This is a genomic window from Caenispirillum bisanense, assembly GCF_900230255.1.
Classification (GTDB): Bacteria; Pseudomonadota; Alphaproteobacteria; order Rhodospirillales; family Rhodospirillaceae; genus Caenispirillum; species Caenispirillum bisanense_A.
Window position 1 is genome coordinate 157,872 of the sequence record NZ_OCNJ01000003.1, and the last position, 55,961, is coordinate 213,832.

At 70.1% G+C, this 55,961-nt stretch carries 50 protein-coding genes and 2 tRNA genes (1 of these 52 only partly in view); 32 read left to right on the forward strand and 20 right to left on the reverse strand.

Annotation, left to right across the window (positions count from 1 at the left end):
* Positions 1-34: 34 nt before the first annotated feature.
* Positions 35-796 carry a FadR/GntR family transcriptional regulator gene (locus CRP50_RS07970; protein WP_245913407.1) on the reverse strand — a complete coding sequence of 254 codons (762 nt, stop codon included), beginning with the start codon at positions 794-796 and terminating at the stop codon, positions 35-37.
* A gap of 211 nt (positions 797-1,007) precedes the next feature.
* On the opposite strand from CRP50_RS07970, the gene CRP50_RS07975 reads away from it, so the two are divergent.
* From CRP50_RS07975 to CRP50_RS07990, 4 genes are all read left to right on the forward strand, one after another.
* Positions 1,008-1,988, forward strand: a complete 981-nt coding sequence (locus tag CRP50_RS07975) for a TAXI family TRAP transporter solute-binding subunit (protein ID WP_097278487.1) — start codon at positions 1,008-1,010, stop codon at positions 1,986-1,988.
* A gap of 25 nt (positions 1,989-2,013) precedes the next feature.
* Positions 2,014-3,849 carry a TRAP transporter permease gene (locus CRP50_RS07980; RefSeq protein ID WP_245913408.1) on the forward strand — a complete coding sequence of 612 codons (1,836 nt, stop codon included), beginning with the start codon at positions 2,014-2,016 and terminating at the stop codon, positions 3,847-3,849.
* Between the two features lie 90 nt (positions 3,850-3,939).
* Entirely contained in the window at positions 3,940-6,027 is a 2,088-nt protein-coding gene (locus CRP50_RS07985) for a putative bifunctional diguanylate cyclase/phosphodiesterase (protein ID WP_097278488.1), read from the forward strand.
* A gap of 19 nt (positions 6,028-6,046) precedes the next feature.
* A complete protein-coding gene (locus tag CRP50_RS07990; RefSeq protein WP_097278489.1) occupies positions 6,047-7,570 on the forward strand; it encodes a diguanylate cyclase in 1,524 nt (507 codons plus the stop codon).
* A 2-nt stretch (positions 7,571-7,572) separates the two neighbouring features.
* Here the strand turns inward: CRP50_RS07990 and CRP50_RS07995 are convergent, their stop codons facing one another.
* Positions 7,573-8,799: an MFS transporter gene (locus CRP50_RS07995; protein WP_097278490.1), complete on the reverse strand. Its 1,227-nt coding sequence runs from the start codon at positions 8,797-8,799 to the stop codon at positions 7,573-7,575.
* 132 nt (positions 8,800-8,931) lie between these two features.
* Here CRP50_RS07995 and CRP50_RS08000 point away from each other — a divergent pair, with 132 nt between their 5' ends.
* The 5 genes from CRP50_RS08000 (at position 8,932) to CRP50_RS08020 (ending at position 14,696) form a co-directional block, all read left to right on the forward strand.
* Positions 8,932-9,618, forward strand: coding sequence for an ArsR/SmtB family transcription factor (locus CRP50_RS08000; protein WP_097278491.1), 687 nt, complete (start codon positions 8,932-8,934; stop codon positions 9,616-9,618).
* A gap of 105 nt (positions 9,619-9,723) precedes the next feature.
* Positions 9,724-10,704 carry an HlyD family efflux transporter periplasmic adaptor subunit gene (locus tag CRP50_RS08005; RefSeq protein WP_097278492.1) on the forward strand — a complete coding sequence of 327 codons (981 nt, stop codon included), beginning with the start codon at positions 9,724-9,726 and terminating at the stop codon, positions 10,702-10,704.
* Positions 10,705-10,711: 7 nt separating this feature from the next.
* Positions 10,712-12,439 (forward strand): ATP-binding cassette domain-containing protein, encoded by a 1,728-nt coding sequence (locus CRP50_RS08010; protein WP_097278493.1) that lies wholly within the window; start codon positions 10,712-10,714, stop codon positions 12,437-12,439.
* On the forward strand, positions 12,436-13,569 hold the full coding sequence (locus CRP50_RS08015; RefSeq protein ID WP_097278494.1) for an ABC transporter permease: 1,134 nt from the start codon (positions 12,436-12,438) through the stop codon (positions 13,567-13,569). The genes CRP50_RS08010 and CRP50_RS08015 overlap by 4 nt, the downstream gene beginning before the upstream one ends.
* A gap of 17 nt (positions 13,570-13,586) precedes the next feature.
* Positions 13,587-14,696, forward strand: a complete 1,110-nt coding sequence (locus CRP50_RS08020; protein WP_097278495.1) for an ABC transporter permease — start codon at positions 13,587-13,589, stop codon at positions 14,694-14,696.
* 18 nt (positions 14,697-14,714) lie between these two features.
* On the opposite strand, the gene CRP50_RS08025 is transcribed toward CRP50_RS08020, so the two are convergent.
* Genes CRP50_RS08025 through CRP50_RS08035 form a run of 3 tightly spaced genes read right to left on the reverse strand, consistent with a single transcriptional unit; the run spans position 14,715 to position 18,405 of the window.
* Positions 14,715-16,916: a xanthine dehydrogenase family protein molybdopterin-binding subunit gene (locus tag CRP50_RS08025; protein ID WP_097278496.1), complete on the reverse strand. Its 2,202-nt coding sequence runs from the start codon at positions 16,914-16,916 to the stop codon at positions 14,715-14,717.
* Positions 16,913-17,902 (reverse strand): FAD binding domain-containing protein, encoded by a 990-nt coding sequence (locus CRP50_RS08030; RefSeq protein WP_097278497.1) that lies wholly within the window; start codon positions 17,900-17,902, stop codon positions 16,913-16,915. Before CRP50_RS08030 ends, CRP50_RS08025 begins: the two co-directional genes overlap by 4 nt.
* A complete protein-coding gene (locus CRP50_RS08035; RefSeq protein WP_097278498.1) occupies positions 17,899-18,405 on the reverse strand; it encodes a 2Fe-2S iron-sulfur cluster-binding protein in 507 nt (168 codons plus the stop codon). The genes CRP50_RS08030 and CRP50_RS08035 overlap by 4 nt, the downstream gene beginning before the upstream one ends.
* A gap of 192 nt (positions 18,406-18,597) precedes the next feature.
* On the opposite strand from CRP50_RS08035, the gene CRP50_RS08040 reads away from it, so the two are divergent.
* Positions 18,598-19,206 (forward strand): hypothetical protein, encoded by a 609-nt coding sequence (locus CRP50_RS08040; protein ID WP_097278499.1) that lies wholly within the window; start codon positions 18,598-18,600, stop codon positions 19,204-19,206.
* Between the two features lie 20 nt (positions 19,207-19,226).
* Here CRP50_RS08040 and CRP50_RS08045 read toward each other — a convergent pair whose 3' ends face one another.
* From CRP50_RS08045 to CRP50_RS08075, 7 genes are all read right to left on the reverse strand, one after another.
* Positions 19,227-21,866: a NahK/ErcS family hybrid sensor histidine kinase/response regulator gene (locus CRP50_RS08045; protein WP_217992016.1), complete on the reverse strand. Its 2,640-nt coding sequence runs from the start codon at positions 21,864-21,866 to the stop codon at positions 19,227-19,229.
* Positions 21,856-22,998, reverse strand: a complete 1,143-nt coding sequence (nosP, locus tag CRP50_RS08050; RefSeq protein ID WP_097278500.1) for a nitric oxide-sensing protein NosP — start codon at positions 22,996-22,998, stop codon at positions 21,856-21,858. The genes CRP50_RS08045 and nosP overlap by 11 nt, the downstream gene beginning before the upstream one ends.
* Positions 22,999-23,095: 97 nt before the next feature.
* A complete protein-coding gene (locus CRP50_RS08055; protein WP_097278501.1) occupies positions 23,096-23,620 on the reverse strand; it encodes a hypothetical protein in 525 nt (174 codons plus the stop codon).
* A 7-nt stretch (positions 23,621-23,627) separates the two neighbouring features.
* Positions 23,628-24,425 (reverse strand): ABC transporter permease, encoded by a 798-nt coding sequence (locus CRP50_RS08060; protein WP_097278502.1) that lies wholly within the window; start codon positions 24,423-24,425, stop codon positions 23,628-23,630.
* Positions 24,422-25,183, reverse strand: a complete 762-nt coding sequence (locus tag CRP50_RS08065; protein ID WP_097278503.1) for an ATP-binding cassette domain-containing protein — start codon at positions 25,181-25,183, stop codon at positions 24,422-24,424. Before CRP50_RS08065 ends, CRP50_RS08060 begins: the two co-directional genes overlap by 4 nt.
* Entirely contained in the window at positions 25,180-26,145 is a 966-nt protein-coding gene (locus CRP50_RS08070; protein ID WP_097278504.1) for a YVTN family beta-propeller repeat protein, read from the reverse strand. Before CRP50_RS08070 ends, CRP50_RS08065 begins: the two co-directional genes overlap by 4 nt.
* Positions 26,146-26,159: 14 nt before the next feature.
* Positions 26,160-27,317 (reverse strand): ABC transporter substrate-binding protein, encoded by a 1,158-nt coding sequence (locus CRP50_RS08075; RefSeq protein ID WP_097278505.1) that lies wholly within the window; start codon positions 27,315-27,317, stop codon positions 26,160-26,162.
* Positions 27,318-27,578: 261 nt separating this feature from the next.
* Between CRP50_RS08075 and adh the strand changes: the two genes are divergently transcribed.
* From adh to CRP50_RS08140, 13 genes are all read left to right on the forward strand, one after another.
* Positions 27,579-29,099 (forward strand): aldehyde dehydrogenase, encoded by a 1,521-nt coding sequence (adh, locus tag CRP50_RS08080; protein ID WP_097278506.1) that lies wholly within the window; start codon positions 27,579-27,581, stop codon positions 29,097-29,099.
* 91 nt (positions 29,100-29,190) lie between these two features.
* Positions 29,191-29,595, forward strand: coding sequence for a DUF779 domain-containing protein (locus CRP50_RS08085; RefSeq protein WP_097278507.1), 405 nt, complete (start codon positions 29,191-29,193; stop codon positions 29,593-29,595).
* Between the two features lie 54 nt (positions 29,596-29,649).
* Positions 29,650-30,093 carry a cytochrome c-550 PedF gene (gene pedF / locus CRP50_RS08090; RefSeq protein WP_097278508.1) on the forward strand — a complete coding sequence of 148 codons (444 nt, stop codon included), beginning with the start codon at positions 29,650-29,652 and terminating at the stop codon, positions 30,091-30,093.
* Between the two features lie 55 nt (positions 30,094-30,148).
* A complete protein-coding gene (locus CRP50_RS08095; RefSeq protein WP_097278509.1) occupies positions 30,149-30,997 on the forward strand; it encodes a substrate-binding periplasmic protein in 849 nt (282 codons plus the stop codon).
* A gap of 22 nt (positions 30,998-31,019) precedes the next feature.
* Positions 31,020-31,847 (forward strand): quinoprotein dehydrogenase-associated SoxYZ-like carrier, encoded by an 828-nt coding sequence (locus CRP50_RS08100; protein WP_097278510.1) that lies wholly within the window; start codon positions 31,020-31,022, stop codon positions 31,845-31,847.
* Complete coding sequence (locus CRP50_RS08105; protein ID WP_097278511.1) at positions 31,844-32,788, forward strand: quinoprotein relay system zinc metallohydrolase 1; 945 nt, start codon at positions 31,844-31,846, stop codon at positions 32,786-32,788. Before CRP50_RS08100 ends, CRP50_RS08105 begins: the two co-directional genes overlap by 4 nt.
* A 44-nt stretch (positions 32,789-32,832) precedes the next feature.
* Positions 32,833-32,955: a pyrroloquinoline quinone precursor peptide PqqA gene (pqqA, locus tag CRP50_RS08110; RefSeq protein WP_097278512.1), complete on the forward strand. Its 123-nt coding sequence runs from the start codon at positions 32,833-32,835 to the stop codon at positions 32,953-32,955.
* A gap of 64 nt (positions 32,956-33,019) precedes the next feature.
* Positions 33,020-33,949 (forward strand): pyrroloquinoline quinone biosynthesis protein PqqB, encoded by a 930-nt coding sequence (gene pqqB / locus CRP50_RS08115; protein ID WP_097278514.1) that lies wholly within the window; start codon positions 33,020-33,022, stop codon positions 33,947-33,949.
* Positions 33,946-34,710 carry a pyrroloquinoline-quinone synthase PqqC gene (gene pqqC, locus CRP50_RS08120; protein ID WP_097278516.1) on the forward strand — a complete coding sequence of 255 codons (765 nt, stop codon included), beginning with the start codon at positions 33,946-33,948 and terminating at the stop codon, positions 34,708-34,710. Before pqqB ends, pqqC begins: the two co-directional genes overlap by 4 nt.
* Complete coding sequence (gene pqqD / locus CRP50_RS08125; protein ID WP_097278517.1) at positions 34,711-35,001, forward strand: pyrroloquinoline quinone biosynthesis peptide chaperone PqqD; 291 nt, start codon at positions 34,711-34,713, stop codon at positions 34,999-35,001.
* Positions 35,002-35,015: 14 nt separating this feature from the next.
* Positions 35,016-36,134, forward strand: coding sequence for a pyrroloquinoline quinone biosynthesis protein PqqE (pqqE, locus tag CRP50_RS08130; protein WP_097278519.1), 1,119 nt, complete (start codon positions 35,016-35,018; stop codon positions 36,132-36,134).
* A 160-nt stretch (positions 36,135-36,294) separates the two neighbouring features.
* A complete protein-coding gene (locus tag CRP50_RS08135; protein ID WP_281257901.1) occupies positions 36,295-38,091 on the forward strand; it encodes a PQQ-dependent methanol/ethanol family dehydrogenase in 1,797 nt (598 codons plus the stop codon).
* 256 nt (positions 38,092-38,347) lie between these two features.
* Positions 38,348-39,001, forward strand: coding sequence for a response regulator transcription factor (locus CRP50_RS08140; RefSeq protein WP_097278954.1), 654 nt, complete (start codon positions 38,348-38,350; stop codon positions 38,999-39,001).
* Positions 39,002-39,098: 97 nt separating this feature from the next.
* Here CRP50_RS08140 and CRP50_RS08145 read toward each other — a convergent pair whose 3' ends face one another.
* Entirely contained in the window at positions 39,099-40,436 is a 1,338-nt protein-coding gene (locus tag CRP50_RS08145; RefSeq protein ID WP_097278521.1) for a globin-coupled sensor protein, read from the reverse strand.
* Positions 40,437-40,679: 243 nt separating this feature from the next.
* Between CRP50_RS08145 and CRP50_RS08150 the strand changes: the two genes are divergently transcribed.
* From CRP50_RS08150 to CRP50_RS08190, 9 genes are all read left to right on the forward strand, one after another.
* Positions 40,680-40,764: transfer RNA gene (locus CRP50_RS08150), tRNA-Leu, on the forward strand.
* A 167-nt stretch (positions 40,765-40,931) separates the two neighbouring features.
* Positions 40,932-42,365 (forward strand): trigger factor, encoded by a 1,434-nt coding sequence (gene tig, locus CRP50_RS08155; protein ID WP_097278523.1) that lies wholly within the window; start codon positions 40,932-40,934, stop codon positions 42,363-42,365.
* 149 nt (positions 42,366-42,514) lie between these two features.
* Entirely contained in the window at positions 42,515-43,171 is a 657-nt protein-coding gene (locus tag CRP50_RS08160) for an ATP-dependent Clp protease proteolytic subunit (protein WP_097278524.1), read from the forward strand.
* A 319-nt stretch (positions 43,172-43,490) separates the two neighbouring features.
* On the forward strand, positions 43,491-44,762 hold the full coding sequence (clpX, locus tag CRP50_RS08165; RefSeq protein WP_097278526.1) for an ATP-dependent Clp protease ATP-binding subunit ClpX: 1,272 nt from the start codon (positions 43,491-43,493) through the stop codon (positions 44,760-44,762).
* Between the two features lie 229 nt (positions 44,763-44,991).
* Positions 44,992-47,328 carry an endopeptidase La gene (gene lon, locus CRP50_RS08170; RefSeq protein ID WP_245913424.1) on the forward strand — a complete coding sequence of 779 codons (2,337 nt, stop codon included), beginning with the start codon at positions 44,992-44,994 and terminating at the stop codon, positions 47,326-47,328.
* 348 nt (positions 47,329-47,676) lie between these two features.
* Positions 47,677-47,952, forward strand: coding sequence for an HU family DNA-binding protein (locus tag CRP50_RS08175; protein WP_097278527.1), 276 nt, complete (start codon positions 47,677-47,679; stop codon positions 47,950-47,952).
* 147 nt (positions 47,953-48,099) lie between these two features.
* Positions 48,100-48,175: transfer RNA gene (locus tag CRP50_RS08180), tRNA-Val, on the forward strand.
* Positions 48,176-48,244: 69 nt separating this feature from the next.
* Positions 48,245-49,009 (forward strand): molecular chaperone, encoded by a 765-nt coding sequence (locus tag CRP50_RS08185; protein WP_097278529.1) that lies wholly within the window; start codon positions 48,245-48,247, stop codon positions 49,007-49,009.
* A 114-nt stretch (positions 49,010-49,123) separates the two neighbouring features.
* Positions 49,124-49,384 carry a hypothetical protein gene (locus CRP50_RS08190; protein WP_097278530.1) on the forward strand — a complete coding sequence of 87 codons (261 nt, stop codon included), beginning with the start codon at positions 49,124-49,126 and terminating at the stop codon, positions 49,382-49,384.
* A 28-nt stretch (positions 49,385-49,412) separates the two neighbouring features.
* Here the strand turns inward: CRP50_RS08190 and frdD are convergent, their stop codons facing one another.
* The 7 genes from frdD to rquA all read right to left on the reverse strand — a co-directional run.
* Positions 49,413-49,763: a fumarate reductase subunit FrdD gene (frdD, locus tag CRP50_RS08195; protein WP_097278531.1), complete on the reverse strand. Its 351-nt coding sequence runs from the start codon at positions 49,761-49,763 to the stop codon at positions 49,413-49,415.
* Positions 49,764-49,766: 3 nt separating this feature from the next.
* The gene (locus CRP50_RS08200; RefSeq protein WP_097278532.1) at positions 49,767-50,162 is read right to left on the reverse strand and encodes a fumarate reductase subunit C; all 396 of its coding nucleotides are present in this window, start codon (positions 50,160-50,162) and stop codon (positions 49,767-49,769) included.
* A gap of 2 nt (positions 50,163-50,164) precedes the next feature.
* Positions 50,165-50,917 carry a succinate dehydrogenase/fumarate reductase iron-sulfur subunit gene (locus CRP50_RS08205; protein ID WP_097278533.1) on the reverse strand — a complete coding sequence of 251 codons (753 nt, stop codon included), beginning with the start codon at positions 50,915-50,917 and terminating at the stop codon, positions 50,165-50,167.
* Positions 50,914-52,674 carry a fumarate reductase (quinol) flavoprotein subunit gene (gene frdA / locus CRP50_RS08210; protein ID WP_097278534.1) on the reverse strand — a complete coding sequence of 587 codons (1,761 nt, stop codon included), beginning with the start codon at positions 52,672-52,674 and terminating at the stop codon, positions 50,914-50,916. The genes CRP50_RS08205 and frdA overlap by 4 nt, the downstream gene beginning before the upstream one ends.
* Before the next feature lie 180 nt (positions 52,675-52,854).
* Complete coding sequence (locus CRP50_RS08215; protein WP_097278535.1) at positions 52,855-53,508, reverse strand: cytochrome b/b6 domain-containing protein; 654 nt, start codon at positions 53,506-53,508, stop codon at positions 52,855-52,857.
* A gap of 11 nt (positions 53,509-53,519) precedes the next feature.
* Positions 53,520-55,145 (reverse strand): tetrathionate reductase family octaheme c-type cytochrome, encoded by a 1,626-nt coding sequence (locus CRP50_RS08220; RefSeq protein WP_097278956.1) that lies wholly within the window; start codon positions 55,143-55,145, stop codon positions 53,520-53,522.
* A gap of 150 nt (positions 55,146-55,295) precedes the next feature.
* Positions 55,296-55,961, reverse strand: the 3' portion of a protein-coding gene (gene rquA, locus CRP50_RS08225; RefSeq protein WP_245913409.1) for a rhodoquinone biosynthesis methyltransferase RquA. The gene runs 108 nt beyond the window's last position; only the last 666 of its 774 coding nucleotides appear in the window; its start codon lies beyond the right edge, outside the window; the stop codon is at positions 55,296-55,298.

Here is a 55,961-nt window from a genome sequence, read left to right on the forward strand (position 1 = left end):
CGGTCTTGTGCCGCCTCGGGGGCGATGGTGTCGGTCAGTGGCCGTGCGGCGGCCCGTCGAGCAGGAAGCGTTTCGCCACTTCCCCTTCCAGCGCGTGGAGGTGGTCGTGGGCGTCGCACATGTGCTCGCGCATCAGGCGACGCACGGTCGCCTCGTCCTCGCGCCGGTAGGCGTCGAGCAGGCGGCGGTGGTAGTCGAGGTTGGCTTCGCCGAACTGCCCGCGGGCCGGCAGGTAGACCTTCTTCAGGACCACCAGGTCGCGCAGCAGATCGTTGAGGAAGCGGCCGAGGAAGGCGAGCAGCGGGTTCGGGCACAGCGCGGCGAGCATGTTGTGGAACTCCAGCTCGGCGATGCGCTGGGTGCGCTGTTCCTCCTCGTCCTGCGGCGGATGGGCGCAGAGGGCGATGTTGTCTTCCAGCGCGCGGAAGTCGTTCTCGCTCAGGCGTCCGACCACGGAAGCCGCCACTTCCTCCTCGATGAGGATGCGCAGCTGGTAGATCTGGTCGCCGTCCAGGTGCTGGAAGTGCAGGAAGTTGCGCAGTGCCCGCGCTGCGTGATCGACCGTCGGCTGGGTCAGGTAGGCGCCGCCCGTCGGGCCGGTCTTGGTGACGATCAGGCCTTCGACCTCCAGGCCCTTCAGGGCCTCGCGCACGGTGCCCTTGGCGCAGCCGTACTGCTCGATCAGGTCCTTCTCGTTGGGCAGGCGGTCGCCCGGCTTCAGCCGGTCGCTGACGATGCGGCGCTTCACGTCCTCGACGATGAGGTCCGACAGTTTGTGCTTTCGCCTCAGGGACACGCCGGCCATCCGTCGCGGGTTCATCCGATGCCGTTTATCATGATAAATCGCATCGAGCGGCGCAAGAGGGCAGACATATCCGGCCCAAGGGCGACATATCCTTGCTCTGGGCTGCGATATTTGAATAATCTTCGGCTCTGATCGAAAACGTCGAACCGGCGGGCAGCGGGCCGACGCGCCATCACAGAAACGCAAAAACGGGAGAGTCGGAATGTCCACCAAGCTCGCGCGCGCCGCCGGTGCCGCCCTGGCCACCCTCGTCACCTTGTCGACTGTCGGCGGTGCCGCCGTGGCGGCCGAACAGGTGACCCTGAAGTCGGCCAAGTCCACCAGTTCCTACTACGTCATGACCGTGCAGCTGGCCGAAATGCTGAAGAAGGCGAGCGACGGCGCGCTCAACCCGACCGTCGAGGAAAGCCAGGGCAGCGTGCAGAACGTGAAGGAGAGCTTCGTCCGCCCGGGCAACTTCGTCTTCACCACGCCGCCGAGCCTGCTCGCCTCCGCCCGCGCCGGCGAGGCGCCCTTCGAGGGCCAGGCCAACGACGGCGCCCGCACGCTGTTCGTCATGCCGTTCATCACCGTTCATTTCGTGGTGCGCGAAGGGGCGGGTATCGACAGCGTCTCCGACCTCGCCGGCAAGACCTTCATCGCCGGCGCCAAGGGCACCTTCTGCGAGCGCCGCACCGCCAAGATCCTGGAAATCCTGGGCATCGCCGACAAGGTCGAGTCGGTGGACGTGGAACTGTCCGCCGCCAGCGCCGCCATGCGCAACGGCAAGGTGGACGGCTTCGCCACCTGTTCCTCGCACCCGACGCCGCAGCTGGTGGAGCTGTCGGCCACCACGCCCGTCGACATCCTGAGCTTCACGGACGAGGAACGCGCCAAAATCCTCGACCTCGACGCCATGTCGGGCCCGCTGACCATCGCCGCCGGCACCTACGAGGGGCAGGATGCGCCGGTGGAGACGGTCGGCGTGCCGGTGGGTGCCTATACCACCGCCAACATGAGCGACGAGACGGCCTATACCATCACCAAGACTTTCTGGGAGTGGAAGGACCGCCTAGCCGCCGACAATCCGTGGTGGACCGGCGTCGAGCCGAGCATGGTGTCGCTCATGGGTGCCCCCGTGCATCCGGGTGCGGCGCGCTACTACGAGGAAAAGGGCATCGCCATGCCCGCGGCGCAGAATTGAGCCGGCGGCGGGACACTCTTCCCCAATGATCGATACCACGGAAGCGGGCGGCGTGCCGGAAGGCGCGCCGCTGTCCCGTCCGCTCTCGCGCATCACGGTGCGGGAGTGGCTGATGCTGGCGCTCGGCGTCGGCTCGGTCGGGTTCCATCTCTATCTGGTGTTCTCGGGCCTCGTCCCGGCGCTGGTGGCGCGGCCCATCCACTTCATGCTGGCCATTCCCTGGGTGTTCTTCCTGGCGCGGGTGGAGCGGGCGTGGCTGCGCCGGCTCGGCTACGGGTTCGGGGTCGCGGGGCTGGCGGCGGCCGGCTACGTCGTCGCCAGCCGCGAGGCGCTGATCGACCAGTACGGCGCCCTGCAGGGGCCGCTGCAGATGGTGGTGGCGGTGACCCTCATCGTCGTCGTGCTGGAAATGGCGCGGCGGGCGGTGAAGGCGGTGCTGCCGGTCATCACGCTGATCGTGCTGGTCTACGGGCTGTGGGGGCACCTGGTGCCGGGCGACTTCGGCCACGGCTACCTGCCGCCCTCCTACTTCCTCGGCACCCTGGTCATCGCCGAGGGCGGGCTGTGGAGTTCCCTCACCGGCATCTCCGCCGAAACCATCGCGCCCTTCATCATCCTCGGCGCCTTCATCTCCGCCGGCGCGGCCGGCATCGGCTTCATGGCGCTGGCGACCCAGGCCGCCGGCCGGTTCAGTGCCGGCGCCGCCAAGGTGGCGGTGCTGGCGAGCGCCATGTACGGCACCATCTCGGGCGTCGCCGCCGCCAATACGGCGTCCACCGGCATGGTCACCATCCCGGCCATGAAGCGTCTCGGCTACCCGCCCGCCATGGCGGCGGCGACCGAGGCGGTGGCCTCCACCGGCGGCCAGATCATGCCGCCGCTCATGGGCGCCGGCATCTTCGTGATGGCCGAGCTTCTGCGCACCGACTACGCCACCATCATGACGGCGGCCAGCCCCTCGGCGCTGCTGTTCTTCGCCACCGTGTGGTTCGGCGTCCACATGTTCGCCCTGCGCTGGGGCCTGAAGGGCCTGAGCGCGTCCGAACTGCCGGGATGGCCGGTGGTGCTGCGCACCTTGCCGTTCTTCCTCGCGCCCTTCGGCACGCTGGTCTACATGCTGGCCTTCACCGGCTACACCGCGCCCTATGCCGCCGCCCTGGCGACCGGCCTGACGGCCCTGATGCTGCTGGCCGACAGCCTGGGGCGGGTACGCCTGAAGCGCTGGCTGCACCGCCTGTGGACCGCCTGCGTCGATGCCGGCCGGCAGGTGGCAGCCATTGCCGCCATCATCATCTGCGCCAGCATCATCGTCGGCGTGTTCGGCATGACGGGCCTCGGCGTCAAGGTCACCTCGCTGATCCTATCGGCCTCGGGCGGCAACCTGTGGCTGGCGCTGATCCTGACCGGCCTCGCCGCGCTGGTGCTCGGCATGGAGCTGCCGACGACGGCCGCCTACATCATCGCCGTCGCGGTGGCCGGTCCTGCCCTGACGGAACTGGGCCTGCCGGAGTTGTACGCCCACCTGTTCGTGTTCTGGTACGCGCTGCTCTGCACCATCACGCCGCCGGTCTGCGGCAACGTCTTCATCGCCGCCGGCATCGCCGAGACGCCGTGGCTGCCGGTGGCGTGGCGCTCCATGCAGCTCGGCATCGGCCTGTTCCTGGTGCCGCTCGGCTTCATCGCCAACCCGAGCCTGCTGCTGCTCGGCGAGGCGCCGTGGATGGCGGTGGCGGCGGCGGTCAAGGTGGGGGCGGGGACGTGGCTCATCAGCTACGGCGCCATCAACCCGCACCGCAAGGTCTGGGCGGCGCTGGCCCTGGCGGCTCTCGGCGGGGCGGTGATCTTCGTGGGAGGGATTTGAGCCGCAAGGAGCAACGAGGGGTAAGGCTTTAGCACTAACGTAAGGTTTCTAGGGTACTAAGGTGCCGAATGACTCAAGCGCGGGTGCCGTGTGAAAGACCTTCCCCTCGACCTCCTCCAGGACCTCGCCGTGGCCGTCGATCAGGCGGCCATGCTGTCGGTGCAGGAGCCGGACGGCACCATCGTCGTCGTCAACGACCGGTTCTGCCGCGCCACCGGCTTCGCGCGTGAGGAACTGGTGGGCCTGTCCTACCGCGACATGCTGGGGCAGGAGGGCGAGCCCGCCTGCGCCGAGATCGCCGCCGCCCTGCGGGCCGGCCACATCTGGCGCGGCACCCTGCGGCAGCGGCGCAAGGACGGCGGGCCGTTCTGGACGGAAGCGGTGGTGCATCCCTTCCTGGCCGGCGGTCGGCTGCGCCGGGTGGTCACCGTGCAGCGCGACATCAGCCGCGTCATGCAGACGGAAAACGCCCTCAACGCCGCCCTCGACCAGCTCGACGAGGTGCAGACGCTGGCGCATGTCGGCAGCTGGGAGTGGGATCCGGCCACCGACGTCCTCAACTGCTCGCGCGAGACGCTGCGCATCTACGGCCTACCGGAAACCGACGGCATGGTGCCCTTCGGCGACGTGGTCGGGCGCATGCACCCCGATGACCGCGCCTTCGTCCTGCGGGCGGTGGCGGCCATCAAGGCCGACGGCGTGGCGCGCAATGTGGAGTTCCGCATCGTGCTGGACGACGGCACCGTGCGCAACGTGGCCGTCGGCGCCAAGGGTGCCCGGCGCGGGGACGGCAGCGTCGCCGTGCTCAGCGGCACCACGCAGGACATCACCCAGCGCCTCGCCGCCGACCGGGACCTGAAGCGCCAGGCCCTGCGGGACCCCCTGACCGGCCTGTTCAACCGCCGTGTCGTCGACCTGCGGCTGGAGGAGGCCATCGGCCGGGCCGACCAGACGGGCGGCACGGTCGGCGTCCTGTTCCTCGACGTGGACGGCTTCAAGGACGTCAACGACCGCCACGGCCATGGCGCCGCCGACGGCCTGTTGCGCCAGATGGCGACCCGCCTGCAGCAGGTGGTGCGGGCGACCGACGTGGTGGCGCGGGTCGGCGGCGACGAGTTCGTCGTCGTGCTCGACGGCCTGAAGGGGCCGGAGGCGGCGGTCACCGTCGCCGAAACCCTGCGCCGCCGCCTGCAGGAGCCCTGCGACCTGCCGGGCCAGCGCTCGCAGACCGCCAGCGTCAGCATCGGCGTCGCCGTCTACCCCGGCCACGGCCGCACCGCCGATCAGCTGGTGCGCTGCGCCGATCTCGCCATGTACCGGGTGAAGGACGCCGGCCGCAACGGCGTGCGGGTGTTCGAACCGGAATGGGGCACCCGCTCCAACCGCCGCCTCGCCCTGCTGGAAGCCTTGGACGGAGCCCTGGCGTCCGGCGAGTTCACGGTCCACTATCAGCCGCAGGTGTGCCTCACCACCGACCGCATCGTGTCTGTCGAGGCGCTGCTGCGCTGGAACCCGCCCTGCCACGGCGCCGTCTCGCCGGCCGAGTTCGTGCCGCTGCTGGAGGAAACGGGGGCCATCGTTCCGGTCGGCCGCTGGGTGCTCGGCAAGGCCTGCCGCGACGTCGCCGGCTGGGTGGCGCGCGGCGCGCCGGTGCGGGTGGCGGTCAACGTCTCCTACGCCCAGATCCTGCACGGCGACCTCGTGCCGGCGCTGGAGATGGCGCTCGCCGACAGCGGCATCGACCCGGCCCTCATCGAGCTGGAACTGACCGAGAGCATGTTCGGCCAGGAGATCGCGCCCGTGGCCCAGGCGCTGGACGCCTGCCGCGCCATGGGCGTGTCCATCGCCGTCGACGATTTCGGCATCGGCTATTCCAGCCTCGGCCACCTCAAGCGCTTCCCGGTCAACGTGCTGAAGGTCGACAAGGTGTTCACCGAGGAGATCCACCGCAAGGACCGCGACGCCGCCCTGGTCGGCGCCATGGTGACGCTGGCGCGGTCCCTCGGCCTGCGGGTGGTGGCCGAAGGCATCGAGGTCGCCGAGGCGGTGGAAGTCTGCCGCGTCCTCGGGTGCGACCTCGCGCAGGGCTATTTCTTCAGCCGTCCGCTGCCGGCCGCCGACGTGGAGGCGCTGCTCAGGCAGGACGCCGCCGCGGCCGGCGCCGGGTCGGCGGCGTGATGACCGGACGGGAGACGCCATGACGCTGTCGAGGATCAGCCCCGCCCGCTGGCTCACCGCCGGAGCCCTCGTCGCCATGCTGTTCGGCGGCGGGATCCTGCTGCACGTGCGCGAATTGCGCCTCGACGTGCTGGAGATGGCGGAGGTCGCCGCCGTCTCGGCGGCCACGACCACCACGGCCCGCATGGAGGATGCGCTCGAGATCCTCGGCCGCACCGTCGGCACCGTCGAGGAGGTGATCCGCTTCAATCCCGACGGACTGCGGCGGGACAACCGCGCCCTGCACGATCTGTTGGCACGCCAGAAGGCGCTGTCGCCGCTCATCAAGGAGATGGCCATCATCTCCATCGACGGGCTGCTGCTGGCGGAGGGCCAGGATTATCCGTCGCCGCCCCTGGTGCTGCTCGACCGCGACTACGTGCAGCAGGGGTTCGGTGGGACCGCCCGCCTGTTCATCGGCCGGCCCGTCGTCAGCCGCCGCGGCCTCGGCTGGCTGGTGCCGGTGTCGCGACCGATCTACGGCCCCGACGGGCAGGTGATCGCGGTGGTCGCCGCCGCCTTCGACCCGGCGCAACTGGCGGGCCTCGTCGCCGTCGGCGATCTGCCGGCGGGGACGACGGCCGGCGTGCGGCTGGTCGACGGCCCGTGGCTCACCTGCGCCCCGCAATGGCAGGCCTGCGTCGGCCGCAGCGACACCGATCCCGCCGGCGTCGCCTACGGGGGGCACGACGGGGTGGCGGGCGCGGTCCGCATCCGGAGCGTCGCGTCGCCCCACTACCCGCTGGAAGCGGTGGTGGTGGTGGAAAAGGCCAGCGTGCTGGCGCCGTGGACCGCGCTTCTGTCCACGCTCGTCGCCCTGGGCATCGTCGGCAGCCTCGGCGCCGCGGTGGGCGGCGTGCTGCTGTACCGGTTCGGCCGGCGCAGCGACCGGGCCATGGTGGCGCTCGCCGACAGCACCACCCGCTTCGAGGCGCGCGTGCGCGAACGCACCGAGGAACTGGAGCATCTGGCCCGCACCGACGCCCTCACCGGCGCCCTGTCGCGGCGCGCCTTCCTGGCCGACGGGGAGCGGAATCTGGTCGACGCGGGGGCGGCGGAGCGGCCGGTGGCGGTGATGATGATCGACGCCGACCACTTCAAGCGCATCAACGACCACTACGGCCATGCCGTCGGCGACGCCGTGCTGCGCGACTTGACGGATGCCCTGCGGCAGGTGCTGCGGGCGAGCGACCTGCTCGGCCGCCTCGGTGGCGAGGAGTTCGCCGTCGTGCTGCCGCGCACCCCCGCCGCCGGCTGTGCGGAAGTGGCCGACCGCATCGTTCAGGCCGTGCGTCGGCGGCGGGTGGACGGCGGCGGTGCCGCCATCCGTTACACCGTGAGCATCGGCTGGCACGTACTGACGCCGGAGGAGGCGCGCGCCGTCGATGGCCTGGCCGAGGCCCTGCGCCATGCCGACGCCGCGCTCTACCGCGCCAAGGCGACGGGCCGCGATCGGGTGGTCGCGTCGCTCGCCGCTCCCGAGGGCGATGCGTCTGCCGCCTGACGTCACGCGGCGGCCCGTACCCGCAGGGCCCGCCCGCCCAGCAGCACGACCACCGCGACAGCCTGCACCGCCGCGGCGGCGAGGAACAGAGCGGCATTCCCGTCCGATCCCCCCCGCAGCAGCCCGAAGGCCGCCGGCGCGAAGGCATAGGCGGCCTGCGCCGTCGCCACCATGAGCGCCACGGCGCGCAGGCAGTCGGCGCGGCGAAACTCCTGCTGCGCCACCAGGGGCGGCAGCGATGTGGCATTGCCGATGCCGAAGCCGAACAGCGCCACCCCCGCCACCAGCAGCGGCAGCGACCCGGCGGCCGCGGCGAGCACCAGCGATCCGGCGATCTGCACGGCCAGGCTCGCCGCCGCCGCCAGCCGCCGGTCCGCGCCCGCCGGCAGCAGCCAGCCGACCAGAGTCCGGCCGGCGATGGCGAGGGCGGTCGCGAGACCGGCCAGCAGCCCCGCTTCCTGTGCCCCCAGCACCGGCGCCAGCACCGACACCAGATGCGCCAGCAGGCCGATCTGGGCGAACAGCGTCAGCGCCATGGCGCCGGTGAGGGTGGCGAAGCGGCCGTCGCGCCAGATGCCGCCGGCCGGCAGGGGCGCCGCCGTCTCGACCGCGGCCGCCGCCGCGGGAGGCGCGCCGCCGTCGGAGTGCTGGCCGAGTGCCGCGGGCGTCAGGCGGAAGACGCGTGCCGACAGCATCGCCACCACCGCCACCATGACGACGCCCACCGCCGCCGCCGCCGCCGGGAAGCCCCAGCCGGCGATGGCGGCGACCCACAGGGGCGAGAACACCACGCCGCCCAGGCTCGCGCCGTTGTAGGCCATGGCGAGGGCGGCCGGGCGGCGGGCGACGAACCACGGCGCCAGCACGGCATTGACGGCGGCCGCGCCCATGGTCACCCAGCCGGCGCCGCTCAGCAGCGTCGCGGCGATCAGGTGCCAGGGCTCCGCCGCCACCGCCCAGCCGCCGACACCCAGCGCCAGCAGCAGGCTGCCGCCGGTGGTCACCGCCGGCACGCCGAAGCGGCGGTGCAGGCGCGGCAGGTTGGCGACCACCAGGGCGCCGACCAGGAAGTGCAGCGTCACCGCCGCCGAGACGGCGGCCACCGGCCAGCCGGTGCGCACCTGGACCGCGTGCAGGAACACCGGCGGGCCGTAGAACCCCACGCCCCACCCGAACAGGGCCAGCACGAAGGCCGCCCGCACCACCGTCCACCCGAAGAACCACGTCATCGTCCGCTCCTTGCCGCAGGAAAACCGTCCGCACCATGGCGCCTCCTGCGGCCCTGTTGCTTCGGCGGCGGGCGAAGTATCGTCGGGTCGGATCGTGGCATCATGCCCGCCACCCCTCCGGAGACCGCCGCCATGACCAGCACCGCCGCCTTCGCCGAGATCGCCGCCCTGGCCGGAGACCCGGCGCGGGCCGCCATGCTGCACGCCCTCATGGACGGCCGCGCCCTGACGGCGACGGAACTGGCGGCCGTCGCCGGAGTGACGCCGCAAACCGCCTCCGGCCATCTGGCGCGGCTGGTGACGGCGGGCCTGCTTGCGATGGAGAAGCAGGGGCGGCACCGCCACTACCGGCTCGCCTCGGCGGCGGTGGCGGGAATGGTGGAGACGCTCATGGTGGTGGCGGCGACCGTCGCGCCACCCCTGCGGCCGGTGGCGACAGGGCCGCGCGACGCCGCCCTGCGACGCGCGCGGACCTGCTACGACCACCTCGCCGGGCGGCTCGGCGTGGCGCTGTGCGATGCCCTGGTGGCGCGCGGCGCGGCGCGGGTGGAAGACGAAGGGGCGGAACTGACGGAAGACGGCCGTGCCTTGCTCGCCGGGCTCGACATCGCGCTGCCCCGGCCGGGTGGCCGGGTCTACTGCCGGCCCTGCCTCGACTGGAGCGAGCGTCGCCCGCACCTCGCCGGGGCCGTCGGTGCCGCGCTCTGCCGCCACGGCTTCGACCACGGCTGGATCCGCCGCATGGCCGGCACGCGGGCGGTGGAGGTGACGCCGCTCGGCGGGCGGATGTTCCGCGATCACTTCGGCATCGAGGCGTGAGCCCGGCACCCGACGGCATGGCAACCTTGCGTCCTTTGCAGGGTCGACTGCTAACCCTTTGATCTACCATGAGGCAAACCCATCGATCGGCAGGGGATGACGATTATGCCCGGCAGAGGAACCAAGGCCGCGCTCGCGGCCGTCGCGGTGGTGGTGGCCGCCGGTATCGGCGTCGCCGTCTGGCGCGCGCCGGCGGCGACGGAAGCGGCGCTCTACGGCACGGTGGAGGTGCGGCAGGTGGACGTGGCCTTCACCGTGGAAGGCCGCCTCGCCGAGGTGCTGGTGGAGGAGGGCGACGCCGTCCGCGCCGGGGAGCCCGTCGCCCGCATGGAGCGCGGGTACTTCGAGGACGCCCTCGCCATCGCTTCCGCCCGTGTGGCGGCGCAGGAACAGGTGCTCGCCAAGCTGGAAGCCGGATCGCGCCCGCAGGAAGTGGCCGCCGCCGAGGCCGAACGGGCGGCGGCGGAAGCGCAGCTGGTCAATGCCCGTGCCGAATTCACCCGCCAGGAGGATCTCGTCCGCACCCGTGCCGCCGCCCAGCGCAGCCTGGACGACGCCCGAGCCGCCCTCGACGTCGCCCGCAACCGCGCCGCCGCCGCCGAGGAACGCCTGTCGCTGCTGCGTGAAGGCGCCCGTGCCGAAGACGTCGCCGCCGCCCGCGCCCAGCTGGAGGGCGAGCGTGCCCTGCGCGACCTGGCGCAACGCCGCCTGTCCGACACCGAACTGACGGCGCCGGCCGACGGCGTGGTCATGAGCCGCGTGCGCGAGCCCGGCTCGGTGCTGGCGCCCGGCGCGACCGTCGTCTCGCTGGCCAAGACGGCGCCCGTGTGGGTGCGCGCCTTCGTGCCGGAACCGCGCCTCGGCGCCGTGCAGCCGGGCAGCCGGGCGCAGGTGTTCACCGACAGCCGGCCCGATCAGCCCTATCACGGCACCATCGGCTATGTCGCGCCGGTCGCCGAGTTCACCCCGAAGACCGTCCAGACCGAAGAGCTGCGCAGCGACCTGGTGTTCCGCTTCCACGTCGTCATCGACGGCCCCGACCCGTTGCTGCGCCAGGGCATGCCGGTGACCGTCGTGCTCGAGTGAGGGCGCCATGGCCGCCGCCTCCGATCCCCTGGTCGTCCTGCGGGGCGTCGTCAAACGCTTCGGCCGCACCGCCGTGGTCGACGGCCTCGACCTCGCCGTCGCGCCGGGTGGCGTGACCGCCGTGGTCGGCCCCGACGGCGCCGGCAAGACGACGCTGCTGCGCCTCATGGCCGGCCTGCTGGCGCCCGACGCCGGCACCGTCACGGTCTGCGGCCACGACACCATCGCCGAGCCCGAGGCGGCGCGGGCGGATCTCGGTTACATGCCGCAGCGCTTCGGCCTCTACCAGGACCTGAGCGTCGCCGAGAACCTCGCCCTGCACGCCGACCTGCAAGGCCTGCCCCCGGCGGACCGGCCGGTGGTGTTCGAGCGGCTGCTGGCCTTCACCGGCCTCGCCCCCTTCACGGGGCGGCTGGCCGGCAAGCTGTCGGGCGGCATGAAGCAGAAGCTCGGCCTCGCCTGCGTGCTCATCCGCAAGCCGCGCGTGCTGTTGCTCGACGAGCCGACGGTGGGCGTCGACCCGGTGTCGCGGCGCGATCTGTGGGCCATGGTGCAGGCTCTGCGCGACGACGGTACGGCGGTGGTGTGGAGCACCAGCTACCTCGACGAGGCGGAGCGGTGCGAGACGGTGGTGGTGCTCGACGGAGGCCGCGTCCGCTTCGCCGGGCCGCCGGCCGATCTGACGGCGCAGGTGGCGGGCCGGACGCACGTGGTCGAGGGCCTGTCGGGCGACCGCCGCCGCATCCAACGCCGCGCCAACGCGTTGCCGGCGGTGGTCGACGCCCTGATCCAGGGGCCGGCGGTGCGCCTCGTGCTGGCCGAGGGCGCCGCGCCGCCTGCCGCCGAGGCGCTGGGCGATTCTGCGGCGCAGGTGGTGCCCGTGCCGCCCCGGCTGGAAGACGCCTTCGTCGCCCTGCTGGCGCCCGCCCGGCCGGCGGTGCCGGGCGTGCGGCTCGACGTGCGGGTGGGGAAGGGGGCGGCGGACGCCATCGCCGTCCACGACCTGACGCGCCGCTTCGGCGACTTCGTGGCTGCCGACCGGGTGACCTTCAGCGTGCCACGCGGCGAGGTCTTCGGCCTGCTCGGGCCCAATGGCGCCGGCAAGTCCACCACCTTCCGCATGCTCTGCGGCCTGCTGCCGGCCAGCGGCGGCACGGCCCGCGTCGCCGGCTTCGACCTCGGCCGCGCCGCCCCGGCGGCGCGGGCGCGCATCGGCTACGTGGCGCAGAAGTTCTCGCTCTACGAGGCGCTGACCGGGCGCCAGAACCTCGCCTTCTTCGGCGGCGTCTATGGCCTGGGGCGGCGGGCGCTGGCCGAGGCGGTGGCCCGCGTCGCCGGCGGCCTGCACCTGGATGCGGCGCTGGATGCCACCGTCGCCGACATGCCGCTCGGCATCAAGCAGCGCCTGGCCGTCGCCTGCGCCGTGCTGCACGGGCCGGAGATCCTGTTCCTCGACGAGCCGACCTCCGGCGTCGACCCGCTCACCCGGCGTGAATTCTGGCGCCACATCAACGGGCTTGCCGAGGACGGCGTGACGGTGATGGTGACCACCCACTTCCTCGACGAGGCGGAATACTGCGACCGCGTCGCGCTCATGGACGCCGGCCGGGTCATCGCCCTCGGCCCGCCGGAGGACCTGAAGGCCGCCCACCGCACCGCCGAGGTGCCCGAACCGACGCTGGAAGACGCCTTCATCGCCGCCATCGCCGCCGAGCGCCGGGAGACGCCGCCATGACCAGATCCGCCGGCCTCGACCCCCGCCGCACCGCCGCCCTGGTCCGCAAGGAGGCGCTGCAGGTCATGCGCGACCCGTCGAGCCTCGCCATCGCCTTCGTGCTGCCGCTGGTGCTGCTGTTCCTGTTCGGCTACGGCGTGTCGCTGGACGCCGACGACGTGCGCCTCGCCGTGGTGGTGGAGAACCCGACGCCCGATACGGCGGGCTTCACCGCCACCCTCGCCAACTCGCCCTATTTCCAGGTCACCGAACTGCGCAGCCGGCAGGAGGCGGTGCCGCTGCTGGATCGCGGTGCGGTGCGCGGCATCGTCGTGCTCGGCCAGCGCTTTTCCGCCGACTACCGGGCGGGGGCGGAGGCGCCGGTGCAGGTGATCCTGGACGGCGCCGACGCCAACACGGCGCGGCTGGTGCAGGGCTACGTGCAGGGGGTGTGGAGCACATGGCTGACGCAGGAGGCGCTGCGCCAGGGCCGCTCGCTCGCGGTGCCGGTGGTGGCGGAGGGGCATGTGCGCTACAACCCGCAACTACGCAGCCGCAACTTCCTCATCCCCGGCCTCATCGCCATCATCATGGCGCTCATCGGCACCCTGCTCACCGCCCTGGTGGTGGCGCGGGAGTGGGAGCGCGGCACCATGGAAAGCCTGATGGCGACCCGCGTCGGCGTCGGCGAGATTCTGGTCGGCAAGCTGCTGCCCTACTTCGTGCTCGGCATGGGCGGCATGGCCCTGTCGGTGGGCTTGGCGGTGACGCTGTTCCAGGTGCCGTTCCGCGGCAGCGTCGCGGCGCTGGTGCTGGTGTCGGCGGTGTTCCTGCTGGGGGCGCTCGCCATGGGGCTGGTGATCTCGGCGCTGACCCGCAACCAGTTCGCCGCCGGGCAGGTGGCCATCGTGGCGGCCTTCCTGCCCGCCTTCATGCTGTCGGGCTTCGTATTCGAGATCAGCGCCATGCCGCTGCCCATCCAGGCCCTGACGACGGTCGTCTCGGCCCGCTACTTCGTCTCCAGCCTGCAGACGCTGTTCCTGGCCGGCACGGTGTGGCGGGTGCTGCTGCCCGACCTGCTCGCCATGACGGCCATCGCGGCGGTGTTCCTGGCCATCGCCGTGCGCTCGACGCGCAAGCGGCTGGACTGAGGGAAGGAGAGCCGGCCATGCTGCGACGCATCCTCAGCCTGATCGTCAAGGAACTGCTGGCGCTGCTGCGCGACGCCAAATCGCGCTTCGTGGTGATCGTGCCGCCGCTGGTGCAGCTGTTCGTATTCTCCTACGCCGCCACCTACGACGTGACGTCCATCCGCCTCGCCGTGCTGGACGAGAGCCGCACACAGGAGAGCCGCGCCCTGCTGGCCGCCTTCCAGGGCGCCCCGGCCTTCGCCGAACTGGTGCCGGTGGCGCGCGACGACGACCTGTCGGCCCTGGTGGAGCGCCGCGCCGTGACGGCGGCCCTGCACATCCCGCCGCGCTTCGCCGCCGACCTGCGCACCGACCCGCCGGCGCGGGTGTCGCTGGTGCTCGACGGCCGCATGTCCAACACGGCGCAGATCGTCCACGGCTACGTCACCGCCATCCTGCTCGACTTCGGCCGCGCCTGGGGTGCCGCCCACGGATGGCCGGCGCCGCCGTCGGTGATCGTCGAGCGGGTGTGGTTCAACCCCAACATGGAAAGCCTGTGGGTGGTGGTGCCGGGGCTCGCCGGCGTGCTGACCATGGTGGTGGCGCTGGTGGTCACCGCCCTGTCGGTCGCCCGCGAGCGCGAACTGGGCACCTTCGAGCAGTTGCTGGTGACACCGCTGCGGCCCGTGGAAATCCTCATCGGCAAGACGGTGCCGGCGCTGATCATCGGGCTGCTGGAGGCGACGCTCATCGTGGTGGCGGCGCAGGTGTGGTTCGGCGTGCCGCTGACGGCACCTGTGTGGCTGCTCTATGGCGCGCTGACGGTGTTCCTGCTGTCGATCATCGGCGTCGGGCTTTTCATCTCCTCGCTGGTGCAGACGCAGCAGCAGGCCATCGTCGGCGCCTTCCTGTTCCTGGTGCCGGCCATCATCCTGTCCGGCTTCGCGACGCCGCTCGACAACATGCCGCCGTGGCTGCAGGCGGCGACCTGGGTCAACCCCCTGCGCCACATGATGGTGATCCTGCGCGGCGTGTTCCTGAAGGACGCCGCCCCCGCCCTCGTGCTCGACAGCCTGTGGCCCATGGCCGTCATCGCCGTCGGCACCCTGGCGGGGGCGGCCTGGCTGTTCCGCCGCCGCCTGGGGTGAGCCGCCGGCCGGCGCCGATCAGGGCAGGCCGGGCAGGATCTTGTCGGGCGTCGCCGGCAGGTCGCGGACGCGCACGCCACAGGCATTGTAGACGGCGTTGAGGATCGCCGCGCCGGCGCCGCAGATGCCCAGCTCGCCAATGCCCTTGGCCTGCATGGGGTTGGCCCAGGCGTCGCGTTCCTCCAGCAGGTCGACCTCGATCTGCGGCACGTCGGCGTTCACCGGCAGGTGATACTCGGCGAAGTCGTGGTTGACGATGTGGCCGTGGCGCGGGTCGAACAGCAGTTCCTCCGTCAGCGCCATGCCGATGCCGAACACCATGGCGCCGAGGCACTGCGACCGCGCCGTCTTGGCGTTGAGGATGCGCCCGGCGGTGAAGGTGCCGTGCATGCGGCGCACCCGCGTCTCGCCGGTCACCGCGTTCACCGCCACCTCGGCGAAATAGGCACCGTAGGTGGCCTGGCGGACTTTCTTCGACGTCTCCCCGGCCTCGACGTGGCCTTCCTCCGTCAGGGTCTGGCCGCCCAGCAGGTCGGTCAGGGCCACGCGGCGGTCGCCGGCGATCGCCATGCCGTCTTTGAGGGTCAGGTCCTCTTCCTCGCAGGCGAGGCGGGCGCAGAGGTCGCGGCGCAGGGCTTCGCAGGCGAGATAGACGGCGGTGCCGGTGGAGGAGGCGCCGAACGACCCGCCCGATCCCGATCCCGACGGCAGGTCCGTGTCGCCGAGCCGCGTCTCCACCCGGTCCATGGGCAGCCCGAGCATTTCCGAGGCGATCTGTGTCAGGATGGCATAGGTGCCGGTGCCGATGTCGGTCATGTCGGTTTCCACCTCGGCCCGGCCGTCGGCGGTGAGGCGGACGCGGGCGCGGGCCTCCACCACCATGTTGACCCGCACCGCCGAGGCCATGCCCATGCCGATCAGCCATTCGCCGTCGCGCACCGACCCCGGCTCCGCCTTGCGCCGGTGCCAGCCGAAGGCCTCGGCCCCGTGATCGAGGCAGCGCCGCATGGTGTGGGAGGAAAAGGGCAGGCCGCTGCTCGGGTCTTCCTCGGGGATGTTGCGGCGGCGCAGTTCCACCGGGTCGAGGCCGGTCGCCACCGCCAGCTCGTCCATGGCGCTTTCCAGCGCCGTATGCCCCACCGCCTCGCCAGGGGCGCGCACCGATCCGGCGCAGGTGCGGTCGAGGCGGGCGACGGACAGGCCGACGACGCGGTGCTCGCCGCGATAGACAAAGGGCGTCGCCTGGGTCACCGGCTCGGCGAAGACCTCGCCCGGCAGGTTGCCGACCAGCGCCTCGTGCCCGATGCCGACGAGCCGCCCCTCGGCGTCGGCGGCGAGGCGGATGCGCTGGCGGGTCTCGGAGCGGTGGGTGGTGCCCTCGAACACCTGCGGCCGCGTCAGCGCCACCGACACCGGGCGCCCGAGGCGCTCCGCCGCGATGGCGGCGGCCACCGCCTCGGGGCTGATGCCGAGCTTGGAGCCGAAGCCGCCGCCGACGTAGGGCGACAGGATGCGCACCCGGTCCGGCTCGATGTTGAGGGAATCCGCCAGCTCCAGCCGGTTGAAGCGGAGCATCTGGTAGCTGCCGCGCAGGGTCAGCAGGCCGTCGTCCCACGTCGCGATGGCGGCATGCGGTTCCATGGCGGCGCTGACGTGACCGGGGGTGCGGTAGGTGACGTCGACGGCATGAACGGCCTCGCGCATGGCGCGGTCGAGGTCGCCCTGGCTCGCCTGCTTGCCCGGCGGCACGTCGACGGCGGCGCGGTCGGACTCCAGGTCGAGCACGGCGTCGTCGCTGCGGTCGAAGGCGATCTGCAGGGTCTCGGCGCCGTGGCGGGCCTGCTCGAAGGTTTCCGCCACCACCAGCGCCACCGGCTGGCCGAAGTAGGCGATCCGGTCCGGCCCCTGGGCTGGGGCGGCGCCGGCCATGCCCTGGGCCGGATTGCGCAGGAAACGCTCGTCGGTGACCACGGCGAGCACGCCGGGCAGGGCCTCCACGGCCTCCCGCCCCACCGCCGTCACGCGGCCCTTGTCGGTGGAAGCGCGCACCAGCACGCCATGACACAGGCCCTCCACCGGCCACTCGTCGGCATAGGTGGCGGTGCCGGTGACCTTGAGCGGCCCTTCGGGCCGGTCGAGCGGCGCGCCCAGGGTGCCTTGCGCCATGTGGTCCAGACGGTTGCGGTGGTCGGGCTCGTCGATCTTCAGGTGGGTTGTCATGCGGCGGCCTCCCGGGTGGCGTCGGCCAGCACCGCCTTCAGGGTGCGGCGGGCGAGGGGGATCTTGAAGTCGTTGCCGCCCTGGCCGCGGGCGTCGGCCAGCAGGCGGTCGGCGGCGCGGTCGAACAGGGCTTCGGACGGCGCCTCGCCGACCAGCAGGTCCTCGACGGCCGGGTCGCGCCACGGCTTGTGCGCGAGGCCCCCGAAGGCTAGGGCGGCGTGGGCGATGCGGCCGTCTTCCATCCGCACCACGGCAGCGACGGAGACGAGCGCAAAGGCATAGGAGGCACGGTCGCGCACCTTGCGATAGACCTGCCGCCCGCGCACCGGCGGCGGCAGGGTGACGGCGGTGATGATCTCGCCGGGCTGCAGCACGGTCTCTATGTGCGGCGTGTCGCCGGGCAGGCGGTGGAAGTCCGCCAGCGGCACGGATCGGCCCTCGCCCTCTGGCCCCTCCAGCTCCACCGTGGCGTCGAGCGCCAGCAGGGCGACGGCCATGTCGCTCGGGTGGGTGGCGATGCAGTGCTCGCTGGCGCCGAGGATGGCATGCAGGCGCGTGACGCCGCCGATGGCGCCGCAGCCCGATCCGGGCTCGCGTTTGTTGCAGGGCATGGCGGTGTCGTAGAAGTAGTAGCAGCGGGTGCGCTGCATGAGGTTGCCGCCGGTGGTCGCCTTGTTGCGCAACTGGCCGCTGGCGCCGGCCAGCAGGGCGCGCGACAGCACCGGGTAGTCGCGCCGCACGCGCGCGTCGGCGGCGAGGTCGGCGTTGCGCACCAGCGTGCCAATGCGCAAGCCGCCGTCGCCGGTCTCCTCGATGCCGCCGAGGTCGAGGCGGGTGATGTCGATCAGCCGCTCGGGCGCCATGACCTCCAGCTTCATGAGGTCGAGCAGGTTGGTGCCGCCGGCGATGACGGTGGCGCCGGGGGCGGCGACGGCGCGGGCGGCCTCGGCGGAGGAGGTGGCGCGGTGATAGTCGAAGGGTCTCATCGCGTGCCCTCCGCCGCGTCGCGGATGGCGGCGACGATGTTGGGATAGGCCGAACAGCGGCACAGGTTGCCGCTCATGCGCTCTGAAATCTCGGCGTCGGACAGGTCGGGCGCGGCCTCCAGGTCGTCGGTGACGTGGCTCGGCCAGCCGGCCGCCACCTCGTCGAGCATGGCCGTCGCCGAGCAGATCTGCCCCGGCGTGCAATAGCCGCACTGGTAGGCGTCGCGGTCGACGAAGGCCGCCTGCAGCGGCGCCATGGCGACGGGCGTGCCCAGTCCCTCGATGGTCGTGATGGCCTCGCCGTCGTGCATGCAGGCGAGCGTCAGGCAGGAATTGATGCGGCGGCCGTCGACGATCACCGTGCAGGCGCCGCACTGCCCGTGGTCGCAGCCCTTCTTGCTGCCGGTGAGGCCGAGGTGGTGGCGCAGGGCGTCGAGCAGCGAGGTCCGCGGGTCGGCCTCCAGCACGTGCACCGTTCCGTTGACGGTCAATTCGGTTCGCATGGCCGGTCCTCGCCTCCTGTGCCGCTGGGGTTCCGAAGGGCCAACGCGCCGCCGCTCGGGGGTGTTCATGGCCAGATCGCCGGCGGACGGTCGCGCGGGCTTCGCTGTGCGAAAATCTACTTGAAGGCGCGGGGGCGGACCCCGTACATGACGGTGCGAAGGACCTGCCGTCGGTGGGTGGAGGAGCGATCCATGAGGCTGCAGCTGCGAGACCCCGTCACGCGCCAGGCGTTCCGCCAGGCGCTGCGCGCCCGCATCCCGGCGGCGCGGCCGGAGCACATCGACGAAACCATCGCCGCCGCCACCGGCTTCGGCTCCCGCTTCGACCTGGAGGCGGCGCTGCGCGACGACGAGCAGGGCTATTTCGTGCAGGCCGCCGAGGCGTCGCTGAAGGCCTGCGACTTCGGCCACACCCTGTCGGCGGCGGCGGTGCTGGCGGCGGCCCGCTTCGCCCACGAGGTGGGCGGCCGGCAGCCGACGGCCGACAATGACGACGACGCCTTCGTGCCGCGCGTCGTCGGCGTCGCCTATGCCGGCGGCCGCGCCGGGCCGCACGCCACCCACGGCAGTGCGCTGATCGAATGGACGGAGCCCGGCCGCTTCCGGCTGGAGGTGGTGCTCACCCGCCGCGGTGGAGAGCGCCGCACCTTCGTGTGGCGCGGCGACAGCCCCGAAGCGGTGGTGGCGGAACTGCGCGACGCCGTGGAGCGCGCCGCCATCCTGCCGCCGCCCGACGTCCGCGCGTTGCTCGCCGAGGCCTTGGCGGCGGCGCGGCAGGCGCTGGGCGAGACGGTGGGCTGAGGCGGGGCTCCGGCCGCCCCTCACTCCGCCAGCAGGTGGGCGAGCAGGCTGCGGAGGCGGGCGGGGCGGGCCGGCTTTGTCATCAGGTGCCAGCCGCGTTCCTGCACCGCCCGCGCGATCTCCTCCGTGCGGTCGGCGGTGACGATGACCGTCGGCACCGGGCGGCCGATGCGGGCGTGCAGGGCCGCCACCGTGTCGAGGCCGATGGCGTCGTCGGCCAGGTGGTAGTCGGCGACCACCACGTCGGGCACGCAATCGGCGGCCTCGACGGCGGCCAGGATGCCCGGCGTGTCGACCGCCGTCAGCACCTTGCACTGCCAGCCCGACAGCAGGGCGGCCATGCCGGCGAGGATGCTCGGCTCGTTGTCGACGACGGCGACCGTCGCCCCGGCCACCCGGTCGCGGCCGCGCGGGGCGGCGACGGGTGGCGGCGTGCTCAGCGCGGCGCGGCTGCCGCGCGGCACCAGGATGCCGAAGAACGAGCCGCGCCCCGGCACCGACCGCACGATCACCGGATGGCCGAGGCGGCGGGCGATGCGCTCGACGATGGCGAGGCCGAGGCCGACGCCGTTGTCGCCGACGCGGTCGGGCTCGGCGCGCAGGCGGCGGAATTCCTCGAAGATTTCGCGCTGCTTGTCCTCCGGGATGCCGATGCCGGTGTCCCACACGCCGATCAGCAGCCCGTCGGGCCGCCGCCGGCAGCCGAGCAGGATGCGGCCCGTGCGGGTGTAGCGGAGCGCGTTGGACAGGAAGTTGCGCAGCACGCGGCTCAGGAGCTTGTAGTCGGTGCGCACCACACTGCCGCAGCCGACGTGGCGCAGCGTCAGCCCGCGGGCCTGGGCGAGCGGAGCGTGTTCCCCGGCCAGTTGGGCCAGCAGGTCGGCGATGGAGAAGTCGCGCACCTCGGTCGTCAGCACGCCGGCGTCGAGGCGGGAGATTTCAAGCAATGCCGACAGCAGCTCGTCCACCGCCTCCAGCGCCGCCGTCACATTGTTCAGCAGGTCGCGGTTGTTGGGCGACAGGCGGCGCTCGGTCAGCGCGCCGGCGAAGACGCGGGCGGCGTTGAGGGGCTGCAGCAGGTCGTGGCTGGCGGCGGCGAGGAACTTGGTCTTCGACAGGTTCGCCTGCTCCGCCTCCGCCTTGGCGGAGCGCAGTGCGTCGTTGAGGCGCAGCAGGGCGGCGGTTCGCTCGGCGACCCGCAGCTCCAGGTTTTCCTTGGCCTCGCGCAGGGCCTCGGCAGCGCGGCGGCGTTCGGTGATGTCCTGGATCAGGGCGAAGAAGCCGACCACCTCGCCGGTGCGCGCCACGTGGGGGATGTAGGTGGCATGGGCGTATTCGATGCTGCTGAGGGAGGTGGGCATGCGCATCTCGAAATCCACCGGCTCGCCGGCCAGCGCGCGGCGGACGTAGGGCTCGCGCAGGTCGAACAGGACCGGGCCGAGGGCTTCCTCCATGCTGCGGCCGTTGATCTCGTCGCGCGAGCGGCCGAACCAGTCCTCGTAGCCCTTGTTGGTGAAGCGGTAGCGGCGCTCGGCGTCGACATAGGCGATGAGCGCCGGCATGGCGTCGGTGATGAGCCGCAGCCGCCGTTCGCTGTCGCGCAGGGCCTCTTCCGATCGCTTGCGGGCGGTGATGTCGGTATAGGTGCTGACGAAGCCGCCGTCGGGCATGGGGTTGCGCCGCACCTCCAGCACCCGGCCGGACGCCGTGCGGTGTTCCAGCACGGCGGGCAGGGTGAGGCTGTCGCGCCAGGTGGCCGGGTCGTCGTCCACCAGCAGCTGGGCGCGGATGGTCTCGTTGCGCAGGAACTTCTCGAGCCCGGCGCCGAGGGTGACCGCCGCCGGGTCGATGTCGAGCAGGCGGGCGAAGCCGTCGTTCCACGCCGCCAGCCGGAAGGTGCCGTCGAACACCGAGATGCCTTGGGTGATGGTGTCGAGCGTCGCCTGCAGCAGCACCGACTTCTCGGCCAGTTCGCGCTCGCGCTGGCGGGCCTCGGCGAGCTTGATCTGGGTGATGTCGGTGTAGACGCCGACGATGCCGCCGTCGCGGGTGCGCCGCTCGCTGATCTGGATCCAGGCGCCGGTGGTGAGCTTGACGACGATGGGCTCGCCGGGGCGGCGGTGCTGCATCATGCGGTAGCCGAGCCAGCCCTCCAGGCTGTCGCGGCTCGGCAAGGCGGCGGGCGGGTCGGCCATGGCCTCGACGATGTCCAGCTCCAGCGCCCGCTGCGCCACTTCGGCGAAGGTCATGCCGGGCACGATGTGGTCGGACAGGCCGGGCCACAGGTGGCGGAACTTGGTGTTGAACAGAACCACCCGGTCGTCGGCGTCGCACAGCACGAAGCCTTCGGAAATGGTCTCGATGGCCTCGCGCAGCAGGGTCTGCGCGCTTTCCGCCTCCTCCTTGGCGATGGACAGGTCGCGGTTGCTGCGTTCCAGCTCGCGCAGGGCCTTCTCCAGCGCCTGGGTACGCTCGCGGATGCGGTTTTCCAGCACGATGGCGGTCTGGAACAGCGAGAAGGCGTTGCCCTGGTAGTCCATGCTGCGCTCGACCCGGTCCATGAGGACCTTGTTGATCTTGCGCAGCTTGGCGTTCTCGTGCTCCAGGCGGGCGATGCGGTCCTCGGGCGAGAGGGCGTCGCCCATCGCGTCAGCGGCCATAACCGATCGCCACCCCCGTGAAGGTCTGGTTGACGTGCATGGCGCCGAACTGCTCGCCGTAGGTGTTGAAGCCGATCACCCGCTGTTCGGCCAGCAGGCAGGAGACGTCGTCGAGCAGGCCGTTCTGCTCCAGCTCCAGCGAGCGCAGGATGCAGTCGCAGCCGATGACCAGCTGCGGCGGCCCGATCTGCTGGCGGATCCGGCGGAAGGCCTCGCGCAGGTTTTCCTGGATGTCGACGCCGGTGGCGGCGGTGAGCACGATGCCCTCGTCGATGGCGCAGTAGAAGGTGAGGCTGCCGTCGGGGTTCACCTTCTGGATGGACCGCACGTAGGGCACGCCGCCCACCTTCACCACCACCGGGCGGGCGGCGAACATCATGGGCGTCAGTTCCTCCACCTCCACGCCGTGGACGCGCGCGTATTCGTGGGCGGCGGGCTCGGCGTTGATTTCCGTGACGACGCGCCGGCCGGGGTCGGCCTCCGTCACCACCATCTTCTCTTCGGCCGCCACGAAGTGCTCGGTCTTGAAGACCTCGAAGGGGTGGTGGGTGGCGACCAGCAGCAGCACGGCGGCATTGCGGTGGAAGGCGCCGTCGTGCAGCACGCCGGTGTCCTGGAAGGCGAGGTCGTCGCCGGCCGAGCCGCCGAACAGCGGGATCTCGCCGAGCGCCTGGTAGAGGCCGGAGACCACGCGCTCCTCGCTCGCCGACAGGCCGTCGATGAGCAGCATGGCGAAGACCTGGTCGGTGCGCATGCCGGGCATCTTGCGGCCGAGCTGGGTCAGGCCGTCCTGCACCAGCTTCATGCTGTCGGCGACGCTGAAGTCCTCCAGCGCGTCGATGCGCAGGGCGACCGCCTGGAACTCGGGCGCGGCCAGGCTGACGCCGGTCAGCGCGCCGCGGCGGTAGCCGAGCGGCGTCAGCTCGCCCGCGGTGGTGCAGCCGACCACGGGCACGCCGGGCAGATGCTCGGCCAGGGCCGCCGCCAGCAGGCCGCGGTCGTGGCGCGAGGAGGCGAAGACCAGCGCCAGCACCGCATCGGGCTGCGCCAGGTCCTCGGCCAGTTCACGGACGGCCTGGTCGGTCTGGTCTGATCGCGAGTATCCGCGGCGGATGCGCGGCGTGTCGAGCATGGGACGGCGTCTCCCTGGTGGCGCGGCGGTGGCGGATTGGCTCCCGCTCTCGGACTGGTCATCATGCGGCGGCAGAAGGTCCATGGGAACCGATCTTTCAGCGCCAGGGCGCCGGCACGGCCGGCACCAGGGGCAGCCCGGCCGCCCCCCAGTCGTCGGTGCCGCCGGGGAACCACAGGACCGGGCCGTAGCCCCAGGCGGCGGCGCGCTTGGCGGCGTTCCACGACATCCAGCAATCGGCCTGGCAATAGAACAGCAGCGCCGCCCCCGGGCGCTCGGCGGTCACCGTGTCGAGGGTGGCGCGGAACCACTGCTCGACGGCGGGGTCGAGGGCGCCGTAACCGATGTTGGGCATCCACAGCGAGCCGGGGATGTTGCGGCGCGGCTCCGGCCGGGTCCACTCCACCCGGTCGCCCAGGTCGTGCCGGGTGGCCGGGACGGCGTCGATGAAGACCGCGCCGCCGTCGGCATGCAGCCGGCGCACGGCGTCGAGCGCCACGGTCTCCGCCCCCGGCGCGGCGGCGGGGACGGGGGCGCGGTAGGAGTCCATGCGGTAGCCGTCGGTGGCTAGGGCCGGGCCGGCGAGGGCCACCAGCACCAGGAGCAGGAGGGGGATGCGCATCGGGTTCTCAGGCCTCCGCCTTGCGCCGCATCAGCCCCCGCGCCGGGTCGTAGCCGATCACCGCCAGCGCCATGAAGATGACGGCGGCGACCACCGTCCAGCCCAGCGCCTGCCATGCGATCTGCAGGTAGAGGGCGTGGCGGATCAGCTCGACGGCGTGGGTGAAGGGGTTGATGCTGCAGATCTGATAGAGAAGCACGCTGCTCTCGCGCATCTTCCACAGCGGATAGAGCGCCGAGGAGCAGAAGAACAGCGGGAAGACGACGAAGTTCATGACGCCGGCGAAGTTCTCCAACTGCTTGATGACCGACGACAGCAGCAGGCCGAGCGCGCCCAGCATCATGCCGCTCGCCACCAGCGCCGGCAGCACGGCGAGCAGGCCCCAGCCCGGCGTGTCGATGCCGAAGGCGCGCGCGATCAGCAGGAAGGCATAGACCTGCAGGATGGACACGACGGTGCCCGCCAGCAGCTTGCAGGTCAGCAGCCACCAGCGCGGCAGGGGGCTCGTCAGCAGCACGCGCATGGACCCCATCTCGCGGTCGTAGACCATGGACAGCGAACTCTGCATGCCGTTGAACAGCTGGATCATGCCGACGAGGCCGGGAAGGATGTAGACCTCGTAGGTGATGTAGGTCTCGTAGGGCGGCATGATCGACACGCCGAGGGCGGCCCGGAAGCCGGCGGCGAAGACCAGCAGCCAGATGAGCGGTCGCACCAGCGCGCCCAGGAACCGGCTGCGCTGGTGGACGAAGCGCAGGATCTCGCGGATCACGATGCCGCGCAGGGCGATCAGGGGAGCGGTCATTGCGCGGCCTCCTGCACCGGCGGCGGGTCGGCGGTGAGGGCGGCGAAGGCATTGGCGAGGCTGCCGTGGTCGGCGACCAGCGTCGCCGCCGGGGCTTCGGCCCGCACCTTGGCTTTGTGCAGCACGACGACCCGGTCGCCCGCCGCCACTTCGTCTATGAGGTGGGTGGTCCACAGCACCGCTAGCCCGTCGTCTAGGGCAAGCGCGTGGACGTGCGCCACCAGGGCGGCGCGGGTCGGCACGTCGAGGCCGACGGTCGGCTCGTCGAGCAGCAGCAGGGCGGGGCGGTGCAGCAGGGCGCGCGCGATCTCCACCCGCCGCCGGTGCCCGCCGTTGAGCGCGCGCACCTTCTCCCCGGCGCGCGCCGTGAGGTCCAGGCGGTCCAGTTCCTCGGCCATGCGGGCCTCGGTCCGGCGGCGCGGCAGGCCGTGCAGGGCGGCGAAGACGCGCAGGTTCTGGGCGACGGTGAGGTCGAGGTCCAGCGTCGGCTGCTGGAACACGATGCCCATGCGGGCGAGCGCCTTGCGCGGCGCCGTCGCCATGTCGTGGCCGAGCACCGTCAGGCTGCCCGGCGGCGGGCGCAGCAGGCCCGCCGTCAGGGTCAGCAGGGTACTCTTGCCGGCGCCGTTGGGGCCGAGCAACGCCGTCACGCCGCCCGCCGGCACGCGGAAGCTCACGTCGTCCAGGGCGACGCGCGGCCCGTAGGCGAAGCTCAGGGAGCGGACGGCGAGGGCGGCGGCTGCGGCTGGCTCGGTCATGGCGTGATGGCGAGCCCCCAGGGGTAGCGGCCGACCTTGATGCTCTTCACCACCTTGCGATCCTCCACGTCGATGACCGAGACGTCGCCCGAGACGCCGTTCGCCGTGAACAACGTTTTCTCGTCGGGCGTCAGCGCCATGTGCCAGACGCGCCGGCCGACCAGCAGGTAGTCGAGCACCTCGTAGGTCTGCGCGTCCACCACCGCTACGTGGTTGGCGGGGCCGAGGGAGACGAAGGCGAGCTTGCCGTCGCGGGTCAGTTCCATGCCGACGGGCTGGATCTGGTCCTTGTGGATGTTGGGCAGGGCGAAGGCGATGGTCTGGACGATCTCCTTGCTGTCGACGTCGATGACCGAGACCGTGCCGCCGATCTCGGAGCTGACCCACAGGCGGCGGTCGTCCCGGTCGAACACGGCGTGGCGCGGGCGCTGGTCGACCAGGGTGTTGGCGACCAGCTGCTTCGTGGCGGTGTCGATCCAGTGGACCATGTTGGTGGTCTCGCTGGTGTTGACGGCGTAGCGGCCGTCGTGGCTGACGGCCATGCCCTCGGGCTCGACGCCGACCTCGATCTGCTGCACCACCTGCCGGCTGTCGACATCGACGATGGTGACGATGGCGTCGTCCTCGTTGGCGATGTAGAGGTGCCGGTCGTCGGGGTGCAGGGCGAACTGCTCCGGGTCTTCGCCGGAGGGCAGGTCGTGCAGGATCTTGCCGGTCTTCAGGTCGAGCACCTGCACCGTGTCGCTGTCGGAGGCGCAGATGTAGAGGACGCTGCCGTCCTTCGAGAGCGTGATGCCGCGCGGCCGCTGGCCGACGGGGATGGTGCCGACCACCTCCAGCGTCGCGATGTCGATGATCGACAGGCTGTCGTCCTTCTCGTTGGAGACGTAGAGCGTCCCCGAAGCGTGGGCCGGCAGGGCTGCCAGGAGGCCGAGGCCGAGGGTGAGGGCGGGCAGGCGCATGGACGGGGTCTCCCTTAGGGGCAGGACACTTCCGGGGCATCGTGGCCGAGGGTGTCCATTTCGTTGCTGTGGTGCAGGAACCCCTCGACGGGGGCCAGCGCGACGAGCGAGCGGGCCGTCACCAGGGGGATGGGCTGGCGCAACTGGCCGTTCCAGGCGCGGAACGACAGCTTGCGGCCCTTGAAGCCGGCCAGCTCGAAGGCGTCGGACCGGATGAAGTCGCGCAGGGTGGCGAAGTCGGTGGTCTTGGTGCGGGTGACGGCCTCGCCGACGGCGCGCACGGCGGCCCAGGCGGCGTAGTCCTCCGGCCCCATGGCGCGGCCGTGGTCCTCGGCGAAGCGGTTCTGCAGCTGCACCGCGCCCCACTGCTCCACCACCCGGTGCCAGGCGGCGGGGACGAGGCCCTGGGTGCCGGCCACCAGCTTGGGCTCCCAGGTGTTGTAGGCGACGTATTCGCCGAAGTCGCCGCGTTCGTCGGCGACGACGAGCATGTCGTAGTCGACGCCCTGGGTGACCAGCGGAATTTCCTCGTGCGCCGTGCGGCGGATGTCGTGGTCCCACTGCCAGTCCTTGCGGGCGACGATGCGGCCGCCGAAGCGCTTGGCGGCGCGCTCCACGGCGGCGGCGAACAGGCGGTCTTCCTCGGCCGGGCCGACCACCAGGACCCAGTCGGTCCAGCGCTTCTTCACCAGGAACTGGGCGAGGGCGTCGGCCAGCATGGCGCGCGAGGGCAGGGTGTGCAGAAGGTTGGCGCGGCAGCCCGTCACCCGCAGGGCGTCGTCCGGCGCCCCGGCGTTGAAGATGAGGGTGTCGGCGGCCTCGGGCAGGGCGGCGACGGCGGCCAGGTCCGCCGCCGGCAGGTCGGCGACGAAGAACCGCTCGCCCGCCGCCACCAGGCGCTTGAAGGCCGCGGCGACGTCGCCGTCGACGGCGACGGTGGTCTCGCTCAGGGCATAGGCATGGCCGGTGAAGCGGCCGGTGGTGGCATTGTCGGCGATGCCGCGGCGGGCCCCGGCGAGGCCCTTGTCGGCCGGGATCTCGTCCAGGTTCGACAGCACCGGCGGCAGGTCGCGTGCCTTGCCGAGCCACGCCAGGCGCACCGTCTCCGCCGCCTGGACGGGCAGGGCGAGCAGGCACGACAGGGCTAGGGCGGGCAGGACGGTTCGACGCATGGGCTCACCCGGTGTCTCGTGTTGTTGCCAGGCGATCATGGTCGGCCGCCGGTGGGTGCCGGGGCAATGCGACTATGGTACGGGTTCCGCCGCCGCCTGGCCTGTCGTAGCCTCGGCATGCTGGGAGTCTTTTGTCCGCGGAACAGTAATGGTCGAGAACAGGGGCAGCGTACGAAAGTACAATGGTGCGTCGAACGCCGCTGTGGCTCCATTTCCTCCGACACAAGCCGGCGCCGATGGTGCCCACTCGGAGGGAACGACATGCTTCAGCAGGAACTCGACAAGATCCAGACCAAGTTCGCCATCCGCAACCGCTATGAAAACTTCATCGGCGGCGAATGGGTCGCGCCGGTCAAGGGGCAGTACTTCCAGAACATCAGCCCGGTCAACGGGCAGCCGGTGTGCGAAGTCGCCCGCTCCAGCGCCGAGGACGTCGAGCTCGCCCTGGACGCCGCCCACAAGGCCTTCCAGACCTGGGGCAAGACCCCGGTGGCGCAGCGCGCCGCGGTCCTCAACAAGATCGCCGACCGCATGGAGCAGTACCTGCCGCTGCTGGCGCTGATCGAGACCACCGACAACGGCAAGCCGATCCGCGAGACCACCGCCGCCGACCTGCCGCTCGCCATCGACCACTTCCGCTACTTCGCCGGCTGCATCCGGGCGCAGGAAGGCAGCCTGGGCGAGCTGGACGACGACACCGTCGCCTATCACTTCCACGAGCCGCTGGGCGTCGTCGGCCAGATCATCCCGTGGAACTTCCCGATCCTCATGGCCGCCTGGAAGATCGCCCCGGCGCTGGCCGCCGGCAACTGCGTGGTGCTGAAGCCGGCCGAGCAGACGCCCATGAGCATCATGGTCGTCATGGACATCATCCAGGACATCCTGCCGCCGGGCGTGCTCAACGTCGTCAACGGCTTCGGCATCGAGGCGGGCAAGCCGCTGGCCACCAGCCCGCGCATCGCCAAGGTGGCCTTCACCGGCGAGACCACCACCGGCCGCCTCATCATGCAGTACGCATCGGAGAACATCATTCCGGTGACGCTGGAGCTGGGCGGCAAGTCGCCGAACGTGTTCTTCCCCGACGTGATGGAAGCCGACGACGACTTCTTCGACAAGGCGCTGGAAGGCTTCACCCTGTTCGCCCTGAACCAGGGCGAGGTCTGCACCTGCCCGTCGCGCGCCATCGTGCACGAGAGCATCTACGACGCCTTCATCGAGCGCGCCATCGCCCGCGTGCAGAAGATCAAGCAGGGCAGCCCGCTCGACCCCTCCACCATGATCGGCGCCCAGGCCTCGGTCGACCAGCTGGAGAAGATCCTCAGCTACATCGACATCGGCAAGCGCGAGGGCGCCAAGGTGCTCACCGGCGGCGGCAAGGCCGAACTGGGCGGTGATCTCGACAGCGGCTTCTACGTGCAGCCGACGGTGTTCGAGGGCCACAACAAGATGCGCATCTTCCAGGAAGAGATCTTCGGCCCGGTCCTGTCGGTGACCAAGTTCAAGACCACGGAAGAGGCGCTCGCCATCGCCAACGACACGCTCTACGGCCTCGGCGCCGGCGTGTGGACGCGCGACATCAACACCGCCTACCGCATGGGCCGCGAGATCAAGGCCGGCCGCGTGTGGACCAACTGCTACCACCTCTACCCGGCGCACGCCGCCTTCGGTGGCTACAAGCAGTCGGGCATCGGCCGCGAGACGCACAAGATGATGCTCTCGCACTACCAGCAGACCAAGAACGTGCTGGTCAGCTACAGCCCGAAGGCGCTCGGCTTCTTCTGAGCCGGAGCCGACGGTCCCGGAGCCGGCTCATCCCCGAGGTCGGCTCCGGGGACCCCACCCCATCCGCTGCGCCGTCGAAAGGTGGATCGTCATGGTCGAGCGCGTCACCGTCACCCCCGCGGCGGTCGCCGTCGTCGAACGCCTGCGCGCCCTGCACGGGCCGCTGATGTTCCACCAGTCGGGCGGCTGCTGCGACGGCTCGGCGCCCATGTGCTACCGCGCCGACGAGTTCCGCACCGGCCGCGCCGACGTCTACCTGGGCGACATCGCCGGCTGCCGGTTCTTCATCGGCGCCGCCCAGTTCGAATACTGGGCCCATACCCAGCTCATCATCGACGTGGTGCCGGGCCGCGGCAGCGGCTTTTCCCTGGAGGCGCCGGAGGGCGTGCGGTTCATCACCCGCTCCCGCGTCTTCGACGACGCCGAGGCCGCCGCCCTCGATGCGGCAGGACCGCCGCCGCGCGCCGATGCGCTGCCGCCGCCCGCCGGATACTGACCGGCCGCCCGCCGCCGACCCCGAGACCCATCGCCAGACGCGAGGAACAGTCCGATGACCCGCTTCCGCAAGATCACCGCCGCTGCCGCCGTGTTCGGCCTGGCCACGGCCGCCGGCCTCACCGTTCTGTCGACTGTCGCCGGTGCCCACGGCGACGTGACGCCGCAGGCCGTCGACATTTCCGGCCTGGAGCCGCTCGGCGAGGAATGGCGGGAGGAAAACCCCTATGCCGGCCACGCCAAGGCCATCGAGGTCGGCGCTTCCGCCTACAACCAGAACTGCGCCCGCTGCCACGGCCTGGAGGTCATCTCCGGCGGCATCGCGCCCGACCTGCGCTACCTGCCGCAGGGGCCGGAGGGCGACGAGTGGTTCGCCATGCGGGTGCGCAACGGCGTGGTGCGCAACGGCATGACCTACATGCCCGACTTCGACGAGGTGCTGAGCCAGGAAGCCCTGTGGGCCATCCGCGCCTACATCGAAAGCCGCTACGACGGCTGAGCTGCCGCGCGAGGCCGAGGGATTTCCGCCAAACAAAGACCAAGAAGGTGCGACCGTGAGCTTCCAGACCGCCGTCCGCTCCCTCCTCGCCGCCGCCGTCGTCCTCGTGACGACGGCCCCGGCGCAGGCGCTCACCTACGACGAGATCGTCGCGGGCGGCGTCCTCACCGTCGGCGTCTACCGCGACTTTCCGCCGTTCTCTTCGGAGGAGGACGGCCGGCTGGTCGGCATCGACGTCGATCTCGGCCGCGCCCTGGCCGAGCGCATGGGGCTGAAGGCGACCTTCCTGCAACTGACGGCCGACGAGAACATCGACGACGACCTGCGCAACGGCGTGTGGAAGGGACCGGTGACCGGCGGCGGCGTCGCCGACGTCATGCTGCACATGCCGGTCGATCGGGCGCTGAACGTGCGCAACGACCTGGTGGTGCTGTTTGGCGCCTACTACCGCGACAGCTTCCTGGTGGCCCGCGATCCGGTCCGCACGGGCGGCGTGAAGACGCTCGCCGTCTTCGCCCACGAGCCCATCGGCGTCGAGGTCGACAGCCTGGCCGACACCTACCTCTCGGGCGCCTTCGGCGGCGTGCTGCGGGCCAAGGTGACCCACTTCATGACGACGGAAGAGGCGGTCGGCGGGCTGGTCGGCGGCCGGGTGGCGGGCGTCATGGCGCCGGTGAGCCAGCTGGAGGCGGGCCTGCGCGATCACCGCGACCGCTTCGAGATCGCCGCCGTGCCCACGCCGGGTTTGCCGGCCAACGGGTGGGACGTCGGCATGGCGGTCAAGCACACCAACCGCGACCTCGCCTATGCCGTCGGCGACGTGGTCGACGCCCTGGAGGCCGATGGGACGCTGGCGCGGATCTTCGCCGACCACGGCGTGACCTGGCGCAAGCCGGAGCATTGACCCCGAGCAGGAGGACCGCGTCATGCGTCTCGCCGCCGTCGCCGCCATCATCGCCGCCACCGGCGCGGCCTTCGTCGCCGCCTCGCCGGCCACCGCCGAAGGACCGAAGGACCCGCTCAATTCGGTCCTGTGGGACTACGTCCACGAGCAGATCCTGGAAGGCGCGCCGGTGGTGTTCGACGACCGGGTGCAGGTCTTCGCCCCGATGGTGGTGGAGGACGGGCGGCTGGTGCCGGTGTCGGTGCGTGCCGACGGCATCCCGGGGGTGACGCAGATCCTGGTGTTCGCCGACCTCAACCCCATCCCGCGCGCGGTGCTGCTGGAGCCGCTGAAGGTCGAGCCCTACGTGGCCCTGCGCATGAAGGTGAACGAGGGCACCGCCATCCGCGCCGCCGTCCGCACCCTGGACGGGCTGTGGCACCTGGGCGGCACGGTGGTGGCCGCCCCCGGCGGCGGCTGCGCCGCGCCTCGGCTCACGGCCGGCGATGCCGACTGGGAGGATCACCTGGGCGAGGTGAGGGGTCGCGCCTGGACCACCGCCGACGGCGGCGAGCGCCTGCGCATCCTCGTCCGCCACCCCATGGACACCGGCCTGGTCGACGGCATCCCCGAGTTCTTCGTCGAGCGCATCACCGTGACCGACGGCGGCGGCGCGGAGATCGCCCGCATGCAGGTGTGGTCGGCCATGAGCACCGATCCCGTGCTCACCCTGGAACTGCCGCCGGCGGCGGCGGGGCAGGGCGGCTTCACCGTGCAGGCGCGCGACAGCGACGCCAACGAGTTCGCCGGCACCATTCCGGCCCCGGCGACCACCATGCCGCCGGTTTCCCTGCAGGAGGTGATGCGATGACCCGCGCCGCTTTCGCCCTCGGTCTCGCGCTGCTGGTCCCGGCCCCCACCGCGGCGGCGCAGGACCTGACCTACGCCCTCGCCCCCATGGCGGTGGCGCTCGACACCTACGTGGTCGAGGGCCGGACCGAGTTCTTCGACCGCCGCAACGGCGGCAACATCGTCAATACCGCCTTCATCGTCACCGACGCCGGCGTGGTGGTCGTCGACGACGGCCCGTCGCGCCGCTACGGCGAGGAGTTGCGCGCCGCCATCGCGCGGGTCACCGACAAGCCGGTGGTCAAGGTCTTCGTCACGCACCTGCACCCCGATCACTTCCTCGGCGGCCAGGCCTTCGCCGACGTGCCCGTCGCCGCCACGGCCGCGACGCGGGCCGGCATCGCCGCCGAGGGCATGGCGGTGACGGAAAACCTCTACCGCCTGTCCGGCGACTGGATGCGCGGCACCGAGCCCATGGAGCCGACGGAGACCATCGCGGAGGGCGAGCAGGTGGTGGAGATCGGCGGCCATCGCCTGCGGCTTCTGCCCCTGCAGGGCCACACCGACAGCGACCTCGTCCTCCTCGACGAGACCACGGGCGTGCTGTTCGCCTCCGATCTGGTGTTCCACGACCGGGCGCCCACCTTTCCCCATGCCGATGCCGCGGAATGGCTGGCGGCGCTGGATCGTCTGGCGGCGTTGGACGTCGCGGTGGTGGTGCCGGGTCACGGGCCGGTGGCCCGCGACGGCGGCCCCATCGCCCAGACGCGCGACTACGTTCAGTGGCTCGATCAGGCGCTGCGCACGGCCGCTGACGAGGGGCGCGAGATCACCGAAGTGATCCGCATGCCCATCCCGGAGCGTTTCGCTGGCATGGCGCTGGTGCGCGACGAGCTGGCGCGCAGCGTCCTGACCCTCTACCCGGCGCTCGCCCGCGCGGCGCTGCCGGTGGTCGGCAACTAGTCCAAAGTCGCATTGTGGACGCGGTGCGGCGACGCCTAGACTTGATGCTGTTCGAAGAAGAACCCACAAGACGGAAGGAACGATACATGCGGACCTGGAAGAAGCCCAAGTACGTCGAAATCATGGTCGGTCTCGAGATCAACAGCTACGCCTGCGCCGAAGACTGAACCGACCGTGATCCGGCCCCGCTGCCGGCCCCTCGCCCCTAAGATCCATGAAAGGAGAAGCGACGTGCTTCGAATTCTTGTCCTCGGGGCGGGAGCCGGCGGCGGGTTTCCTCAGTGGAACTGCGGCTGCGCCCAGTGCCGCCGCGCCCGCGCCGGCGACCCTGCGGCGCCCGTCCGCACCCAGTCGTCCATCGCCGTCTCGGCCGACGGGCAGCGCTGGGTGCTGGTGAACGCGAGCCCCGACCTCGGCCGCCAGCTGCTCGACCGCACGGCGCTGCACCCGGTCGGCGGCCTGCGCCACAGCCCCGTCGCCGCCGTCGTCGTCACCAATGCCGACGTCGACCACGTCGCCGGCCTGCTGACGCTGCGCGAAAGCCACGCCTTCCCCCTCTACGCCACGCGCCGGGTGCACGACATCCTGGGCGCCAACGCCATCTTCAACGTGCTGAACCCGGAGTACGTGGCGCGCCGCCCGCTGGCGCCGCACGAGCCCGAGCCGCTGGCCGACGCCACCGGCGACAGCCTCGGCCTCAGCGTCGAGCTGTTCCCCGTGCCCGGCAAGATCGCCCTGTGGCTGGAGGACCCCACCAAGCCCGGCTTCGGCAGCGTGCCGGAAGACACGGTGGGCGTGAAGATCACCGAGACGGCCACCGGCCGCCATGTCTTCTACATTCCCGGCTGCGCCTCTCTGCCGCCCGACCTCGGCCGGCGCATCGACGGCGCGCCGCTGGTGCTGTTCGACGGCACCACCTTCACCGACGACGAGATGGCGGCGCACAAGGTCGGCACCAAGACCGCCGCCCGCATGGGACACATGGCCATGAGCGGGCCCGACGGCTCGCTGACCGCCTTCGCGCCGCTCCGGATCGACCGCAAGGTCTACATCCACATCAACAACACGAACCCGGTCCTGGTGGCCGACACCGCCGCCCGCCGGGTGGTGGAGGAGGCCGGCTGGGAGGTCGCCTACGACGGGATGGAGATCGTTCTATGACCTATCAGTTCGTCCGCACGCCCGTGCCTTCGCGCACCCTGAGCCCCGACCAGCTGGAGGCGGCCCTGCGCGCCATCGGGGCGGAGCGCTACCACAACCTCCACCCGTTCCATAAGCTGCTGCACGGCGGCGACCTGACCAAGGGGCAGGTGCAGGCCTGGGCGCTCAACCGCTATTGCTATCAGGCGGCCATCCCGCGCAAGGATCACGCCCTCATGGCCCGCATCGACGACCGCGAGGTGCGCCGGGCGTGGCTGCAGCGGGTGCTCGACCACGACGGCCACGGCCCCGACACCGGCGGCATCGAGCGCTGGCTGGTCCTCACCGACCACCTCGGCCTGCCGCGCGACTACGTGGTGAGCCAGGACGGCGCCCTGCCGGCCACCCGCTTCGCCGTCGAGGCCTACGTGCGCTACGTGTGGGACAACCCGGGCCTGCCGGCCATCGCCTCGTGCCTGACCGAACTGTTCGCGCCGAAGATCCATGCGGAGCGCATCGTCGGCATGCTGGAGCACTACGACTTCGTGGAAGACCGGGTCATGGCCTACTTCCGCAAGCGGCTGGACCAGGCACCGCGCGACTGCGACTTCGCGCTGGCCTACGTGCTGGAGCACGCCCGCACGCCCGAGCAGCAGGCGCAGGTGATGGATGCCCTGACCTTCAAGTGCAACGTGCTGTGGGCGCAGCTCGACGCCCTGTACGCCGCCTACGTCGCGCCCGGCATGATCCCGCCCGGCGCCTTCCGGCCGCAGGAGGGGTAGATGCTGGTGTCCCGCACGGTCGTCACGCCGCAATCCGTTCCGGCCCTGGCGCCGCACGTCACCCTGAGGCACGACGGCGTGCGCGACCGCTGGGTCGTGCTCGGCCCCGAGCGCATGCTGGTGCCCGACGAGATCGCGGTCGAGATCCTCAAGCTGTGCGACGGCGAACGCTCCGTCGCCGCCGTGGTGGCCCGTCTGGCGGCGGAGTTCGACGCCGCCGAGGCCGACATCGCCGGCGACGTGACCGACCTGCTGCAGTCGCTGGCCGACAAGGGGTTCGTGCGCGCATGAAGGATGCAGCCCCGATGCCCGAAGCGACCGCAGCCGTCGACCTGCCCGTCGCCATGCTGGCCGAGCTGACGCACCGCTGTCCCATGCGCTGCGCCTATTGCTCCAACCCGCTGGCGCTCGACGACCCGCAGGCGGAACTGACCACCGCCGAGTGGAAGGACGTGCTGGAACAGGCCGCGGCGCTCGGCGTCATGCAGGTGCATTTCTCCGGCGGCGAGCCTACGGCGCGGCAGGACCTGGCGGAACTGGTGGCGCACGCCGCCGGCCTCGGGCTCTACACCAACCTCATCACCTCGGGCGTGCTGCTGGACGCAGGCAAGGTGAGGGCGCTGGCGGCGGCGGGGCTGGAGCACGTGCAGCTGGCCTTCCAGGACTCCGACGCGGCCGGGGTGGACGTCGTCGGCGGCTGGTCCGGGGCGCTGGCGAAGAAGCGGGCGGTGGCGGGACTGGTGAAGGAGGCCGGCCTCGCCCTGACCGCCAACCTCGTCATCACCCGTCACAATGCGGCGCGCGTCGGTGCCATGCTCGACATGGCGCTCGACCTCGGCTGCGAGCGGGCGGAAGTGGCCAACGTGCAGTACTACGGCTGGGGGCTGCTCAACCGCGCCGCCCTCATGCCGTCCAAGGCGCAGCTGGCAGCCATGACGCCGGTGGTGCGCGAGCGGCAGGAGCGATACCGCGGCCGCATGGTCATCGACTACGTCATCCCCGACTACCACGCCCGCCGGCCGAAGGCCTGCATGGGCGGCTGGGCGCGGCGGTTCCTCAACGTGACGCCGACGGGCAAGGTGCTGCCCTGCCACGCCGCCGAGACCATTCCCCATCTGCCGGTCGAAACGGTGCGCCAGCGGCCCCTGCGCGACATCTGGCTGCACGGCGCCGCCTTCGAGGCCTATCGCGGCGAGGCCTGGATGCCGGCCGGCTGCCGCTCGTGCGACCGCAAGGAGATCGACTGGGGCGGCTGCCGCTGTCAGGCCCTGGCGCTGGCCGGCGACGCCGCCGCCATGGACCCGGCCTGCGAGTTGTCGCCCCATCACGCCGCCATGGCCGAAACGGCCGAGCAGGAAGCGCAGGCCGGCGGGACGCGCTTCGTCTACCGTGCCTTCGGGCCGCACAAGCATAGTACTTTTTGACAATTGCGGCGCTCCGGCCTCAGTCGGAGAATAGGTAAAATAAAGAAAATCGGAACTTTGGAGAGATGCTTTGGAAGTCTTTCGGCTTCCGAGGCAAGGGGAAGTTCGTGCCCGCGTCATGGGGCGCCGGGCCGTCAACACGAAGAATTGGGAGGAAGCGGTGAAGCAACTCGTTCGTTCCTTGACCACCGCCAGCGCCGGCGTGGCGCTCGCCGTCGCCCTGATGGCCGCGCCCGTCCAGGCCGCGGGCGTCACCGACGAGGACATCCTGAACGACCAGGCCACCACCGGCGACGTGGTGTCCTACGGTCTCGGCCCGCAGGGGCAGCGCTACAGCCCGCTCGACAAGATCAACACCGAGACCGTGAAGGAGCTGCGGCCGCTGTGGGCCTTCTCCTTCGGTGGCGAGAAGCAGCGCGGCCAGGAGAGCCAGCCGCTGGTCAAGGACGGCGTGATGTACGTCACCGCGTCGTACTCGCGCCTCTACGCCATCGACACCAAGACCGGCGAAGAGCTGTGGGAGTACGAGGCCCGTCTGCCCGACGGCATCATGCCGTGCTGCGACGTGGTCAACCGCGGCGCCGCGCTCTACGGCGACAAGGTCTACTTCGGCACGCTGGACGCCAAGCTGGTGGCGCTCGACGCCAAGACCGGCAAGACCGTGTGGCGCAAGGAGCTGGGCGACTACAAGGCCGGGTATTCCTTCACCTCGGCGCCGATGATCGTCAAGGGCAAGGTCATCACCGGCGTTTCGGGCGGCGAGTTCGGCGTCGTCGGCAAGGTGGAGGCGCGCGACGCCGAGACCGGCGAGCTGATCTGGTCGCGCCCGGTCATCGAAGGCCACATGGGCACCCTGAACGGCAAGGACTCCACCGTCACCGGCACCACCAACGCCACCTGGGAAGGCGACATGTGGCAGTACGGCGGCGGCGCCACCTGGAACGGCGGCACCTACGACCCGGCGACGAACCTCATCTACTACGGCACCGGCAACCCGGCGCCGTGGAACAGCCACCTGCGGCCGGGCGACAACCTGTATTCGTCGTCGACGCTGGCGCTCGATCCCGACACCGGCGAGATCAAGTGGCACCTGCAGACCACGCCGCACGACGGCTGGGACTTCGACGGCGTGAACGAGTTCGTCGCCTTCGACATGGAGAAGGACGGCAAGGTCGTGAAGGCCGGCGCCAAGGCCGACCGCAACGGCTTCTTCTTCGTCGCCGACCGCGAGACCGGCAAGCCGCTGTCCGTCACCCCCTTCGTCAGCAAGATCACCTGGGCCGAGGGCTGGGACCTGAAGACCAACCGGCCCATCGTCATCCCCGAAGGACGCCCGGGCAACCCGGTGCAGGCGGCGGCGCAGCCCGCGGCGGCCGGCACCACCGCGCCGGAGCAGCACGCCGGCGCCGTGTTCTCCTGCCCGTCCTTCCTCGGCGGCAAGAACTGGATGCCCATGGGCTACAGCCCGGACACCAAGCTGTTCTACGTGCCCGCCAACGAATGGTGCATGGACATCTGGAACGAGCCGGTCACCTACAAGAAGGGTGCCGCCTACCTGGGCGCCGGCTTTACCATCAAGCCGCTGCACGAGGACTACATCGGCGCCCTGCGCGCCATCGACCCGACCACCGGCGAGATCGTGTGGGAGTACAAGAACAAGGCGCCCGTGTGGGGCGGCGTGCTCTCGACGGCCGGCAACCTGGTGTTCTTCGGCACGCCGGAAGGCTTCATCAAGGCCTTCGACGCCAAGACCGGCGAGGAGGTGTGGAAGTTCCAGACCGGCTCCGGCGTCGTCTCCAGCCCCGTCACCTGGGAAGAGGACGGCGAGCAGTACCTGGCCGTCGTCTCCGGCTGGGGCGGTGCCGTGCCCCTGTGGGGCGGCGAGGTAGCCAAGGCCGTGAAGTACCTCAACCAGGGCGGCATGGTCTGGGTCTTCAAGCTGCCCAAGTCCGCCTGATCCTTCCTTTTCGACGTCCTCACCTGGGCCTCGGGGCGGTCGCAAGGCCGCCCCTCTTTTTTGTTTTCCAGGATGTCGCAGTCTTGAAATAATCCGAAAGTCGGGCTCGACCCCAGGTCGCGGCGCCTTGTATCGTCGTGTGGCAACGGCCCGCAAGCAGGCCGGCGAACGAAGATGCGCAGGGAGAAGACGCGGCATGGCCCATCCGGAGTCCGTTTCACTGCCGGCGGGGGGCGGCACCGGCGGCGCGACGGCGCTGCCCGCCATTCTCATCGCCGACGATCATCCGCTGTTCCGCGAAGCCCTGCACCAGGTGGTGACGGAAGCCTTCGCCGACTTCGCCGTGCGGCTCGCCAAGGACTTCGAGCAGGCCATGGCGGCGGTGTGCGAGGACGACGGGCTGGAACTGGTGCTGCTCGACCTCAACATGCCCGGCATGAACGGCTTCAACGGCCTCATCGCCCTGCGCAACCAGGTGCCCATGGTGCCCATCGTGGTGGTCTCGGCCAGCGAAACCGCCGAGACGGCGGGGCAGGTGCTTACCTTCGGCGCCTCTGGCTTCCTGCCCAAGAGCCTGTCCAAGGGCGAGATGGCGGCGGCGCTGCGCCGCGTGCTCGACGGCGACGTCTACCTGCCGCCCGAGCTGGAGGCGGAACTGGAGACCGGCGGCGGCCTGTCGGCGGCCGACCGGGCGCTGGTGGAGCAACTGGGCGCGCTCACCCACCAGCAGCGCAAGGTGCTGGAGATGCTGGTGGCCGGCAAGTCCAACAAGGTGATCGCCTACGAACTCGACATCGCCGAAAGCACGGTGAAGGCGCACGTCTCGGCCATCCTGCGCAAGCTCGGCGTCACCAGCCGCACCCAGGCCGTCATCACCGCCGGCCGCATCATCGGCCGCCTGCCGAGTTAGGACCGGGGCGGGCAAGGCGAAGGGGCGGCGCCTCGCGGCGGCCGCCCCTTTTCGTTTTCGACCCGACCCGACCCGACCCGACCCGAGCGTCGCCGCGTCAGACGGCGCTGCGGATGTCGTGCAGGAAGCTGTCGACCTGCGCCTTCAGGCGCTCCGACTGGTTGGACAGCTCGCGCGCCGCCGTGAGGACCTCGCCGGCGGCGTGGCCGGTCTCGGTGGCCGCTTCGGTGACGGTCGAGATGTTGGAGGTCACCTCGCTCGTGCCCGACGAGGCCTGCTGGACGTTGCGGGCGATTTCCTGCGTCGCGGCGCCCTGCTGTTCGACGGCGGCGGCGATGGCGGCGGCGATCTCGTTGATGCGGCCGATGGTGCCGGTGATGCCCTGGATGGCGCCGACGGCACTCTTCGTCGCGTTCTGCACCTCGGTGATCTGGCGGCCGATGTCTTCCGTCGCCCGCGCCGTCTGGTTGGCGAGGTTCTTCACCTCGCCGGCGACGACCGCGAATCCCTTGCCGGCGTCACCGGCACGGGCCGCCTCGATGGTGGCGTTCAGCGCCAGCAGGTTGGTCTGGCTGGCGATGTCGTTGATGAGCTTCACGACTTCGCCAATCTTGCCCGCCGCGGTGGCGAGGCCGTTGACCATCTGGTTGGTGCGCTCGGCCTCTTCCACCGCTTCCGACGAGATGCGGTTGCTCTCGGCGACCTGACGGCTGATTTCCGAGATGGAGGCGTGCAGTTCCTCGGCGGCGGCGGCGACGGTCTGCACGTTGCCGGCCGCCTGATCGGCGGCGTTGGCCACCAGCGACGACTGGCTGGAGGTGCGGTCGGCCGTCTCGGCCATGTTCTGCGAGGTGGACTGGAGTTCGGTCGCCGCCGCGGCGACGATCTCCACCATGGCATGCACCTCGTTCTCGAACTTGCTGGCGTGCTCGTTCAGGGTGCGGGCGGCGGTCTCGCGGGCAGTCTGGATGTAGACGGAGATGGCGACGTCCATGTCCAGGAACACCGCCTTGTTGACGGCCTGGATGATGGCGGCGGCGCGCTCCGGCTTCTTGCGGTAGTGGGTGTAGATCAGCTGCACCAGCTTGTTCAGCGTGAAGGCATAGGCGGCGATGTACCACCGCGGCTCCAGGCCGACGCGCTCGTGGGTGCGGCCGATGAGGGTGACCTGCCGGAAATAGGCGTCGCCGAACTCGCCGGAGAACACGTTGTCCAGCCAGTGCTTGCGCTGCTGGTCGCGGGCGTTGCGGATTCCGGCGTCGCTGCCGAACAGGCGGGCCACGGCGTGCGTCTGCCGGACGTAGCCGTAGAAGGCGTCCAGCACGGCATCGATGTTGCCGGCCAGGATGCCACGGAATTCCCGCAGAAGGCCTCGGGTTTCCTCGTCGATCTGCAGGAAGCCCAAACGACCGACGCGATCCAGATCGTCCGCCATCTCCACTCTCCGATGAAGCTCTTCGTTTCCCCCGCCTGGCGGACATACCCCCTCCGCGCCGGCTGATTGGCCTCTGCATATACTATTTTCCAAGGCCTGCAAACACGGAACACAAGGGCTGTGGGGGTTGCCTGGGCCAATGGCATATACAAAAGTGCATAGTCTGTTTCATCGGAATGCCGGTGCCCGCATCTGCGTCTCTTGACGGCGCGGCTCATCCGTTGCACAAGACCGGTTTCCGGCGCGGCCGTGGCGGAACTGGTAGACGCACTGGATTTAGGTTCCAGCGCCGCAAGGTGTGTGGGTTCGAGTCCCTCCGGCCGCACCATCCCGATCCATCCACGCACCGGCCCTCGTCGCCGGCCGGCGGGTGGGAGCCATTGTGTCGGTTTTTTCGCCGGCCCCGGTTGCGGCGGCGGGCGTGTCTGCTATAACCGCGCAACGCCGTGGCTCGCCCACCGAGTCGATCACTGACACGAGAGATAGAGACTCTAGATGCAGGTTACCGAAACCAACGCCGAGGGCCTGAAGCGCGATTTCAAGGTGGTCGTGCCGGCCGCCGACCTCGCTGCCAAGAGCGAGGCGCGCCTCAAGGAACTGTCCAACCAGGTCAAGATGCCCGGCTTCCGGCCCGGCAAGGTGCCGCTGTCGCTGGTGAAGAAGCGCTACGGCCAGTCCGTCCTGGGCGAGGTCGTCGAGCAGTCGGTGCAGGAAGCCGCCGAGAAGGCCATCACCGAGAACAACCTGCGTCCGGCCATGCAGCCGAAGATCGACCTGCAGAACTTCTCGGAAGACGCCGACCTCGAGTTCACCATCTCGGTCGAGGTGCTGCCCGAGATCACTCCGGTCGACTTCGCCACCGTCGAGCTGACCCGCCCGAAGGCGGACGTCGCCGACCAGGAGATCGAGGATGCGCTGAAGCGCATCGCCGAGAGCCAGAAGACCAACGAGGCCGTCACCTCCAAGACCCGCAAGGCGAAGGAGGGCGATGCCGTCCTCATCGACTTCGTCGGCAAGAAGGACGGCGAGGAGTTCCCCGGCGGCAAGGCCGAGGGCTACGAGCTGGAGCTCGGCTCGGGCACCTTCATCCCCGGCTTCGAGGATCAGGTCGTCGGCCTGAAGGCCGGTGACCAGAAGACCATCACCGTCACCTTCCCCGAGGAATACCCGGCCGAGAACCTCAAGGGCGCCGAAGTCACCTTCGACGTCACCGTCCACGAGATCCGCGAGCCGAAGGTGCCGGAGATCGACGACGAGCTGGCCAAGACCGTCGGCATGGAGAGCCTCGAGGCCCTCAAGACCGCCGTGCGCGAGCAGATCCAGCGCGAGTACGACAACCTGAGCCGCCAGAAGGTCAAGCGCCAGCTGCTCGACAAGCTGTCCGACGCCCACGACTTCGAGGTTCCGCCGACCATGGTGGACATGGAGTTCGACGGCATCTGGAAGCAGGTGGAGCAGGCCAAGGAACAGGGCCAGCTCGACCCCGAGGACGAAGGCAAGACCGACGACGAGCTGAAGGCCGACTACCGCAAGCTGGCCGAGCGCCGCGTGCGCCTGGGTCTGCTGCTGTCCGAGGTCGGCCAGAAGAACGAAGTGCAGGTCACCCAGGAAGACCTGAACCGCGCCATCATGGCCGAAGCCGCGCGCTTCCCGGGCCAGGAACAGGCCGTGTTCAGCTACTTCATGCAGAACCGCGGCGCCATCGACCAGCTGCGCGCCCCGATCTATGAAGACAAGGTCGTGGACTTCATCATCGAGAAGGCCAAGGTCGAGGACAAGCCGGTCTCCGTCGACGAGCTGATGAAGCAGGACGACGCCGAGGGCGACGATGCCGCCGCCGACAAGCCGGCGAAGAAGAAGGCCGCCAAGAAGGCCAAGAAGGCCGAAGGCGACGCCGCCGAGGGTGACGCCGAGAAGGCCGCGGACTGAATGGTCCGCGCGTCTTCCACCCGCGCCTCGTACTGACGGTCGGGGCGGTGGCTGTTGCGGCCGCCGCCCCGATCGCATGTTTGCGTCATGTCATTGCATGACGATCGACTGCCCCGCATATCGGGGGACCACAGGAATGGATGGAGCCGATGAGCGAACGTGATCCGATCGACGTCTACAACAACTACCTGGTCCCGATGGTGGTCGAGCAGACCAACCGCGGCGAGCGGTCCTACGACATCTACTCGCGCCTGCTGAAGGAGCGCATCATCTTCCTCACCGGCCCGGTGCAGGACGGTGTGTCGGCGCTCATCTGCGCCCAGCTCCTGTTCCTCGAGGCCGACAATCCGTCGAAGGACATCGCCTTCTACATCAACTCGCCCGGCGGCGTGGTGACCTCGGGCCTCGCCATGTACGACACGATGCAGTACATCCGCTGCGACGTGGCGACCATGGTGATCGGCCAGGCGGCCTCCATGGGCTCGCTGCTGCTGACCGGCGGCGCGCCCGACAAGCGTTTCTCGCTGCCCAACAGCCGGATCATGGTCCACCAGCCGTCCGGCGGCTTCCAGGGCCAGGCGGCGGACATCGAGATCCACGCCCGCGAGATCCTGTCGATCCGCGACCGCCTGAACAAGCTCTACGTCAAGCACACCGGCCAGCCGATCGAGGAGATCGAGCGCGCCATGGAGCGCGACAAGTTCATGACGCCGGAAGAGGCCAAGGCCTTCGGCCTGATCGACACCGTCGTGACCTCGCGCGAAGAGGAAACGAAGCTGCGCGAAGGCGGCGACGGCGCCAAGTAACGAGGCGCCTGCATGACCGATGGGGCGGGGACGCGGCCGCAGGGCTGCGTCCCCGTCGTTTTTCGCCCTGGCCGAAAGGCGAAGGCCTGGACGTCCGGCCGAGGACGCTCCCCCCTTCGTCACATGCCTTGCAGGCCCCGCGCCATCTCCCCATGTTGCAGCAACGATGTCCGATCCGTTACGTCCCGGCGGACGTAAAGGCTTTTAGGCATTGTCCTGCGGCGGAAGGACCGGCTAACATGAGCGCGAAGCGGGCCGGCCGGCCGCAAACTTATGACGGCGCGCCGGCGGTGCCGGCCGCGCACGGAGTGGAGACACGATGACCAAGTCCTCTGGCGGCGATTCATCCAAGAACACCCTGTATTGCTCGTTCTGCGGGAAGAGCCAGCACGAGGTGCGCAAGCTCATCGCCGGGCCGACGGTGTTCATCTGCGATGAATGCGTGGAACTGTGCATGGACATCATCCGCGAGGAGAACAAGAGCAATCTCGTTCGTTCCCGCGATGGCGTTCCGTCCCCCCGCGACATCATGGCCGTGCTGGACGATTACGTGATCGGCCAGAGCCATGCCAAGCGCGTGCTGTCGGTGGCGGTGCACAACCACTACAAACGACTGCAGCACGGCGGCGCCAAGGGGAACGAGGTCGAGATCGCCAAGTCCAACATCCTGCTGGTCGGCCCGACGGGCTGCGGCAAGACGTTGCTGGCCCAGACCCTCGCCCGCATCCTCGACGTGCCCTTCACCATGGCCGACGCCACCACGCTGACCGAAGCCGGTTACGTGGGCGAGGACGTCGAGAACATCATCCTGAAGCTGCTGCAGGCGGCCGACTACAACGTCGAGCGGGCGCAGCGCGGCATCGTCTACATCGACGAGATCGACAAGATCAGCCGGAAGTCCGATAATCCGTCCATCACCCGCGACGTGTCGGGCGAGGGTGTGCAGCAGGCCCTGCTGAAGATCATGGAAGGCACGGTCGCCAGCGTGCCCCCGCAGGGCGGCCGCAAGCATCCGCAGCAGGAATTCCTGCAGGTCGACACGACCAACATCCTGTTCATCTGCGGCGGCGCCTTCGCGGGCCTCGAGAAGATCATCTCCGGCCGCGGCAAGGGCACGTCCATCGGCTTCGGCGCCACCGTGCGCGACCCCGAGCAGCGCCGCACCGGCGAGATCCTGCGCGAGGTGGAGCCGGAAGACCTGCTGAAGTACGGCCTGATCCCCGAATTCGTCGGCCGTCTGCCGGTGATCGCCACCCTCGACGACCTGGACGAGGACGCGCTCATCGAAATCCTGACCAAGCCGAAGAACGCCCTGGTCAAGCAGTACCAGAAGCTGTTCGACATGGAGAGCACCAAGCTCACGCTCACCGACGACGCGCTGACGGCCATCGCCCAGAAGGCCATCGCCCGCAAGACCGGTGCCCGCGGCCTGCGCTCGATCATGGAAAGCATGCTGCTCGAGACCATGTTCGACCTCCCCGGCATGGAAGGGGTGGAGGAAGTGGTCGTCAACCGCGAGGTCGCCGAAACCCGGGCGAAACCTCTCTACATCTACTCGGATCGCTCCGAGGAGGTCGGGACGGGCGCCTGAGGGCGCCCTTTCCACCTCGACCCGGCCGATCGGCGTCCGAAGCCGCGCGATATCACCGGGTGTCAACCCCTGGCCGTCCGCTTTGGAGCCTCCCATATCAGGGCCAAAGCCGATCAACCTGGCGGTGCGTCAGACGGCCGCCAAGCTAAAAAAGAGGGACATCATCGTGGAGAGTCGCGGAGACATCCTTCCTGTCCTCCCGTTGCGTGACATCGTCGTCTTCCCGCACATGATCGTGCCGCTGTTCGTCGGCCGTGAAAAGTCGGTGAAGGCGCTCGAAGACGTCATGGCCGAGGACAAGCAGATCCTGCTCGTGGCGCAGAAGAACGCCGGGCAGGACAACCCCGATCCGGACGACATCTACACCGTCGGCACCGTGTCGACCGTGCTGCAGCTGCTCAAGCTGCCGGACGACACCGTGAAGGTCCTGGTGGAAGGCGGCCAGCGCGCCCGCATCCTGCGCTACACCGACAACCAGGACTTCTTCCAGGCGGAAGTGGAACTGCTCGACGACGAACACCAGGACAACCAGGAGCTCGAGGCGCTGTCCCGCTCCGTGGTCGGCCAGTTCGAGCAGTACATCAAGCTGAACAAGAAGATCCCGCCCGAGGTTCTGGTGTCGATCAACCAGATCGACGACGCCGCGAAGCTGGCCGACACGGTCGCCTCGCACCTCGCGCTGAAGATCGCCGACAAGCAGGAACTGCTTGAAACGACTGCCATTTCCGATCGCCTGGAGCGTGTCTACGGCTTCATGGAAAGCGAGATCGGCGTCCTGCAGGTCGAGAAGAAGATCCGCAACCGCGTCAAGCGGCAGATGGAGAAGACCCAGCGCGAGTACTATCTGAACGAGCAGCTGAAGGCCATTCAGAAGGAACTCGGCGAGGGCGAGGAAGGTCGCGACGAGGCCTCGGAGATCGAGGACCGCATCAACAAGACCAAGCTGTCGAAGGAAGCCAAGGAAAAGGCCATGGGCGAGCTGAAGAAGCTGCGCTCCATGAGCCCCATGTCGGCGGAAGCGACGGTGGTGCGCAACTACCTGGACTGGCTGCTGTCGATCCCCTGGCAGACCAAGACGCGCGTCAACTACGACCTGAAGCGCGCCAAGAAGGTGCTGGACGACGACCACTTCGGCCTGGAAAAGGTGAAGGAGCGCATCCTCGAGTACTTGGCCGTGCAGCAGCGCACCAAGAAGCTCAAGGGTCCGATCCTGTGCCTCGTCGGCCCGCCGGGCGTCGGCAAGACCTCGCTCGGCCAGTCCATCGCCAAGGCGACGGGCCGCAACTTCGTGCGCGTGTCGCTCGGCGGCGTGCGCGACGAAAGCGAGATCCGCGGTCACCGCCGCACCTACATCGGCTCCATGCCCGGCAAGATCATCCAGGGCATGAAGAAGGCGAAGACGTCCAATCCCTTCTTCCTGCTCGACGAAATCGACAAGCTGGGCGCCGACTGGCGCGGCGACCCGTCGTCGGCCCTGCTGGAGGTGCTCGACCCGGCGCAGAACTCCACCTTCAACGACCACTACCTCGAGGTGGACTATGACCTGTCGGACGTGATGTTCGTCACCACGGCCAACACGCTACGCATGCCGCAGCCGCTGATGGACCGCATGGAGATCATCCGCCTGTCGGGCTACACCGAGGACGAGAAGGTCGAGATCGCGCGCCGCCACCTGATCCCCAAGCAGATGGAAGCGCACGGCCTGAAGAAGACCGAGTTCACCATCAGCGAAGACTCGCTGCGCGACCTCGTGCGCTACTACACTCGGGAAGCCGGCGTCCGCAACCTGGAACGCGAGCTGGCGAACCTCGCCCGCAAGTCGACCAAGACGCTGGTGGAAAAGAACATCAAGCAGGTGGCGATCACCCGCCGGAACCTCGAAAAGTACGCCGGCGTCCGTCGGTATCGCTATGGCGAGGCGGAGCGCGAGGATCTGGTGGGCGTGACCACCGGCCTGGCGTGGACCGAGGTGGGCGGCGAACTGCTGTCCATCGAAGCCGTCACCCTGCCGGGCAAGGGCAACTTCATGCTGACGGGCCAGCTCGGCGACGTCATGAAGGAGTCCATCCAGGCGGCGCGGTCCTACGTGCGGTCGCGGTCGGTCAGCTTCGGCATCAAGCCGACGGCCTTCGAGAAGCGGGACATCCACGTGCACGTGCCGGAAGGCGCGACGCCCAAGGATGGTCCGTCGGCCGGCGTCGCCATGTGCACCTCCATCGTCTCGGCGCTGACGGGCGTGGCGGTGCGCAAGGATGTCGCCATGACCGGCGAAATCACCCTGCGCGGCCGCGTGCTGCCCATCGGCGGTCTCAAGGAGAAGCTGCTGGCGGCCCTGCGCGGCGGCATCAAGCGGGTGCTCATCCCGCGCGACAACGAGAAGGATCTCGCCGAGATTCCGGACAACGTGAAGCGCGGCCTGAAGATCATTCCGGTCTCGACCGTCGACGAAGTGCTGAGCAACTCCCTCGTGAAGGAGCTGACTCCCATCGAGTGGCAGGAGCCCAGCGACGACGACGTGCCGGCGCCGAAGACCGCCGACGGCGGCGACGCGGTGATCACCCACTGATCCCCGGATCGATATCCATCTGATGCTGCAGTGCAGCGTCCTATGGTTCTAAGAAGCAGCGGCGCATCCGGCAGGGTGCGCCGCTTTCTTATTTGCCTGTCACTTGAAGCAGACAATTGTCTAAAAGTTGCTCTATTTGGCACCTCATACTACCGGCGGAACCCGAAATGCCCCTTTGTCAAGCTGGGATATCAGGCTGGAAGGCGCAAAAAACGGGGGAAAACCGCGGTTTCCCGATTGACGGACGCGAAAGGCGCGCCTTACACTCCCCACCGTTAAATCAACGGACATCGTTGCCTTTGATTGAACCCAGTTTTTGTCTTTGCTTTTAGCAGAGGGGGCCCTCAAGTGAACAAGAACGATCTCGTTGCCGCCGTCGCCGACGCCAGCGGCCTCTCGAAGGCGGATGCCGGCAAGGCGGTGGATGGTGTTTTCAATGCCATCACCGATGCTCTGAAGAAGGGCGACGAAGTGCGCCTGGTCGGCTTCGGCACCTTCGCCGTCGCCGAGCGTGCCGCCAGCGAAGGCCGCAACCCGCGCACCGGCGAGACCATCAAGATTCCGGCCTCCAAGCAGCCGAAGTTCAAGGCTGGCAAGGGCCTGAAGGACTCCGTCAACGGCTGATCGCCCGGCGGTGCAAGTACTGGAAAATGCCGGTCCGAAGACCGGCATTTTTCGTTTTGGCGATACTTGACAGACGGCGGCCGTCGCGTCTTTGATGCAGGGCGCGCACGTCGTCGAAAGACCGACGCCGGTGGCGCCGGTCGCTGCGGGCGATTAGCTCAGCTGGTAGAGCATCTCGTTTACACCGAGAGGGTCGGCGGTTCGAACCCGTCATCGCCCACCACATCCGCCGCATCCCACCCCGGCGCCGCCGTGCGCCGGGGTGCGGCCGGCGAGGACCGCGAGGGACGCCATGACCGAGACGCCCGCTCCCGCCGCCGATTTCGCCGGGGACTGCCTGCGCCGTGCCGAGCTGTACCGCTGGTTCGCCGGGTTGCTCGCGTCGCGTCTCGATCCCGTCCTGCTGCGCGCTTACCGCAACGGGCCCGGCCGGGCCGTTCTCGACAACCTGCGCGCCGATCCGCCGCTGCAGGCGGGGGCGGCGCGCATGGAGGCGGCACTGGACGCCGAGGCCGACGATGCGGCCCTCGCCAAGGCCCTGGCGCGCGATTTCGCCTCTCTGTTCGAGGACGGCAAGGCACCGCCGCGCGCCTCGGCCTGGCACGACGGCGTCGCCGACGTGCCGGAGGACGCCGAGGCGGCCGAGGGCGGCCGGCGTGATCCCATCAGCCTCATGAAGGCGCTGCTGCGTCGCACCGGCTTCGGCGTGCGCGACAGCCTGCCCGACGCGCCGGATCATGTGGCGGTGCAGCTCGACGTCATGGCGCAACTGGTCGCCGAGGGGATGGCCGTGTGGCGCGAGGCCGGCGGTGAGAGCTGCGCGCCCGACGACCCCGCCCTGACGGGCAACTGGCGCCAGCAGGGCGCCTTCCTCGATGCGCACCTGCTGCCTTGGCTGCCCGCCTTCCGCGACGCCTGCACCACCCACGATCCCGACGGCTTCTACGCCGGCGTCGCCATCCTGCTGGTCGCCTATGTGGAGCGCGACCGCGCCTACGTGGCGGCGGCCGAGGCAGCCGGGCAGGGTGGCACCGACGGCACCGACGGCCGGCCCTGACGGAAGTCGAGGGCGATCCCCGACGGACGATCTATTTGCTTCCGGCAAGATTGACCCGCGGCGCGGTCGGCGGGATGCTGGACCGTGGACCCATGGTCGCGGAGGACGCCTGCAATGCTGGGAGTCGTGATCGCCGTGAATGCGCGGCGCCGCATCCTGCTGGTGGAGGTGGAGGCGGGGTCGTGCAGCCTGCTCACCGACTGCGAGGATCAGCCGCGCCCGGGCACCGTCCTGGAAGGACTGCTCGACCGCAAGGGCATCGAGACGCTGCGCAACATCAACACGGGCCGGGTCTTCTCCGGCCGCGTGCAGTTCACGCGCCTGCCCAAGCGCACCGCCCTGCTGCAACTGGTGGGCGAGGCGCAGCCGGCGTGAGAGCCCGGCCGCGCCTCCCGCCGCCGCGTCAGATGCTCAGCAGCGTCACCAGCGCCCAGACGGTGCCGATGGCGGCGAGGCCGTAGCACACCACCACGGCGAGGCCCTTGTTGTGGATGCCGAGGTCGTGCAGCGTGACGCGCATGCGATGGCCGAAGTGCCACAGGAACAGCGTCAGCACCCCGAACAGCACCAGCTTGCCGAACCAGTTGCCGGCGAAGGCGTGCATGCGCTCGTACGAAAAGGCGTCGGGACCGAACACGCCGAGCGGCAGCAGAAAGCCGGTCAGCAGGATCATCACCGGCGCCAGGAAGGCGGCGACGGTGCCGCCGGCGGCGAACAGGCCCCAGAAGATGGGCTTGGACTTGGACCGGGCCATGGCTCACACCCCCGCGATGACGAGAACGACCAGCGACACCACCGCCCAGGCGGCGAAGTGGGCGCCGACGATGTAGTGGCCGGGCAGGAAGTCGTCGCCACGCATCACCGGCATGGCCTTGGGCGTCAGCTGGAACCACGTGACCGTGTGGTAGACCATGAGCACCAGGGCGACCAGATGGAAGGTGACGAAGCCCGGGCCGCGCAGGGCGGCGACGAAGGCGGTCCACGCCTCCGGCCCCTCGGCCAGGCGGCCGAGCCCGTAGATGACCACGGCGGCGTAGAGCGCCAGCGCGATGCAGGTCAGCTCGCGGATCATGTAGAGGGCGTAGGTGCGCTTGTGCAGCCACCAGTCGTTGTGCCACGGACGGGAGAAGGGCTTGCGCGGGGTCGGCTGCATGGTCACTTGTCTCCCTTCTTGGGCATGAGCATGCCGAGGAAGAAGTCGGTGGTCGCGGCGATCTTGCCCTGCTGGATGGCGGCCGCCGGGTCGACGTCCTTGGGGCAGACGGCGGAACACTGGCCGACGAAGGTGCAGTCCCACACGCCGGCGTGGCTCGCCACCACGTCCTTGCGTTCCTCGTTGCCCTGGTCGCGGCCATCGAGGTTGTAGCGATGCGCCAGCGCCAGCGCGGCCGGGCCGATGAAGTCGGTGTTCAGGGCGTACTGCGGGCAGGCGGAGTAGCAGAGCATGCAGTTGATGCACATGCTGAACTGGCGGTAGCGCGTCAGTTCCGCCGGCTTCTGGCGGTATTCACCCTCGCCCTCGGTGACCTTGGCGTCGTCCTCGCGCACGATCCACGGCTTCACCGACTGCAGCTTGTCGAGGAAGTCGTCCATGTCGACGATCAGGTCGCGCTCGATGGGGAAGGTCGCCAGCGGCTCGACGCGGATGCGCCCGCCGTAGTCGCGCACGAAGGCCTTGCAGGCCAGCTTGGGCTCGCCGTTGACCTGCATGCCGCACGACCCGCAGACGGCCATGTGGCAGCTCCAGCGGTAGCTCAGCGTGCCGTCGATGGTGTCCTTGATGTGGTTCAGCGCATCCAGCACCACCCAGTCGTCCTGGCAGGCGACACGGTAGGTCTGGAAGGTGGGCTCGGGGTCGGTGCCGGGGCGGTAGCGCAGCACCTCGAATTCGATGGTCCGTTCGCTCATTTCGCCTCTCCGCCGTAGACGCGCTCGGCCGGCTGGGACTTGGTGATGACCACGTCGCGGTAGTCGATGGCGGGCGGCGCGCCGCCCTCGCCACGGATGGCCAGCGAGTGCTTCAGGTAGGTGCCGTCGTCGCGCTTCGGGTGATCCAGGCGCTGGTGGGCGCCGCGGCTCTCCTTGCGGTCGAGGGCGGCGTGGGCCATGGCCTGGGCGATCTCCAGCATGTTGCCGAGCTCGATGGCGTGCAGCAGCTCGGTGTTGAAGACCTTGCTCTTGTCGGTGACGTGGACGCGCTTGTAACGCTCGCGCAGGCCGGCCAGCTTGCCGACGGTTTCCAGCAGGGTGCCTTCGGTGCGGTAGATGCCGCAGCCGTCCTCCATGGTGGAGGTCATTTCCTTGCGCAGGCCGGCGATGCTCTCGGTGCCGTGGCGCTCCTCCAGCAGGCCGGTGACGCGGCCGGCGAGGCCGTCGGCGAGGTGGGCGATGCTGGTTTCGGTCGCGCCCTTGCCGGCCTCGTCGCGCACATGGCGGGCGGCGAACTCGCCGGCGCGGCGGCCGAACACCAGCAGCTCGGTCAGCGAGTTGGAGCCGAGCCGGTTGGCGCCGTTGATGGACAGGCACGACGCCTCGCCGGCGGTGAACAGGCCGGGCAGGGCGGTCTTCGTGTCCATGTCGCAGTCGATGCCGCCCATGGTGTAGTGGACCACCGGGCGCACCGGCACCGGGTCCTTCACCGGGTCGACGCCGACGTAGTTGGTGGCGAGCATGCGCACGAAAGGCAGCCGCTCGTTGATCTTCTTTTCCCCCAGGTGGCGCATGTCGAGGTAGACGACGTCGCCGTAGGGACCTTTCACCGTGCGGCCCTTCTGCTGCTCGTGCCAGAAGGCCTGGCTGAGGCGGTCGCGCGGACCCAGTTCCATGGCCTTCTTGCGCGGCCAGGGGTCGGCGGGGCCGAGGCCGTAGTCCTGCAGGTAGCGGTAGCCGTCCTTGTTGGTCAGGATGCCGCCTTCGCCGCGGCAGCCTTCCGTCAGCAGGATGCCGGTGCCGGGCAGGCCGGTCGGGTGGTACTGGACGAATTCCATGTCCTTCAGCGGCACGCCGGCGCGGTAGGCCATGGCCATGCCGTCGCCGGTCTTGATGGCGCCGTTGGTGGTGAAGGGGAAGACGCGCCCGGCGCCGCCGGTGCAGACGATGACCGCCTTGGCGACGAAGGCCACCATGCGCCCGGTGCGGATCTCGATGGCCAGCAGGCCGCGCACGCGCCCCTCGTCGACGATGAGGTCGACCGAGAAGAACTCGTCGTAGCGCTTCACCTGCGGGTACTTCATGGAGGTCTGGAACAGGGTGTGCAGCAGGTGGAAGCCGGTCTTGTCCGCCGCGTAGCAGGTGCGTTCCACCTTCATGCCGCCGAACGGGCGCACGGCGATGCGGCCGTCGGCATCGCGCGAGAACGGGCAGCCCCAATGCTCCAGCTGGTACATCTCGTGCGGGGCGGCCTTGACGAACAGCTCCACGATGTCCTGGTCGCACAGCCAGTCGCCGCCCGAGACGGTGTCGTGGAAGTGGTTGTCGAGGCTGTCGTTTTCCTTGATGACGGCGGCCGCGCCGCCCTCCGCCGCCACGGTGTGGCTGCGCATGGGCAGGACCTTGCTCACCAGCGCGACGTCGAGCCCCGGATCACTCTCCGCGACCGCGATGGCGGCCCGCAGGCCCGCCCCGCCGGCTCCGATGATCGCGACGTCGGTCTTGATCACGTCCATGCACACACCTCCGTTGGAATGCCCCGTACGGTTGCCCCACCATAACAAAGTTCCAGCCGTCTTGAAGGACGATCACGAGTCGATGGGGGCAAATCATAGAAATTTCATGGGCATCGAAACGACGACGGGGCCGCTGCCCGGCGACAGCGACCCCGCCCGAAGGGGTGGGTCGGGTGGCGTCTACGCGGCCGGATGCGGCGGCGCCGGGTCGTCGTGGTGGGCGGCGCGGCCGGTGATCATGGCCTTCAGGTAGGCGGTCGCCGGCCGGCCGGTGAAGGCCATGTAGACGTGGCCGACGAAGAACAGCACCAGCGCGAAGGCGGCGGCGGCGTGCACCAGGGCGACGGTGCCCAGGCTCAGGAAGCCGAGGCCCCAGGCGTCCCACTGATTGTAAGCCATGTAGAGCAGGCCGCTGATCCACAGCGCCGGCATGATGACCACCAGGAAGCCGCCATAGGCGAGGCGCTGCAGCGGGTTGTGCTTGGCTGCGCGGGTCGGGCGGTAGGGGTGGGCGATGCGCGGGTCGAAGATGCCGGCGGTGTAGTAGCGCAGCACCGCCCCCATGCTGGCGAGCGTCGGCACGTACTGCCGCCACTCGCCGGTCACCAGGTGCCAGAACAGCGCCAGCACCCACAGGCCGAGCAGCGTCCAGGCGAGCACCTGGTGCAGGCCGACGGCCGTTTCGTAGCCCACCACCCGGCAGGAGCCGAAGACCTCGAACCCGGTCAGGCCGAGGGCCAGGATGATCACCGCCTGGGTCCAGTGCCACAGGCGCTCGAAGCGGGTGAACATCACTTCGTCCCGCGGGCTGTCGGAATGCGTCGTGCGGTCCATGATGCCGCCTCCTAGCGCTGGCGCCGCGCGCCGAGGACGCGCAGCAGGGCGTGGACGAGGATGCCGAGCAGGGTCAGGCCGGCGAAGCTCCAGCCGACGGTCCCGAGCCAGCCGTGGTGGCCGGCGCCCGGCATGTAGAACCCGCCGAGGGTGGCGAGACGGCCGTTCTCGGAATGGCACGACTCGCAGGCCAGCGCCTCGTCCTTGGGCGCCACCATGTGGGTGATGGGCCAGGCGTATTCCGTCTCGACGAAGCCGTAGCTGCCGCTGTAGGTCACGTCGCGGGCCTGCATGCCGACGGCGATGGCCTTGTTCCAGTCGTAGCGGCCGGCGCCCCAGAAGGCGTTCTCGTCCTTGCCGAACAGGTGCGGCACGGCGAGGATGTTGGTGCCGGCGTCATAGGGCTGGCGGCCGCGCATGATCTTGAACGGCCAGATGCGCGAGTCGGGGTCGCCCGGGCCGCCGCCGAGGGTGTTGATGGGCACCACGCCCGTCGGGTCGATGGTGTCGCCGAGCAGGGTGTAGCGGATCTCGCCGTCGAACCAGCGGTATTCCGGCACGACGTTCGCCTCCCACACGAAGTCGCCCTTGGCGCTGTCGTAGGTGTGGTTGCCGGCGCCGTCGCCGACCGTGAAGGGCTTGCCAGCGTCGTTCAGCTTGCCCGCCGTCGACCAGTCCCACCACATCTTGGTCTTCTTGCCGCCGCGGGCGAATTCGGGCACGTGACAGGTGGGGCAGGCGACCACGTCGGTGTGGTCGTTCACCTTGGCGTCCTCGTGCGGCACCATGCCGTGACAGGATTCGCAGGTGGCGCGGGTGTCGTCGGTGTGGCCGGGCACGTCGATGCCGACGCGGTCCACCGCCTTGGTGACGTAGCGGCTGCCGGTGACCTGATGGCTGCCCGTGGTGTGGCAGGTGCTGCACTGGAAGTTCAGCCCGTCGGGCGCCATGTGGACGTCGAGCGCGCGGCTCGGCATGGCCATGGTGCTGTCGAGGTCGCCGTGCTTCACCGCATCGCCGCCGCCGCCGTAGAAGTGGCAGGCGCCGCAGGTCTGGCGGCTGGTCGGACCGACGGTCTGCGCGATCTTGGCCAAGTCGGGCGGCTGCCACACCTTGCCGGAGCCCGGCGGAAATTCCTTGGGCTCGTAGGTCGGGTGGCCGGCGCCGGTCGGGAACTTCTTGTAGGTGCCGGTGGTGTCGTGGCAGACGACGCAGTCGACGTTCTGCTGCGCCGCGAAGTCGAAGCCGGTGTCGTCCTTCCAGCCGTAGCCGACGTGGCAGCTGGTGCAGCGCGGCCAGTTGGTCGCCGTGGCGACGCAGAAGTTGTTGACGACGTTGCGCTTTCCCAACTCCTGGCCGGTCGTCGGGTGGCGGAAGGCCCAGGTCCAGTGGGTGGTCTGCTGGATCTGGTGGGCGGCCTCGGTGTGGCACTGCAGGCAGGCCTTCGTGACCTCCGGCCCCGTCGCAAAGGGGCCCGCCAGTTCCTTGAATTTGCTGTGATCGGCCGTGGTCGTCGCGGTCGCCTGGGCGGACGGCGCCGTGGTGGCCGAGGGCGCCTGGGCGACCTCCTCGGCGACGGCGGCGGTGCTGCTCCAGGCGAGGACGGCGAGCATCAGCGCGAGACGTCGCGTGAGCATGATCCAGTCCCCCGGTTCATGGGCGTGGGCGGCCGGCTGCCTGCCGGCGCCACCCTGGATCATAGCAAATCCTAATATTAGATTCTACGCAAACAAGCCGTAACGCGTTGATTCTCTTGTATATGAGCGGAACGCTCGGGTACCTCGCGGTCAGCCGAGGCGGCGCGCCACCACCTTCTGGTAGAGGCCCCCGAAGTAGGTCGTCTTCTCCCACGTGAAGGCGTCGGGCGCCGAGGCGTAGTCGCGGATCTCGTTTGCCCACAAGGCCTTGGCGAAGGGCTCCAGGCGGTCGAACACCACCGACATGATCGGCTTCAGCGGATGCCAGCCGACCGGCCGGTGGTAGTCGACGAACACCACCGTGCCGCCGTCGTGCACCGCGGCGAGCATGTTGTCGACGATGGCGCGCTTGTATTCCTCCGGCACCTCGTGCAGCAGGAAGAAGCAGGCGACGGCGTCGTAGGGGCCCTTGCCGGGCGCCGCGGCGTCCTCGCGCCGCACGCTGGCCTGGCGCACGCCGGCCAGCTTGCGGCGGGTGAGTGCGACCTGGATGGGGGCGATGTCGCAGACGTCGAGGCGCCCGTCCGGCCCCACCGCGTCGGCGACCCGCAGCGAGAAGTCGCCGTAGACGCAGGCCGGCTGCAGCACCCGCCAGCCCGGCTTCATCTCGGCTGCGACACTGCGGATGAGGCGGCGGGCGTTGCCCCACAGGATCGTCGAAACCACCAGGGGCTTGTCGAAGAAGCGCGTGCCGAAGCGGCTCAGGTAGGCCCAGGTGTAGGTGTCGCGCAGGTACTCGGGCACCGCGGCCTCGGC

What these genes read in the sequence shown, in the direction of transcription:
- CRP50_RS07975 (WP_097278487.1), top strand. Translation starts at nt 1,008, where the DNA reads ATGTCCACCAAGCTCGCGCGCGCCGCCGGTGCCGCCCTGGCCACCCTC.
- CRP50_RS07980 (WP_245913408.1), top strand. Translation starts at nt 2,014, where the DNA reads ATGATCGATACCACGGAAGCGGGCGGCGTGCCGGAAGGCGCGCCGCTG.
- CRP50_RS07990 (WP_097278489.1), top strand. Translation starts at nt 6,047, where the DNA reads ATGACGCTGTCGAGGATCAGCCCCGCCCGCTGGCTCACCGCCGGAGCC.
- CRP50_RS07995 (WP_097278490.1), bottom strand. Translation starts at nt 8,799, where the DNA reads ATGACGTGGTTCTTCGGGTGGACGGTGGTGCGGGCGGCCTTCGTGCTG.
- CRP50_RS08000 (WP_097278491.1), top strand. Translation starts at nt 8,932, where the DNA reads ATGACCAGCACCGCCGCCTTCGCCGAGATCGCCGCCCTGGCCGGAGAC.
- CRP50_RS08005 (WP_097278492.1), top strand. Translation starts at nt 9,724, where the DNA reads ATGCCCGGCAGAGGAACCAAGGCCGCGCTCGCGGCCGTCGCGGTGGTG.
- CRP50_RS08010 (WP_097278493.1), top strand. Translation starts at nt 10,712, where the DNA reads ATGGCCGCCGCCTCCGATCCCCTGGTCGTCCTGCGGGGCGTCGTCAAA.
- CRP50_RS08015 (WP_097278494.1), top strand. Translation starts at nt 12,436, where the DNA reads ATGACCAGATCCGCCGGCCTCGACCCCCGCCGCACCGCCGCCCTGGTC.
- CRP50_RS08020 (WP_097278495.1), top strand. Translation starts at nt 13,587, where the DNA reads ATGCTGCGACGCATCCTCAGCCTGATCGTCAAGGAACTGCTGGCGCTG.
- CRP50_RS08025 (WP_097278496.1), bottom strand. Translation starts at nt 16,916, where the DNA reads ATGACAACCCACCTGAAGATCGACGAGCCCGACCACCGCAACCGTCTG.
- CRP50_RS08030 (WP_097278497.1), bottom strand. Translation starts at nt 17,902, where the DNA reads ATGAGACCCTTCGACTATCACCGCGCCACCTCCTCCGCCGAGGCCGCC.
- CRP50_RS08035 (WP_097278498.1), bottom strand. Translation starts at nt 18,405, where the DNA reads ATGCGAACCGAATTGACCGTCAACGGAACGGTGCACGTGCTGGAGGCC.
- CRP50_RS08040 (WP_097278499.1), top strand. Translation starts at nt 18,598, where the DNA reads ATGAGGCTGCAGCTGCGAGACCCCGTCACGCGCCAGGCGTTCCGCCAG.
- CRP50_RS08045 (WP_217992016.1), bottom strand. Translation starts at nt 21,866, where the DNA reads ATGGCCGCTGACGCGATGGGCGACGCCCTCTCGCCCGAGGACCGCATC.
- nosP (WP_097278500.1), bottom strand. Translation starts at nt 22,998, where the DNA reads ATGCTCGACACGCCGCGCATCCGCCGCGGATACTCGCGATCAGACCAG.
- CRP50_RS08055 (WP_097278501.1), bottom strand. Translation starts at nt 23,620, where the DNA reads ATGCGCATCCCCCTCCTGCTCCTGGTGCTGGTGGCCCTCGCCGGCCCG.
- CRP50_RS08060 (WP_097278502.1), bottom strand. Translation starts at nt 24,425, where the DNA reads ATGACCGCTCCCCTGATCGCCCTGCGCGGCATCGTGATCCGCGAGATC.
- CRP50_RS08065 (WP_097278503.1), bottom strand. Translation starts at nt 25,183, where the DNA reads ATGACCGAGCCAGCCGCAGCCGCCGCCCTCGCCGTCCGCTCCCTGAGC.
- CRP50_RS08070 (WP_097278504.1), bottom strand. Translation starts at nt 26,145, where the DNA reads ATGCGCCTGCCCGCCCTCACCCTCGGCCTCGGCCTCCTGGCAGCCCTG.
- CRP50_RS08075 (WP_097278505.1), bottom strand. Translation starts at nt 27,317, where the DNA reads ATGCGTCGAACCGTCCTGCCCGCCCTAGCCCTGTCGTGCCTGCTCGCC.
- adh (WP_097278506.1), top strand. Translation starts at nt 27,579, where the DNA reads ATGCTTCAGCAGGAACTCGACAAGATCCAGACCAAGTTCGCCATCCGC.
- CRP50_RS08085 (WP_097278507.1), top strand. Translation starts at nt 29,191, where the DNA reads ATGGTCGAGCGCGTCACCGTCACCCCCGCGGCGGTCGCCGTCGTCGAA.
- pedF (WP_097278508.1), top strand. Translation starts at nt 29,650, where the DNA reads ATGACCCGCTTCCGCAAGATCACCGCCGCTGCCGCCGTGTTCGGCCTG.
- CRP50_RS08100 (WP_097278510.1), top strand. Translation starts at nt 31,020, where the DNA reads ATGCGTCTCGCCGCCGTCGCCGCCATCATCGCCGCCACCGGCGCGGCC.
- CRP50_RS08105 (WP_097278511.1), top strand. Translation starts at nt 31,844, where the DNA reads ATGACCCGCGCCGCTTTCGCCCTCGGTCTCGCGCTGCTGGTCCCGGCC.
- pqqA (WP_097278512.1), top strand. Translation starts at nt 32,833, where the DNA reads ATGCTGTTCGAAGAAGAACCCACAAGACGGAAGGAACGATACATGCGG.
- pqqC (WP_097278516.1), top strand. Translation starts at nt 33,946, where the DNA reads ATGACCTATCAGTTCGTCCGCACGCCCGTGCCTTCGCGCACCCTGAGC.
- pqqD (WP_097278517.1), top strand. Translation starts at nt 34,711, where the DNA reads ATGCTGGTGTCCCGCACGGTCGTCACGCCGCAATCCGTTCCGGCCCTG.
- pqqE (WP_097278519.1), top strand. Translation starts at nt 35,016, where the DNA reads ATGCCCGAAGCGACCGCAGCCGTCGACCTGCCCGTCGCCATGCTGGCC.
- CRP50_RS08145 (WP_097278521.1), bottom strand. Translation starts at nt 40,436, where the DNA reads ATGGCGGACGATCTGGATCGCGTCGGTCGTTTGGGCTTCCTGCAGATC.
- tig (WP_097278523.1), top strand. Translation starts at nt 40,932, where the DNA reads ATGCAGGTTACCGAAACCAACGCCGAGGGCCTGAAGCGCGATTTCAAG.
- CRP50_RS08160 (WP_097278524.1), top strand. Translation starts at nt 42,515, where the DNA reads ATGAGCGAACGTGATCCGATCGACGTCTACAACAACTACCTGGTCCCG.
- clpX (WP_097278526.1), top strand. Translation starts at nt 43,491, where the DNA reads ATGACCAAGTCCTCTGGCGGCGATTCATCCAAGAACACCCTGTATTGC.
- lon (WP_245913424.1), top strand. Translation starts at nt 44,992, where the DNA reads ATGATCGTGCCGCTGTTCGTCGGCCGTGAAAAGTCGGTGAAGGCGCTC.
- CRP50_RS08185 (WP_097278529.1), top strand. Translation starts at nt 48,245, where the DNA reads ATGACCGAGACGCCCGCTCCCGCCGCCGATTTCGCCGGGGACTGCCTG.
- CRP50_RS08190 (WP_097278530.1), top strand. Translation starts at nt 49,124, where the DNA reads ATGCTGGGAGTCGTGATCGCCGTGAATGCGCGGCGCCGCATCCTGCTG.
- frdD (WP_097278531.1), bottom strand. Translation starts at nt 49,763, where the DNA reads ATGGCCCGGTCCAAGTCCAAGCCCATCTTCTGGGGCCTGTTCGCCGCC.
- CRP50_RS08200 (WP_097278532.1), bottom strand. Translation starts at nt 50,162, where the DNA reads ATGCAGCCGACCCCGCGCAAGCCCTTCTCCCGTCCGTGGCACAACGAC.
- CRP50_RS08205 (WP_097278533.1), bottom strand. Translation starts at nt 50,917, where the DNA reads ATGAGCGAACGGACCATCGAATTCGAGGTGCTGCGCTACCGCCCCGGC.
- frdA (WP_097278534.1), bottom strand. Translation starts at nt 52,674, where the DNA reads ATGGACGTGATCAAGACCGACGTCGCGATCATCGGAGCCGGCGGGGCG.
- CRP50_RS08215 (WP_097278535.1), bottom strand. Translation starts at nt 53,508, where the DNA reads ATGGACCGCACGACGCATTCCGACAGCCCGCGGGACGAAGTGATGTTC.
- CRP50_RS08220 (WP_097278956.1), bottom strand. Translation starts at nt 55,145, where the DNA reads ATGCTCACGCGACGTCTCGCGCTGATGCTCGCCGTCCTCGCCTGGAGC.